The following is a 57,671-nucleotide window of genomic DNA, read 5'->3' as shown; positions in this document are numbered from 1 at the left end:
ACTCGATCAGGTTTTAGCACAGCAGGCAAAATGGCGCGCGGCAGGGATACAATTGTGTGTTGCAGTTAACCTCTCGACACGGGATCTTGACAGTGAAACCTTACCCCAAGAAATTGCTGCAAGATTAGCCTATTACCAGCTCCCACCCGAATCCTTGATGATCGAAATTACTGAAAGCACCTTAATGGCGGATTTGACTAAGGCGGTTGAGACGTTAGGAAAGATACGTGCCTTAGGGGTTAGACTTGCAATTGATGATTTTGGTACGGGTCATTCTTCCTTAGCTTATTTAAAGCATTTACCCGTTAATGAAGTCAAAATCGATAAAGCCTTTTTAAAGGATCTAGAGCAGGATAAACCGTCGGAATACATCCTCGAAGCCAGTATTAATATTGCCAAAAAACTCGGTTATGAGGTAACTGTTGAAGGAATTGAAACGCTTGAGATTAGAGATAGGTTAGTGGCTATGGGGGTTGATACTATACAAGGCATGTATTACGCGAAGCCCATGAGTGCCGCCGAACTCGAAATGAACTGGGCCCAACTACATAATACAATCTAAACCTTGTGCTCATTAAAGTAAGCGCTCGTTAAATCAAATGCTCATTAAATCAAATGCTCATTAAATCAAGAGTATTAAGGCTTGCAGCCGAGCCTTAATACTGTCCAGTTATCGCTTGAGTGATTTTTGTTGCCTTTGCTTATGTCAAAATAAGCTCGGGAAATCGCGCGAGTACTTGTATGTAAGAGTATTAGCTTTGTTCGCTTGATGTGAAACCAAGACTTAATATGGCGATTAACTCTGCCGGCATAGGCGCTAATTGACGGGCTTGATTCATACACACCATTTCAATGGTTGCCGTAACAGCAGGCTTTTTACCCTGTGGGCGCCAAATCTCCTGCTGCCACACAGTGCGATACTTACTCTCAAAGTAAAACTTAGTGCGAACATCGATAATATCGGCAAATTCCACCCCCTCATGGCACAACATATCGCTACGATACACAGCAAAACCCAGTTGGTTTTGTTGCCATAATGCACTTAAACGCTCAGCACCAATCACATGTTCACGGGCGCGCTCGAAGTATTTCAAAAAGTTGGGGTGATACACAACGCCAGAAAAATCAGTATCTTCATAGTAGATTTGCACTGGGAAAGAAAAGGTCTGGCTAAATTGCGGCATGGGGCTAGGGCTATTCTAGATAGTTTTATTGCGCAATAGTCTAGCGGCTTATCTCTTAAAACAAAACCTCTAATGCGGAGAGATAAAATCGCTGTTAAGGGAAATGTGCAGACGACTTTAGGTCGGCAACGGCGATGCTTAATCTGGAGATGATTGACAATGTGACGACTGAAATCGTCATTAGATTCGATTATGGGACGCTTTTCTGCTTATAGATAAAATGCTTGTTACCCAAAAAATATCACGCTAATCAGGCAGTAAAATCACACTATCGTGCCTAATTCATTAATCCCTTCCTATACTGATAACTGCAATCCCTTTCTTACGTTGATTTGCTAGGTTGAGAGCTTTATATGAGCGAAATTAAAAAATCAGAAATATTGACTGAGAGTGGCACAAATGAACTCGAAATTATTGAGTTTCATCTACATAAGACACTTCCTAACGGTGGCCATAAGGTGTGCCATTACGGTATTAATGTCGCCAAAGTGAGAGAAGTAATTAGGGTGCCAGAAACGTCAGATTATCCCAATGCCCAGCGGCACATGGTTGGGGTGTTCTCGCTGCGAGAAAAGTTGATTCCTTTGGTCGATCTTGCCGGTTGGCTCGGAATATCGACACCAGAGGATTTAACCCACAAAGTGGTCATAGTGACTGATTTTAATAAGATGATTAATGGATTTTTAATCGATAGTGTTCGTAGCATCCATAGAGTGTCGTGGGAGCAAGTTGAATCGCCGAGTCAATTTTTAGAAGCGGGTGAAAATGATTGTGTCGTTGCCGTAGTGCGCCGTGATGGCATGCTCATTATGATATTGGATTTTGAGAAAATTATTGCTGACATTAATCCTGAACTGAGTATGGATAAGTACGATGTCACGCTCGATAGAAGTGTACTGATCAATGATAAAATGCTGGCGAAACGTGAAGCGAAAACGATTTTAATTGTCGATGATTCCGCTTTTATTCGTAAGATGATCGAAAATACCCTTCGCAGCGCAGGTTACAACATTATCACAGCCAAAGATGGTGGTGATGCCCTTGAAATGCTAATGGAATTTGAGAATCTTGCTGACCAAGATAATGCTTCGATCTCTGATTTTGTCAGCGCCATTATTACGGATGTTGAGATGCCTCGCATGGATGGCATGCATTTGGTGAAACGCTTAAGAGAATCCAAGGCGTATCGACAAATGCCAATTGTGATGTTTTCCTCTTTAATGAGTGAAGATAACCGCGCAAAGGCGATGGCATTAGGTGCTAACGATACCATTACTAAACCAGAAATTGGTCGTATGGTCGGTATGATAGATAAATACGTATTCGAAGAGTAATGCCATTTCATTTAGTGGCGATATTTGAATATGGGGTATTCGAGTCATCGCTATCAACGTCTTGACTGCTTCTTTAATGACAAACCATATCAAAGTAAAAAGCCATATTCACCGAGGCGAATATGGCTTTTTTGTAGGGTAAACGTTGTTTACTAGCGAATGATCATTTGATCGCGCTCTGGTCCAACAGAAACCATGCTAACGCGTACACCCATTAAGTCTTCAATACGTTCAACATATTGTTGTGCGGCGACTGGCAGGCTTTCGAAGGTGCGACAACCAGTAATATCTTCGCTCCAGCTTGGCATTTGCTCATACACTGGGCTTAACGCAGCAGTTTGTGGCCAAATTGGGTTCTCAGTGTGTTCACCAGCATAGGCAACACAGATTTTCAGATCTTTCATGCCAGAAAGACAATCAATCTTAGTCAGGGCAATTTCGGTTGCTGCTTGTAGCTCAACACCATTACGGGTGGCAACAGCATCAAAATATCCCATGTCACGTGGACGGCCTGTCGTTGCACCAAACTCGTTGGCATTTTCGCGGAAGGCGTCTTGCTCTTCCATTGCGGTCACTAACGTGCCTGTGCCGACTGATGAGCTAAAGGCTTTCGCGACAGCAATTACGCGCTCTGGACGCAGAGCTGGTAAACCGCTGCCGATACCCGCGTAAGCCGCAGTCACGTTTGAAGATGTGGTATAAGGATATTCGCCGTAGACTAAGTCGCGGCCAGCACCTAATTGCGCTTCAAACAGTAAGCTCGCATCTTGTTTTTGTAATGCTTTTAATGGCCCAGTCACATTACAAATAAACGGACGCCAAGGTGCCGTCACTTCTAATAACCATGCGGTCATTTCGGCGGCGGTTTGATTAAAATCGCAACTTGGATAAAGTGCTTTTAACTGTGGCAATTTCCAGTCGAGCATAAATTGAATGCGCTCTTGCAGCACTTCAGGTTGGTTTAACCAACCGACTAAAATGCCTTTTTTCATCACGCGATCGCCATAGGCTGGCGCAATCCCTTGACGGGTTGAACCATAGGCGAGGTCGCCAAGACGTTGTTCTTCTAAGGTATCTTCTAATGCATGTAGAGGTAAGCACAGGGTAGCACGGTCAGAAATGCATAATTTGACTTCAATGCCAGCCGCTTGCACTTCAGCAATTTCTACACTGAGTTTTTCAGGGCTGATCACCATGCCAGGGCCTAAAACTGCAACGCAGTTAGGGTTGAAAATGCCACTCGGTAATTGGTGTAATTTAAAGGTGCCATAGTCGTTGACGACGGTATGGCCAGCGTTGTTACCACCTTGAAAGCGAATACTGGCAGCGGCATCCGCGGCTAAATAATCTACGATGCGGCCTTTGCCTTCATCACCCCAATTTGCACCCACAACCACGATCGACGGCATAACAACATCTCCTCATTGATTAAGACGCTATGCTAGACCCATCATTTGAATAAGAGAAATTAATTATGGTTATCATCCCAATAAGAATTTCATATATCATTGGCTATCATTAACTCTAATACTTTGCAAAAGGTGACGTGATGCTCGATATCCATTGGTTAAAGACCTTCGTGACTTTGGCTGAATACAAGCATTTTGGGAAAGCGGCCACAGCGCTGCACATGACGCAGCCCAATGTTAGCTTGCATATTAAGCAGTTAGAGCAAAGCACTCGAGTCAAGTTGATTGACCGTAATCCCTTTCGATTAACGCAAGCGGGATTTCGCCTGTTAGAGAGCAGTCAGAAGACGTTAATGGAGCTGCAAATTTGTCAGGCGGATCTCAATGCGATTAATGACCTTAGCCAAGGCACCTTGACCATTGCCGCCAGCGACATTATCTCGCGGTTATTGTTAATCCAGCCGTTTCAGCTCTTTAAGGCGGAGTTTCCGGGAATAGATTTCTCGCTGCTCAACACAACCTCATCACAAGCCTCTGAATTGGTAAAAAATGCCGAGGCCGATTTAGGGTTTGTGATTGCGCAGAAGGAAAGTCAGCCACTGCATTTTACTGAGCTACAACAGATTAAATGGTGTGCAATCGGAGATAATTTACAGCAATGGCAGCAGGCAAAACCCTCTGTGGATACGCCCTTAGCCGAGCAACCGACGTTGATTTTATTAGGACACGATACGCGAACCCGCGAATTGTTAGATCCCGCATTACCGTCGCTGAACTTATCGAATTACAGAATAATGGAAGTCGGCAGTGTTGACGCGCAAATCGATTGGGCTGAGGCGGGATTTGGTGTGGCGATCGTACCGGAGTTTTCGGTTTACACTAAGGCGAATCTCACCACTAAAGTCACTCCTCTACCGCAATTCCCTACTACGAGTTTAGGTTATATTGTGCGCCAGAATCAGATCCTGTCGAAGGCTATTAAGCAGCTGTTATATTGGGTGAATCAAGAGATCATTCGCTCGCAGCGGTAATCTATCATTCGCTTGTAGCGATAGTGGATTAGTCAGCGACTAAGAGCAGTTTGTCGTATTGGCCTGTGGCTTTTAGCTGTGATAAGCCAGCGTCGAGTTGGCTTGCTAAGGTTTGTGCTTGCGGATTTCCTTTCGAGAAGGCCAAAAAAATATCGCTGCTGTGGTTAGCAAATGCAGGAATAATCTCATCATCTACCCCCATTTTTTTCAGGTTTTCCTTGGCGACTAAGTCGAACATCAAAGCGGCATCTATGCGACCAATCAACAATAAATTGATCAGCTGTTGTTGGTTGGCGACGGTGACGATATTGAGCTGTTGCTGTTTAACTAATGTGGGAAACTCATCGCCATATTCATAGCTTTTAATCACGCCGATAACGGTGCCTTTAGGTAGCGCCCATTTATTGTCTGCCAGAATAGGTTTTTGTTTCTTTTGATAAAAAGAAGCCGTGGCGATAAATAATGGGGTGTTTCCAAAGATGAAGCGTTGCTCAGTACTGTTCTCGCGGGTGACGTTAAACACCCCATCAACCGCACCTTTTTCCGCCATCATTAAGGCACGGGAGTAGGGTACAACTAAGCTATTCACTTCAATATGCGACTGTTTAAATGCGGCTTGGATTAAACGATGGGAAATACCTTGACCAAACTGATTGGCGAAAGGTGGCCAACTGTCTTCTGCGGCTAAGGTTATGGCTTGAGGTTGCGATTCTGCTGGTATTGCATTGCTTTCTTTAGCGAGTGCCATGTTGCAAATAATGGATACGAGCAATAAAACGATGCTAAGTATCAATGCTGACGGCAAATTTAATGCCTGCTGCATCCTGAGCCTCATTCTGTTCCCTGCGCGCATTTTGCTTCCATCTCCCCGCTTAATATATGGCTTTTATAGCATAAAGAATTATATCTAGACTAATAATTTGAATATTAATTACTGATAGTTAGTCCTTTTGTGACGTTTATAGGATATTTCAACAACCTCAGTTTACTGTGTGCGGGTCTATTATTTTTATGTTGTGTTTCAGGGGAATTTTACGCTGGGCAACACATGAACTGGCTTAGCTTTCTTGCTAAGTAGAAGAAATTGAAATGGATAATCTGCCATCAAACGAATCGCTAAATTGTTTAGTGAGGTTCGTTTGATGGTGATGTGTGTTGATCTTAGCTGCGCTATTTGACCTTAGTGGCTTGCATAGTAATCCAAGTCTTATAGGGCTGATACTTGTCATAGCACCAATGGAATAGGGTGCTGTAGAAGAAGAAAAAGATCAAAAAAACCGCTTCTAAGCCCATGGCTGCCAACCAACCTATCTGTAGAAACCAGGCGATGGTCGGTATGCTAATGAAAATAAGTCCCCCTTCAAATCCAAAGGTATGCAGTATTCTGGTTTTCAAAGTGCGTTGCTCTCGATTTGCCCCAAATACCCTGTCGAATCCTAGGTTGTAGAAGTAGTTCCATACCACGGTATAAAGACTCAAAGCGATACCAACTATGACAAGTTCACTGGTTCCCTTGCCTGATATAAGGGCAGAAACGGGGATAATAATAGCGAGTGCAATCGCTTCAAAGAGTAAGGCGTTAAAGATACGTTCTGTCGTTTTCATGGCTATTTCCCATTCATTTAATGTGACTATGGCCATGATTTTATCTAGTATAGGGATAAGTTATAGTTAGATAGTATCGGTAAAAGCGATATGTTTAGTCTCGAACAACTCGAAGCCTTTATGGAAACCGTAGAATCGGGTTCATTTTCGAATGCTGCAAGGCAACTTAAGAAAGCACAATCCGTGATTAGCCAGCATGTGATGAATCTTGAAATTGACTGTGGGGTTGAGTTATTTGACCGTTCGGGTCGTTATCCTGTATTAACGGCCGAAGGTAGTAAATTACTGCCCTACGCAAGAGCGACGATTCTTCAACATCGTAGGCTCAAACATACCGCCTTATCGCTCTTTAGTAGTCAATCTTCAGAAGTGTGCCTTGCGATGGATGAAGGCATTCCGATACAGAGAATATCTGAAATTATTCGGTTGTTAGAAGGTGATTTCCCTAATATCGAACTAGAGTTTCTCAGTGCCTCAAGCATAGATATTATCGACATGGTGCATTCGGGAAGAGCATCTACAGGATTGATTTTTAGTGAATTATCTATGCCAAGTAGTATAGATTTTGAGAGTATTGGGGTGATTCAATTCGATCTTTATGTGGCGAGTTCGCATCCCTTAGCAAAATCAGTTGCACCGAACATGGACTCATTGCGACTGTATCGACAATTACTCATCCGCTCACGGAATACTAAAACCAGTAGTTTTCAGCAGGCGTTCAGTCCTGATGTTTGGTATGCCGATAACTATTACGTGTTATTGGAGCTCGCATTACAGGGCCATGGTTGGTGTCTATTGCCCGAGCATATGGTGTCCAATTTAGTTTCATCGGGTAACTTAACTCGCGTCCCCATAGAATTTGAGCAGATAGGCTGGCATGCAAACGTCGATGTGATCCAGCATCAAGATAAAAGCAGCCTGCCATTATTGAAACGACTCAGACAACTGTTTAGAGAACTCTTGGTTGGACAGAAATAAATGGTTGGACAGAAATAAAGCAAAGCATAAATAAAACCCCAGTTAAGTGAGTACTCTACTGGGGTTTAGTTTTTGTAGATCAGGATTGGTGAATCAGGATTCATCATTACGCGGAAAGCTAGCCAGCACTAGTTCGGCCACTTTGCGCAGTTCATTCGGGCAAATTCCACTGGTCGCTTGTACGGCCATACCTTGCAATACAGTGCCTATATAACGGGCAAGCAGCAAGGGATCGGCGTCAGCGGGCAAATCACCTTCATCTTTGGCGCGTTGCAGTCGTTCGCACAGGGCTATTTCACCATCGCGGCGACGATTAATCAAAGTGTCTTTAATCGCTTGTCCTGCTTCACTACAGGTGAGTGCCCCTTGAACAATCAAACATCCCTGTGGATGGCTTTTATCCACCAAAGAGCTTGCCGCACCGAGTAGCATTGACTCGATAACCTGATAGGCTGTTTTCTGTTCCAGTGCTGGGTAGAAAAATGCACAGGGGCGCTGTTCATATAATTCTATCGCTTTGAGAAATAACTGTTCTTTATTGCCGAAAGCGGCATAAAGGCTAGGTTTATTAATGCCCATAGCTTGGGTGAGATCGGTTAACGATGTACCTTCAAAACCTTTGAGCCAGAAGACTTCTAAGGCTTTTGCTAATGCATCGTCAGTGTCAAAAGCTCGTGGGCGACCAACACAGGGCGTCTGGGTGACGGTTGACATCATTAGGCTCCTCAATTCTCAATTGCCCCTAGGATAGACATGGGTTTAGTCCCTGTCCAGCCACACTTGCTACCTATGACGGACTTAGGGGGATATGTCTACTTAGTCATTCAAGGTGTCACCTAAGTTCAGCATGGTATCTGCGTTAGTCAGTGTTTGCTTCAATATTCATCAAAATGCTTTGCCGTTCAAACTCGTAGCCTTTTGCCTCTGGACGCATTGCCTGCCTAGGATAAGTGCACACTTTTAATTAAATACCGTTCGGTACATAAATTTGTTGACAGCATCATTTTACGCTATATATTACCGTCCAGTACAGAATATTTTTTACCAGTCGGTATTTAATTGGTTTGGTTTGTAACACAGCTGCATGTGTGTGGTTCGAACAGCGTGAAATGCCCGCCACTTTGAGGATAGTAATATGATGAGTAACAAACCTTTACGAATAATGATGTTAACGGCTGTGGCTGCTTTCGTCCTTTCAGCTTGTGGTGAGCAAACAGCGCAGCAGGGACCTGCACCGAGTGCGCCTAAGGTGGATGTCGCTCAGGTATTGCATGAGCGAGTCACCGAATGGGATGAGTTTACCGGTCGTTTACAGGCGCCAGAAAGTGTCACCCTTATCCCGCGGGTGTCGGGCTATATCGACTCAGTAAATTTTAAAGAAGGCGCCTTAGTGAAAAAAGGCGAAGTGTTATTTCGCATCGATCCAAGCGTGTTTGAAGTGGAAGTGGCCCGGTTAAAAGCAGATCTTGCTAGCGCACTCTCTGCAGAGCAACTGGCCACTAATGATTTTGAACGGGCACATAAGTTATTTGACCAAAAGGCGGTCTCGGCCGAATTACTCGATACCCGTGAGTCGAACAAACGTCAGACTGCAGCCGCCGTCGCTTCGGTGAAAGCAGCACTCATGCGCGCCGAGCTTGATTTAGCTTATACCCAAGTACAAGCACCGATTGATGGCCGCGTGTCCTACGCCAACGTCACTGCGGGTAACTATGTCACTGCAGGGCAGAGTGTGCTGACCAGCTTAGTCTCTACCGCCAGCATGTATGCATATTTTGATGTGGACGAGCAAACCTACCTTAAATACGTGAAGTTAACTGCGCAGAACAAACGTAACGATCCCCGTGCTGGCGATAATCCTGTTTACATGGCTTTAGCCAATGAGCGCGATTATCACCATATTGGCATGGTCGACTTTGTGGATAATGCGATGGATAAGCAGACGGGTACTATTCGAGTTCGTGCGACTTTTGACAATGAAGACAATAACCTATTGCCAGGCTTGTTTGCCCGTCTTCGTACTGCGGGCTGTGGCGCCTATGAGGGGATCTTGATTGACGATAAAGCCGTTGGCACAGATCTCAATAATAAGTTTGTGCTGGTCGTCGGTCATGATGGCACGGTCGAATATCGCGGCGTGACCTTAGGCGAAAAAGTCCAAGGACTGCGCATCGTGACCCAAGGTTTGATGGCCGAAGACAAGATCGTCGTCAATGGTATGCAACGCGTACGCCCTAAGATGCAAATTGAGCCAAACATAGTGGACATGGTCGACAGCGACAAGCTCGAAGCACTGCGCCAAGCCCAGTTAATACTCGATAAAAACCAAGAGCATTTGACGGCGCAAGCGGTTGAAACGGCGAGCCGCGGTTAAGGAATAACACACTATGTTGTCGCAATTTTTCATTAAAAGACCGATATTTGCAGCCGTGCTGTCATTGCTGTTTCTTATCACGGGGGCGATTGCCGTTTGGCAGTTGCCTATTACCGAATATCCCGAGGTAGTACCGCCAACGGTAGTGGTCACCGCAAACTACCCTGGCGCTAACCCTAAAGTGATTGCCGAAACTGTGGCTTCACCGCTGGAGCAGGAAATCAACGGCGTCGAAGACATGTTGTACATGTCATCGCAGGCGACGTCCGATGGACGCATGACCTTGACTATCACTTTTGCGATTGGCACGGATGTGGATAAGGCACAAACTCAAGTGCAGAGCCGAGTGGATAGGGCTATGCCCCGTCTGCCGCAGGAAGTACAGCGCTTAGGTATAGTCACCGAAAAATCATCGCCAGACTTGACTATGGTGGTGCATTTGTTATCGCCGGATAACCGTTACGACATGTTGTATCTGTCTAACTATGCGGCGCTAAACGTCAAAGACGAGTTAGCGCGGATAAACGGTGTCGGCGCTGTACGTTTGTTTGGCGCCGGCGAATACAGCCTGAGAATTTGGCTTGATCCCAATAAAGTCTCAGCGCTGGGTTTATCGCCAGCGGACATTATTGCCGCCGTACGTGAGCAAAACCAACAGGCAGCAGCGGGCAGTTTAGGCGCGCAGCCCAGTGGCAGTGCTGACTTTCAACTTTTAATTAACGTGAAAGGCCGTTTAACTGAACTGTCTGAATTTGACGATATCATCATCAAAGTTGGTCAGAATGCTGAAGTGATCCGCCTTAAAGATGTCGCGCGGGTGGAACTCGGTGCAACGAGTTATGCGCTGCGCTCTTTACTCGATAATAAGGATGCGGTCGCTATTCCTGTATTCCAAGCATCGGGTTCTAACGCGATTCAGATTTCCGACGATGTGCGCGCCAAAATGGCTGAGCTGTCTAAAGGATTCCCTGAAGGACTCGAATACGAAATCGTTTACGACCCAACAGTGTTCGTGCGTGGCTCGATTGAAGCTGTGGTAAAAACCCTGCTCGAAGCCGTGTTGCTGGTGGTGTTAGTGGTGGTGCTATTCCTGCAAACTTGGCGCGCATCGATTATTCCGCTGGTGGCCGTGCCTGTGTCTTTGGTCGGTACCTTTGCCTTTATGCATTTGCTCGGTTTCTCGTTAAACGCCTTGTCGCTATTTGGGCTAGTGCTCGCCATCGGTATCGTGGTTGACGATGCCATCGTCGTGGTCGAAAACGTCGAGCGTAATATTGCCGCAGGATTAAGCCCAGTAGAGGCAACGCAAAAGGCGATGAAGGAAGTGACTGGCCCTATTGTGGCAACCACCTTAGTGCTGGCGGCGGTGTTTATTCCAACGGCCTTTATGAGCGGTTTAACCGGGCAGTTCTATAAACAGTTTGCCTTGACTATTACTATCTCGACCTTTATCTCGGCGATTAACTCACTGACCTTAAGTCCGGCATTATCGGCGCTGTTACTCAAGAGTCATGATGCACCTAAGGACGGCTTAACCCGTCTAATGGATAAGTTGTTTGGTGCTTGGTTATTTGTGCCTTTTAATCGTTTATTTAACCGTGCATCCGATGGTTATGGCTGGTTAGTGCGTAAGGTGATCCGTTTTGGCGGCATTATCGGCCTAGTGTATTTAGGCATGGTGGCGTTAACGGGAGTGCAATTTGCCAATACACCAACGGGTTATGTGCCCGGCCAAGATAAACAGTATTTAGTGGCCTTTGCCCAGTTGCCCGATGCGGCATCCCTTGAACGTACGGATAGTGTGATCAAGAAGATGTCTGAGATTGCACTAAATCACCCCGGAGTCGCGCACTCGATTGCCTTCCCTGGCCTTAGCATCAACGGTTTTACCAATAGTCCTAACTCAGGCGTGGTGTTTGTTGCGCTCGATGATTTTGACTCGCGTACCAGTCCTGAACTGTCGGCGAATGCCATTGCCGGCCAATTAAATCAGCAATTTGCTGCTATTCAAGACGCGTTTATTGCCATCTTCCCGCCGCCACCTGTGCAAGGCCTCGGCACTATAGGAGGGTTCCGTCTGCAAATTCAAGACAGAGCCAACCTTGGTTATGAGGCCTTGTATCAGGTGACCCAACAAGTGATGTACAAGGCGTGGGCCGATCCTCAGTTAGCTGGTGTTTTCTCTAGCTATCAGGTGAACGTGCCACAACTTGAACTGGATATCGATCGGACTAAAGCGAAACAGCAGGCAGTGTCGCTCGATCAAATCTTCCAGACATTACAAACCTATATGGGCTCGACTTATATCAATGACTTCAATCGTTTCGGTCGAACTTATCAGGTGAATATGCAAGCCGACGAGGCGTTCCGTCAAAGTCCGCAGCAGATAAGTCAGCTAAAGGTGCCGAATCTGAATGGTGACATGATCCCGCTAGGTTCGTTCATCAACGTCAGCCAAAGTTCAGGCCCAGACAGAGTGATGCACTATAATGGTTTCACTACCGCTGAAATCAACGGTGGTCCAGCGCTCGGAGTGAGTACAGGCCAAGCGCAGGCGGCGATTGAGAAAATTTTGGCTGAAACCTTACCTAATGGTATGACTTATGAGTGGACCGAGCTGACCTATCAGCAAATTCTCGCGGGCAATACGGGTCTTTTGGTTTTCCCGCTGGTGATCATCTTAGTGTTTATGGTGCTAGCCGCCCAGTACGAGAGCTTAAGCTTGCCATTGGCGATTATCTTAATCATCCCAATGACCTTACTTTCAGCCCTCAGTGGTGTGCTGATTTACGGTGGAGATAATAATATCTTCACCCAAATTGGCCTGATAGTACTGGTGGGGCTGGCGACTAAGAACGCTATCTTGATTGTCGAGTTTGCAAAGGAGAAACAAGATCACGGTATGGCACCTATGGAGGCGATATTAGAGGCAGCAAGATTACGTTTACGTCCTATCTTGATGACATCTATCGCCTTTATCATGGGAGTGGTGCCTATGGTGTTCTCCACTGGCGCGGGCGCCGAGATGCGCCAAGCCATGGGCGTGGCAGTATTCGCTGGTATGATAGGGGTGACTGTATTTGGTCTTATCCTAACGCCGCTGTTTTACTATGCCTTAGCAAAGAGAGGCGATAAAAAAGCCGATGAGCATAAAGAGATAACAGTCGGTTAAGCTTGTTTTCTAGTTGAAAAACACATGAAAGGTCTACATTGAGTAGGCCTTTTTTGTTTATTCACGGCGAGAGCGATTAGATTTGACTATCTTTAGCTGGAGTTAATTAACATTAGGTCAATTGATGCTTAGTGATGGTATTGCTCGCTAGGTTAAAACTAAAACCAGAAATGAGGAATATCGTTGGTATTTTCTGGATCATCAATAAGAAACAATGAATAACTATTACCAGACCATTCTGTTAGTTTATAACTTATTGCCACTTGAGTGCGTCATTATCACAGTATGATTAGAATGGTTACTGTTTTACGACTTTTCTATATAATTTGATGATTATTCAATGTATTAGTAATGTACAATGCTAGATGAATCTAGATCGTTTTTTTACGCAGAACTCAGCTAAGGTACTTGTTGGCCTTGCATCACTATGCCCGAGGTAACGGATGATCCTATATCGCGTTTTATATGCGTTAGTACTTTGCGTTTTGATCTATTTCACGCCTCAAGTCATGGCTGCTGAACTCAATATTAATGTAGTAGATCTGCAACAACAGGCCATTGCCGATACTGTTGTGGAGCTGATCCCTGCTGTAATGCCCGATAATGCGATACCTGTCGAGCATTATGAAATGTCGCAAAAAAATCGAACCTTTATCCCCTTTGTACTGGCGGTGCCTAAAGGTGCAAAGGTGGATTTCCCCAACTTAGATCGTACTCGCCACCATGTGTATTCTTTTTCAGAAGCGAAGCCTTTCGAACTTAAATTGTATGTGGGTCAGGCCGAAGCGCCGATTCAGTTTGATAAACCCGGTTTGGTCGCGCTTGGCTGTAATATTCACGATTATATGCAGGCATTTATCTATGTGGCAGATAGCCCTATTGTCGCGGTGACGGACGAGAAAGGTGAGATCCAGTTTAAGGGACTTACCGCCGGTCAATATAAAGTTAAGCGCTGGCATCCATGGCAGAAGGCGGCATCAGAGCCAACGGATTTACTGATAGTTAATGGCCCTAATCAACTCAGCCTGCCCTTAGACATTGAGCGTCAAGCTAAACCGTCGGCTCCGCCGTCGGGATTTGGTCACTACGATTCTGAAGGTAAGCCATTACATGCTAAATAGTTTTCGCGCTCGGCTGATTTTAGTTTTCTTTATTGTGCTGACGTTAGTGCAATTTGCCACAGCATTTTCCGTGTTGACAGCGACCGAAAAAGATAACTTTTTACAGCAACAGAAAAGCCTCGATATTGGCGCGAATGTGTTTCTCGAAGTGTTATCGAATCGCGGTATTCAGCTCAGTCAAAGTTTGTCCGTACTCAGTGCCGATTTTGGTTTTAAGCGCGCGATTGCTACTGGTGAGCAAGAAACCATTGAGTCAGTGTTATCTAATCACGGCTCTCGTATTGGTGCCGACGCCGCTGTATTGCTATCACCTAAAGGGGAGCTCTTGACCTCGAGTTTGCCCGGACTCACTCAGGATGATATTCAATCCTTATTTAATATGACCACCAGCAATCATAATGCGTTAGCTATCCTTAATTTTGATCATGCTAGCTATCAGTTTGTGCTGCAGCCGGTGAAGGCGCCGACCTTAATTGCTTGGGTTGGCATGGGTTTTTTATTGGATGAGAAGGTCGCCCAACAAGCTAAAGCTATTACGGGCATCGATGTGAGTTTTGTCAATCAGGCAACGGGCCGCACTGAAATCGCTTCAACCTTATCAGATAATGAAAAGTTAAGCGTAATTGAGCAGGCGAGCTTATTACCTAGCTTGCTGCAAATGCCTAGTGAAAGTATTCCCGAAGATCATCTGTCTATGGGCATCAAACTTTATGATCACAACGGCAGCCAATTAGCGCTACTACACCAATCAAACCTCAAGTGGCAGCAAAGTTATCAGCAACTACGCAATAATATGCTGCTGATTTTTGCTTTGACCTTAGCGCTGGCGATTGCGATTGCGATTTGGTTGTCGGGCAGTTTGACTGAACCCGTGCATCAACTAGTGAATTATGCCCGCAAAATCGGTCAAGGTAAGCAGCCTGCCAATATTCAAGGTGCGCCAGCAGAGCTGAGGGTGTTGGCCAAGAGTTTGTCCTTAATGCGCGATGATATTGAAGCGCGGGAAAAGGATTTAGTCTACCAATCTCGCCACGATAGCTTGACAGGTTTACTCAATCGTTTTGCCGCAAAACAGCATTTGGCGGATCTTAACGATAAATTATCCGGTGCTATGGTGTTGTTAGATATTAAACATTTCCGCCATATCAACGATATTATTGGTTTTGCCAACGCCGATACTTTGTTACTGCTTTTTGCTCGTCGCCTAGAGCAATTAGCACCGACACCGGATTTATTGGCACGATTAGACGGTGACTCATTTTTACTTCTTTATAGCCAAGGTATTCGCCCTGAACATTTACTGAAGTCATTGGATATGCTGGAGTCACCCTTTCCAATCCAAGGCTCAAACATTTCTCTTACCGTGCGGGCGGGATTACTTGAAATCGATGGTAATGGTGCTGATATCGATGTGTTAGTGCGCCGCGCCGAAATTGCCCTCAATCAAGCCTGTCTCGAAGAGCAACGCATCGTCAGTTATCGTCAAGGCGCCGATGAAAAGTATCAGCGTGAGCTGACGATTATCCGTGATTTACCTATAGGTTTAGCGCAAAACCAATTGTATTTAGTGTTCCAACCTAAAGTGGATTTACGCCTAAACCAGTGCACTGGTGCCGAGGCATTGATCCGCTGGCAACATCCTACGCTTGGGTTTATTCCGCCCGATGAATTTATTCAACTGGCTGAAAATTCAGGCAACATTGATATTGTTAGCCAGTGGGTATTGAAGCAGGCTATCCAGCAATTAGTGACATGGCAGCGGCGGGGTATAGTGCTAAAACTGGCTATTAACCTGTCGGCCCATGATTTAGTCGATACTCGCTTACCAAATCAAATCGCCATTTTACTGAAAGATAATAATCTGCCAAGCGGTGCACTATGTATCGAAGTCACTGAAGGCGCCGTGATGAAAGATGCACAGACAGTGGTGAGTGTATTACAGCGATTCCGTGACATGGGCGTGTCTGTTGCCATTGATGATTTTGGCACAGGTCATTCATCATTAGCCTATTTGAAAATTTTACCCGTTAACGAGGTGAAAATTGATCGCAGCTTTATCAAAGACATGCTCACGGATAGCCAGGATGTGATGATAGTCGATACGAGTATTAAATTGATCCATGGCTTAGGTTTTACCGTAGTAGCCGAAGGCGTTGAAGAACAAGAAGGTGTTGAGATATTGCGTAATCTTGATTGCGATATCATTCAAGGTTACGTGTTTTCGAAACCCTTAAAAGCGGCTGAATTTGATCTGTGGTTCGAGGCGTTTAACCATCCAAATACCGCTGATGCATAAGCGCGTTTACTCAAGTCAATATGCAAAGACGTTAGACTAACGATTCATCGTCGAAAGAATGAGAGCGGAGCATCAAGTGAACATTTCCATAAATGCATTGAAGTTGAATTCATTAACTTGGAATTATGTTAAGGCTTTGTTTTGCCTATTTTTACTATTGGGTACTGTTCCTACGTTTGCTGAAGGTAGCCGTGTGGTCGCGACTGGCGGCGGGACGATGATTGAAGGCAGTGCTGGCGGTGGCATAGTGCCATGGGCCGTGATTAACGGTTATGGTAGTAGCGGTGAATGGTCGGCAACGGCGATGGCGACGGGTGTCTATGTCGATGATTTTACGCTGAAAGTGATCGGCGCTTCTTTGAGTTTTGATAATCGATTCGAGCTGAGCGTTGCGCGGCAAACCTTTGATTTGGATACTATGGGCGGCGAGTTAGGCCAAGATATCTTCGGCGTAAAATACAAGCTTGCCGGAGAGCTGCTTTATACGGCTATGCCGCAAATTACCTTAGGTGCCCAGTATAAAAGAGTCGATGACTTTGCGATTCCTCAGGCGGTTGGGGCGCGGGATGATTGGGGTTTAGATGTATATGTTGCTGCCAGCAAAGTATTTTTTGATGCGGTAGCGGGACGAAATGTATTACTCAATGGGACCGTGCGTGTGACCAAGGCGAATCAAACGGGTTTATTGGGTTTTGGTACTCAAGCCAATCATGATTACCAGTTTGTGCTCGAAGCCTCTGCCGCGGTATTGCTGACGGATAATGTGGCACTGGGTATCGAATATCGCCAGAAACCCGATGAGTTAGCTTTTGCCCGTGAGGATGATTGGCAAGATGTGTTTTTAGCGTGGTTTATCAATAAGCATCTTTCCGTGGTTACGGCCTATGCGAATTTGGGCAGCATAGCGGGTTTTGACGATCAGCAAGGTTGGTATGTGTCGCTGGAGGGGGCGTTATGAGGCGTTTACGGGTGAAGTTAATACCTTTCGTCGCAGTGTTTTTTTTCACTGGCTGTGCGGTGCAAACGACCGAAACCTCAGCATCACAAACTCACTCGAGTCATCAAACCGCAAGCCATCAAACCTTATACCAAGATTTAGGAGGTAACGCAGGCGTATCGGCGATAGTCGATGGTTTGCTGGCACGTATCGCCACCGATCCACGCATAGTGCATCACTTTCAAGAGACAGATATTGCGTTATTTCGTGAGCGTGCCATTGAACATTTCTGTCTGGTTGCCGATGGCGGCTGCGTGTATCACGGCGAAAGTATGCAGCACAGTCATAGAGGCTTGAATATTACTCAAGCGGATTTCGATGCCTTAGTCGGCCATTTGATTGAATCGATGAAAGAGCAACATATTCCGCTATCGACCCGTAATGCCTTTCTAAAACGTCTCGCCCCTATGTATACGGACATTACCTATCAGTGACTTGCTTCATCTTTAAAGTAGAAGCTCAACATAGCGTCTCTACATTGAGGGTGAAAGAGTAAATGAGTTAGATACGGTTAGCGTGATGGATAGGCGCATTCTGTCTTTTGATTAGAGCAATAACGCCTCATCTATGGGATGAAATTGAGAGGCTGCATCCCTTAAGGATTTAGCCGTCAGGGTAGGAACGCCATACACTTGGGTTTCAACGCCATACTTTTGATGAATTTTTTGCAGCAATAAATCGAAATCGCCATCACCAGACAATAAGATCACTGTATCCACTTCACTCGCCGCTTCCATAATATCTATGGTGATCCCCACGTCCCAATCGCCTTTGGCTGAGCCATCGCTGCGCTGAATAAACGGTTTTAACTTCACCTCAAAACCTATGTGCTTTAGTGCGTCTTGGAATTTCAATTGCCCATCGTCGCCTTTATGGATGGCATAAGCCACGGCCAACGCTATGTCTCCCTCGTAGCCTAAGTGCTGCCACAGTTTACGATAATTAAATTGGCGGCCATAGGCTTCGCGGCAGGTGTAATAGATGTTTTGTACATCGACAAATAAAGCGATTTTTTTCAAGGCGTTTTCCAGCGGCTAGGGGAGTAAGGGCACTATAGCATATCGAGGCAATAGGGTTTTCAAGGATGTTAGAGTGTTGGGTTCAGCCGTCGAGATTGTGAACCCAAAGCGTATGTTAGCTTCTATGGTATTTTTGATATTCGCCCGGTGACATGCCACTGAGTTTTTTAAAGTAACGCCCCATATGACTTTGATTGGCAAAGCCATTACTGAGGGCGATATCGGTCAATGATTGCGTTGAATGACTCAAGCTTTGTTTGACCTTTTCAATGCGCACTTGCAGTAAATACTCCTGCGGCGTCATCGCAAATTGGGATTTAAACATGCGACAAAAATGGTACTCGCTCAGTTGGGCAAGCTCGGCCAACTCAGACAAGTAAATTTGTCGATGGGAATGGCAATGAATAAACTCTTTGATCGCTTTAGCCACTTTAGGTGCGAGCCCACCCTTAATTGGCCCCACCGACAAATTAAAGCCTGAGCTTTGCAGCAAAGTCACCAGCACAGTGTCGGTTACTTGTTCCATCATCAGATGGTGATCACTCGTCTGCCAATCGAGCCCGGCAACTTGGTGCCGAAACAGCGCCTCTAATCTCGGATTATCGACAAAGGTCAACTCAGGTAAACGCACTTGGCGTGGATCTTTATCAAAGACTCGCACCGCCAATTTTTTAAGATGTTCATCGCTAAAATACAAATGCATAAACTGCTGCGGTTGTCCCAGTTGCCAATGGCTTTGGCAGCCTTGGGGCATAAGGCAAAACTTACTGGGCGCGCCATAGTCGGCCTTGATATCGGTTCTGTGGGTTTCGTAGCCGCCATCCAGATACATGCTCAGCGTATGTTGTGCATCGTTTTGGTAATACAGACGCTCGCCCGCATTTTGATAATGGGCCCAAGATAAATCCTCCGTAATCGCTTGCTTACGAATACAGGTTTTGGCGGATTTATCAAAACTGATGTATTTGGGCTCCATGGGTTCCTAGTGATCTCACTGGCTAAGCATTTTGTCTGTCCAAATTATCGCACTTATGGGCGTGGCTCAACGTCCGCTCGCGATTAAAACCGCAATATCGTGTTATGACCAACAAGATGGTGACATAAGGACGAAATCCATAGTTGTATAGTTTGCCTCATTAAGCATTTTATGAAGGTGTAGGGGGCTCATTATGGCTGCTGTGATGTATTTGCTGATGATTTTTGTGTGGGGTTTTTCGTGGATTGCCATTAAGTGGCAGCACGGTGAGGTGGCGACGGAAGTCTCGATTTTCTATCGGTTTGCGATTGCGAGTCTCTTGATGTTCGCCATTGGCTTTGCCTTTAACAAGCTGCAAGCGGTAAAGCTGAGGCAGCATCCTTGGTTTGCACTGCAAGGCGTGTGTCTATTTTGTTTGAACTTTATCGCGTTTTATACCGCAACCCATTATATCGCCAGCGGTTTAACAGCGGTCATTATGGCCACAGCCCCCATTTTTAATGCGATACATGGCCGCATTTTTTACGGTACGCCCACCAGCCGCAATTTTTGGTTAGGCGTTAGTGTCGGTCTGGGTGGCATTAGCTTACTCTTTGGTGCCGATTTGCTCGCGACTCAGTGGTCCCAAAATTTAGTGTGGGGCTTATTGTTTTCGCTGCTAGGTACGTGGTTTTTCTCGATTGGTACCATGATCAGTATGCGCAACTCGCGCGATAATGTGTCGCCCTTTACTTCAACAGCGTATGCCATGTGCTATGGCAGTGCGGCGTTACTGCTCATCATCTGGTTTAAAGATTTAAACTTTAGTTTACCGCTGACAACCAGCTATCTTGGCAGCTTGTTTTACTTAGCCGTTATCGCCTCTGTGATTGGCTTTACCGCTTATTTGATCTTGGTTGAGCGAATTGGTGCTAATGCCGCTGCGTATCTGTTGGTGATTACCCCAGTGGTGGCGTTAAGTGTATCGAGTGTGTTTGAGGATTATCAGTGGACTTGGTATTCAAGCGTGGGACTCTTGCTAGTCGCGCTCGGTAACATGTTAACCCGCCGTCAAAAACCGCTTGCTTGGTTTAAGTCTTCTGCCACGCCAGCGGTGAAAGCTTAACGTCGCAGCTAGCGTCATGAAAGTGCATATGAGGCAAGGCTCGATTCGACGATTGTAAGTCAGTCAAGGCAGTACTTATTTGAAATGTTGTGCCGGAGTAGTGCCGGTATATTGCTTAAAAAAGCTGATAAAGGCACTGTCGCTGGAAAATTGTAAATTAAAGCCTACCTGTGCCACCGAGGTTCCCGTTGCTAATTGTTCAATGGCCGCAAGTAAACGCCATTGTTGGCGCCATGCTTGATAAGCCATTCCCGTCTGCGCGCTAAAAATGCGGCTAATTGTGCGTTCACTGGCTCCGATTTCTACTGCCATATCCTTAAGATTGGCTGGCGGTTTTTGGTGTTGCAGTAGTTGCGCAAGCCAGGTTTTTAAACGTTTATCCTGTGGGAGGGGTAAAGCCAGATTTTCTTCCGTGGCATTGCCCAATTCTTCGCAGAGCAGCAAAAAGGCATTGTGTTGAGTGCTTCTTGGTTTGTCCCAAGGCCAAAACGACATAGTGTCGATTAAGGCTTTGAGTAGCGGGTTTACATGGAAAATAGTGACTTTATCGGGCAATAAAGTGACTGTTTCTGGTTCAAAGTAGAGTGAGCGATAGGCAACCACATTACGCATGGTGACGCTGTGCTTAACGCCAGCTGGCAACCAAGCCGCACGCGTTGGCGGTAACACCATTTGAGTATCGGCTAGGGTGAATCTCATCACGCCTGTGGGGGCGTACAGCAGTTGCGCCTTCCTGTGGTGATGCATTCCCGAGTCGTGTTCGCCCATATCGGCGGCAATGCCAATAACCAGATTATCCAGCAGATCTGGATTAAATAGTTGTTCGGGGTGAATAAAGGCCATCTTGTCCTATTTTTGATGTTTTTTGTCTAAGTGTTGTTAGTTGTCACATTTGGATTTTATCTATACTGCGCCATCTTTTACAAGTATGGAGTGACATTTCGGTAAACCAACTCATTTGTTGGAGTGCTGAAATGGACTAAAAATCATGAATATAAAACTCCCTTTAGGGCTCGCTGTGCTGCTAATTATGTTTCCGCAAATTATGGAAACCATCTATAGCCCAGCGTTGCCTAATATTGCAGAACACTTTGCAGTGTCGATTGCTGGCGCATCGCAAACCTTATCTGTGTACTTTATTGCTTTTGCTATCGGCGTATTTTGCTGGGGCCGCTTAGCCGACATTATTGGTCGCCGGAAAGCTATGCTCGCGGGATTAGTATGTTATGCCATTGGCTCTGCGTTAGCCTTGATGGTGAGCGATTTTAGCCTGTTGTTGCTGGCCCGCATATTGTCGGCTTTTGGCGCGGCAGTGGGTTCTGTGATTACCCAAACTATGATGCGTGACAGTTATAGCGGCGAAGAATTAGCCAAAGTCTTTTCTGTGATGGGAATGTCACTTGGGATAAGCCCTGTCATCGGATTGCTATTGGGCAGTATCCTCAGTGCGTATTGGGGATATCAAGGTGTGTTTGCCGCACTCATGGTCTCTGCAATTGTGCTGCTGTTTTTGTCGGTAAAATCTTTACCCGAAACCAAACCCACACATACCCAGAAAATCGCGATAGGCGAGTTAGCGATTAAGATGCTTACCGACAGCGAGATTATTAAGAGCAGCTTGTTGGTGGCGGCGTTTAACCTAATGTGGTTTAGCTACTTTTCACTGGCGCCATTTATGTTTGAGGCGCAAGGCTTATCGACACTCGCGTTTGGTACTAGTGGCTTACTGTTAGGCTTTGGTGCTTTCCTTGGTAGTTATGTTAATAAAATAATGCTGGGTCGAGGCCACACCAGCGCACAACTCGTTCGCTTAGCCAGTGCTATTGCACTTGTCGGTGGACTGGGCATTTGGCTCCTTCAATCGACCTTTATTGGGCTGAATAATGTTTACTTTCTAGCCCCTATGCTATTGATTGTGATGGCTTACGGTATCGCAATTCCGAACATACTAAGCTCTGCTCTGGCAAACTACGGCACCTATGCGGGCTCTGCTGGCGCACTCTTCGGACTGTTTTATTACATTCTGTTGGGACTAGGTTTAGGCGGCGCGGGAATCGTTCACCATTTAGGTATTGTGATTACGTTAAGTGCACTGCTTTGCGTTGGCTTAGGTTTACTTTTAGGCTTAGCCAATAAAGCAAAAAACGTTTAAGACGCAAATGAAAAAGCCAAGATACTAAGTACCTTGGCTTTTTTATGTAATTTCTACATATTGTGTAAGCGTGAAAAGCTAGGTTTTAGGCGCGAGTTCCTGCTGCTTTGCTGCCTCTTGGGCTGCAGTCGAAATCAATCGAGGCATGGCAGGAAGTAAAGTTAACTTCATCATTGAGTAGACCATAGTCAATTCATAAGCCGAGTATTATGAATGGTGACGGTTACGCATCTATTCTTCCGCTAAATCCCATCATCTCAAAGCTTCTATTGAATATTGTTACTACTGAGGAGTACGGAAAATGAGCATCCGAACAAAGGGAATCAATGTCTTTTCAAACAAACACTTTTCATTAGCGTTTTCTTAAGTAATTGTCATTCCATCATTTTAGATGTACTCAAAGTCACTTTCTGATTTTACGATGTGCGATTGTAGCGTTTTTATATCGACGACAGCCTAAGTGAGTTCTTGTCCTCACAAATCATATGTGGTTCTATCACACTAAATGTTATCTCTATGTTATTCGTTGTATGGGGAGATACGGATGCGTCGACTTTTTTCAGAAGATAGTGAAGTCTTATTATTCAAAAGTTTAAATTATATACCTATCCCAGTTCTATTATCTGAGGCCTTGGACGTCGAAGGACGTCGCCCAAGCACTCATAGGGTGCATAGATTTATGAATCATGCATTTATTGAGCAATTGGGTTATACCATGTCGGACATACCCGATATTGAATCTTGGTTTAATACTGTGTACCCCGAGCCAATCCTTCGAGATAAAGCGATGTTTGATTGGGATAGGGCTGTGTATGTAAGTGAAAAACAGGGGCTGAGCACCGCAGGTTTTCAAACTTACCTTCGCTGTGGCAATGGTGAATATCGTTGGTTTTTAATCACAGCTCAAATTACCACAGAAAATCAATCAAACTTAAACATAGTCACTATGAGAGATGTTCATCAGTTGCAGTTACTGATTGAGGATAACAAGCGACAGTCTAATACTGATTTACTGACGGGACTTGCCAATCGTCGTCAAGTGGAACAGCTCCTCGCTTTAGCCATAGAACACAGTGCCGATGCACAAGGTTCACTCTGTTTAGTGATGTGTGATATCGATTTTTTTAAGAGTATCAATGATAACTTTGGTCATTTGTGTGGGGATGATGTGCTTAAATTAGTAGCGGATCAGCTTAAGCGCTATGCTCCCTCAGCTTCCTGTGTCGCACGTTGGGGAGGGGAAGAGTTTCTGATCGTGCTGGAAAACACTGAACTTGAAGTCGCTATAGAGCTTGCCGAGAAGCTGCGTTGTGATATTGAATCCACGGATTACCAATCCTATGGCCAGCATATGCATTTGACCATGAGTTTTGGGTGTGTCGAGCATCAAGTTGCTGAAAGCTTGCATAGTCTATTATTTCGGGTTGATAGCGTTTTATATAAAGCTAAAAATGATGGCCGTAACCGTGTTGTGTTTGATTGAATTCTGAATAAATTCAAACGTTAAATTATATTTTATCTATCATCTTTTAGCCCCAATTAGGTTTGGGATGTGATGACTGATCTTTGTCTGGAATTTGAGCGGAGAAGGTTAATGACAGGACGCAATACCAGTGAGGTAATTCTCTTTAAAAGCTTAGATTTCATTCCTATTCCAATCCTGCTTTCAGAATCACGCATGAATGAGATGTCTGGCCGTATACAGCGGATCCATCGTTTTGTTAATCATGCCTTTATCGAACAGATTGGCTACACATTAGTCGATATTCCCGATATGGATGCTTGGTTTAATACTGTGTATCCAGATCCTTTAGTGCGCCAAGCTATGATTGAAGGATGGGCAAAAATTGTTGAAAGCAGTATCAATGCAGGAATCGATACGGCTGAAATGCAGGCTCGCATTCTTTGTCGTAACGGTGAGTACCGTTGGTTTTTGATCACGGCACAAATTACCACGGAGAATCAATCGGACTTGCATATAGTAACGATGAGAGATATCCATGATTTACAATTGCTTATTGATGAAAATCAAACTTTGTCTAATACCGATGTGTTAACTGGACTCGCTAATCGCCGTAAAGCGGAAGCAGTGTTGGAGAATGCCTTAAGTACCGCAAATGGCTCTGACCTTTGCTTATTAATGTGCGATGTCGATTATTTCAAAGCCATTAATGACACGTTTGGTCATTTATGTGGGGATGATGTCTTAGTACAAGTTGCAAGGTTACTTGAAGGGCTACAGCAATCCGCTGCTTGTATTGCACGTTGGGGAGGTGAAGAATTCTTGATTGTTTTACAAGGTTACTCCTTAGATGAAACATATCAAATTGCAGAGCAATTACGTTTAGATTTAGCGTCGACGGATTTTTTATATCAAGATAAACAACTGAATTTGACTATGAGTTTTGGCTGTATCCGTGTTCAAGATAATGAGAGTCTGCGCAGCGCACTTTTCCGGGTAGACAGTGCGTTGTATAGCGCTAAATCCGCTGGCCGAAATTGTGTTGTGATTGGATAGATAAATTCCCAATATCCTATGTAGGGCAAGGAAACTTGATTAAAACGCAAATGAAAAAGCCAAGATAGTAAGTACCTTGGCTTTTTTTATGTAATTTCTACATTTTGTGTAGACGTGAAAAGCTAGGCTTTAGATGCGAGTTCCTGCTGTTTTGCCACCTCTTGTGCCGCTAACTCTTGTGCTTTAATGGCCGCTTCGAGTTTAGCTTCAACATATCCCGGTGAATGGGTCGCTGCCGAGATTAATCGATACATGGCGGGGATGACGAGTAGTGTCACAAAGGTGGCGAATGCCATACCGAAGAACACTACAGTACCCACAGCGATACGACTTTCTGAGCCTGCGCCCGTCGAGAAAATTAACGGCACAGCGCCCACTAAGGTGGTGAAGGCTGTCATTAGGATTGGCCGTAAACGACGGGATGAAGCGTCGATAATGGCTTTATCGAGTTCAAAGCCGCGGTCACGTAATTGGTTAGCAAACTCCACGATAAGGATACCGTTTTTGGTCACCATACCAATCAACATGATCATGCCTATCTGGCTGTAGATGTTGATCCCTTGGCTTGTGATCAGTAGTCCTAAGAAACCACCGAATACACCCATAGGCACAGTAAACATCACCACTAACGGGTTGATAAAGCTCTCAAACTGTGCGGCTAATACTAAGTAGGCAACCAGTAAAGCCAAACCAAATACGATAAAGATACTGCTTTGGTTTTCTTTAAAATCTTTGGATTCGCCCGTGTAACCAATCGAAATATCCTTAGGTAATAATTCAATGGCTTTAGCGTCTAGGAACTTTAAGCCTTCACCTAAGGTGTAACCTTCACTGACGTTAGCCTTGAGGGTGATCGATTTTTGCTTATTGGTGTGGCTTAATCTTTGTGCCGAGGCAATTTCTTCTATATGGGTGACAGTATCGAGAGTGACTAATTCGCCCTTAGCTGACCGCATGTAGATTTGGCTCAGATCACCGACATTGTTGAAACTGTTTTCATCACCGCGTAAATACACATCGTATTCTTCGCCTCGATCGACAAAGGTTGTTTCGGTGCGGCCACCCAGCATGACTTCTAAGGTTTCCGATACTTGGTCGACACTGATCCCCAGTTCTGCGGCGCGCTCTTTATCGACAGTAACAATGAGTTCTGGCGTTGTTTCTGCATAGTCTAAGTCAGCCCCTTCCATCATAGGGCTAGCGTTAGCCTCTTCTTTCAATATCTGCGCCCACTTAAACAGTTCGGCATAGTCCGAACCACCAAGTACAAATTGCACGGGTTCGCTCGATTGTCCCCTAAAGCCTGGCATCATAGGGCGAACCATTACATCTGGAATATCTTTTAAGGCATTGCTAATAATTCCAAGGGCTTGTTGCGCTGTCACATCGCGGTGTTCCCAATCTTCTAGCTGCATGATGACAAAGCCAGTTTGATCGCCAGCACGGCCACCAAAGGCGGGAGCTTGTACGCTGAAGGATCGCAGCACACCTTTACCTAGCAAGGGCATGAGCCTGTCTTCGACTATGTCCATGTTGGCTGTCATACGGTTATAACTGGTGCCTTCGGCGCCTTTAATAAAGGCGAACAACACGCCGCGGTCTTCCTGCGGCGCAAGCTGTGACGGTACTTGTTGCATTAACCAAGCGCTGCCGCCGATACAAGCGAGGATAACTAAGGGCGCGAGTAAACGGAGTTTAATCGCTCGAGTCACGGCGACGCGATAAACGCTTTCCATGCGAGCAAAGCCGCTGTCGACCCAACGATTAAAGCGATTCGGTTTGACGTTGGCTTTAAGTAATTTACTGCTCAGTACAGGCGTAAGTGTGAGTGCCACTAAAGAGGAAAACAGCACTGACACCGCCAGCATCACGGAGAACTCGGTAAATAGTAGTCCGACCATGCCCTCCATAAATGAAATTGGGAGGAATACCATCACCAGTACCGCCGTAGTGGCGATAACGGCAAAGCCCACTTCGCGAGTACCTTTGTAGGCGGCGAGTAAGGGCTCTTCGCCTTTTTCGATATGGTGGAAAATGTTCTCGACCACCACAATCGCATCATCGACCACTAGACCGATGGAGAGGATTAATGCCATCAATGTCAGTAGATTAATCGAATAACCTAGCATGTTGGCGGCGATAAATGCCGAGATCAAAGATACTGGAACCGTCACCGCTGGGATTAACGTTGCTCGTGCTTGTCCAATGAAGATATACAGCACGAGTACGACCAAGGCGCCGGTGACATAAAGTGTGCTATACACTTCGTTAATCGAGCGGTCGATAAATACGGTCGAGTCGAAGTCGACCACTAGGCTAGTGCCTTCGGGCAGGAAGTCTTGTACGCGATCAACTTCTTTATGTACTTCTTTGGCAACGAGCAGAGGGTTGGCATCGGACTGGGCAATAATGCCTAAACTGATGTTAACTATGCCGTCGCTTTTGAAGGTCGAGTTTTCGTTTTGTGCTCCAACAGCCACATCGGCGACATCTTTTAAGTAGATAGCCGTGCCATCGCTGGCGGTACGCACCACAAGATAGTCGAAATCCTTCGGCGTGTAGTACAAGCGTTTGGTACGCACCGACATCACTGTGGTGTCGTTACGCACTTGGCCGCCGGGCGTTTCGATGTTCTCTTTACGCAGGGCGTTGATAATATCCGTTGCGGTAACATTACGTCCTGCCATTTGTTCGGGTCTGAGCTTGACGTACATGACCTTATACAAGCCGCCGGAAATGCTGATAGAACTCACGCCGCTGATTAAGCTGAATTTGTCCTCGAGTACTCGCTGGGCGTAGTCCGTTAATTGAGTGCGGTCCATCACACTCGAGCTTAAGTTCACATAGACTGAGGGTTCGCCGGAGCCGTTGTCTTTTGAGACGACAGGATCTTTTGCATCTTCTGGGAGCCTGCGTTGGGCGCGGGCCACTGCATCACGCACATCGCTGACCCCTTCGGTTAAGTTCCAACCGAGGAGGAATTTAACTGTGATACGCGAGCTACCGTTACGTGTGGTCGAGGTGATTTCGTCAATACCACTGATCCCTGTTAGCTCATCTTCTAAAGTCTTAGTGATCTGGCTTTCCATAATCGCCGCCGACGCACCCGAGTAACTGGTGCTGATGGTGACCACAGGGCTTTCGACGTCGGGCATTTCCCGTATCGACAGTTTAGTGAACGACACTATGCCGAATACACATAGCAGTAAGCTTAAAACTATGGCAACGACAGGGCGTTTAACCGAAACATCGGATAACCACATTATTTCGTCTCCGTTGCTTTAGGACCTGAAAGCTCTGTCGCACGGGCTGAGGCTTTATCATCGAGCGTGACTTCATTGATTTGCAGTCCATCGCGCATATTGACTAAGCCCTGTACCACGACTTTGTCACCTATGTTTAAACCGCTTTCGATTAAGACTTGGTTATCGATACGTGCCCCGAGTGTCACTTCTGTGCGGTGGGCAATGTGGTCGGCGCTAACTACGTATACGTAACGTTTAGTTCCTGAATACTCAAGAGCTTGTACTGGCACCATAGGTGCTGAAATCGCTGGGAAGGTGATGGTTGACGACATCATCATGCCCGGTTTTAAGCGTTTCTTCGGATTATCGAATAGCACTCGTACTTTGAGGTTTAAGGTTTCCTCATTGACGCGGGGATCGATAGCTACCATTTTGCCAGTAAAGATTTCATTCGGCCAAGCGCGACTGGTGGCTGATACTTGCATGCCAATACTCAGTTGCGATAGGAAATGCTCAGGCACTTGTAAGTCGAGGCGCATGCTGGACAAATCATCTAGCGACATCAACTCAGTGCCCATGCTGACCATCTTGCCTTCGCTGAAATTAATCAGGCCAGTATTACCCGCAAACGGCGCTATCAGCGAGTGGTAATGTAAATCTGCTTGGGCGGAGGATAAGCGTGCTTGGGCGATATCAACACTGGCTTTTTGTGCGTCAATCTCGGTTTGGGTAATGGCGTTACGGCTGATCAGTTTTTCAAATTCTTTGAGTTTACGTTTTTCATCATTGAGGAAAGCATTGGCCTCGGCGACGGCGGCTTGGGCTTTCATATCATCGAGTTCGATCAGTAACTGGCCTTTTTTCACCGCTTGGTTTGAGGTCACTGCGACTTGTTTAATCTTACCTGTGACTTGCGGTGCAATGATCACTGCACGTTCAGCCGCGAGTTTGCCGATAAGAGAGATAGATTGCGCTAATGGATATTCAATCACTTCACCCGTGACCACAGGAACGGTACGCATAAGATGTGGCGCGTTTTCGGGTTTAGCCGCTTGAAGGACATCACTAAAACTCACCGCTGTGGCGATAATCGCAAGCAGGGCAATGGCAATAATGGTTTTTTTCATTGTAATTATTATCTCGCGCAAAGGCAGTTTAAAAAGGTAATCGCTCTAATGGCGCTATTCTAGTGAATAACGTACGCCAGTTGGGTAAAAGTTTGTAAAGGTAAGCGAACGAAAATGAAAGAAATTGTGTTTTTTGAGCATTGAGCACAATTCAACGAGAGTTTTGCTGTTTTTTTGTGCTGTTATTGCTTTTTAAAAGCTGGACGGACTTTAGGGATGGACTTCAGTTCGCGTTTTTTCAATCGGCGCTTGAGTCGTTTCAACCTGAGGGTATTGGCTTAAAATTGCCGCTAATCGTCCATCGCGGCGCATACTCTCTAAACCTTGATTAAAATCCGTCACTAACTGCGGATGATCCGCCACAGCCAAAGAGATCCCTAAATGAAATACCTCAGTCGCTATGGGTTGGCCGACTTGCTCAAAGGCACCCTCATATTCACTTGGTCCTTTTTTAATTAAATACCTCGCTAAGTTATGGCCAATCAAGACTAAGTCAATACGCTTTAAAAATAGCTTTTTGAGATTCATCTCATCCGAATTTCCTTCCTCTGTGGTGAGCCCCGCGGCGAAGATTTCTGGCGGATTAGCGTAACCGCGACCTATACCGATAGTGAAAGGTTTAAGATCTGAAAGTTGACTGAAACTCAGCGGTGAATCTTTACGTTTATAAAACACAATTTGTACGGGTTGGATAGGCGCAGAATATTGGGCCCATTGCTCGCGCTCTTTACGATACCAGAGCCCAATGATGCCATCAGCTTGGCCAGTTTTAACGAGTAAAGCCGCGCGGGCGAAGGGATAAAACTTGAGGCTGGCAGTGTAACCTTTGCGTTTAAAAGCTTCTTTGACGACTTGCGCAACGCCGCCCTGTTCAGGTAAAGCATCGGCATAAAAAGGAGGATAGTTAGTGGCGACTAATTGGAGTTCCCTGCCCGCAAATGCAGGGGGATAGAAGCTGAATAGAAACAAGCAAAAGCTAGATAATGTGAGTAATTTCTTCCCCATTTCTACTCCAGCACTTAGGTGAGTCGCACTTGGCTTGAGTATAGTCAGAGTTAATTAGAACAGGCGAACTTATGGATATAAAGATGAGTGCATATTGAGCGCCATACGATTGAGCGTTATGCCGATTTAGAGCCATGGCGGGCGCCCGTTTTACCTTTGCTCATTCATGCCTTATTTGCCCCAACGAATTTATGGATTAAGGCACTAGCTCATTCACGTATTGGGGCAAAGGATTTTAGCGAGGCAGGTTATAGCGAAATCTGCTCACCCTGATACAAACCTCGGCGGAGTTTTCCAGCGTCGATAAGTAACAGCTCACCGGATTTACCATTCTTAATGCTGCTATCTATCGCAATGACTTTATTATGATAAAGCCCAAGCACTTGTTCCTGCGATGTGTGCCCTACGACGATATGATCGACCTTGAAATAGCTCAGTATGCTATCGATATCCGACTCTTTCAGTTCATCTTTAAAGTAGCCACGATACCAAGTTGGACCATTGGTAAAAAACAAAAAGTTGAGTAAATCGTCTTGCTTCAAATCGGCTTTTTTATCATCTAAATGCTGACGAAATAGTTGGTTAGCCTCGCTGATATGTAATTTACGCTCGACCCATTCAGGGCTGATGCCGCCGTGCATAAACAAGATATTATTGATTTTGACTAAGGTATGTTTGCTGCGAAGCCATTGGCCGATTTCGGTGTCTTTGTTGTAGAGCGCATCGTAGCTGCGTTTGAGTAAATCGGCCGCGACTTGATAGCGTTCGTTGACGTAGCGTAAGTCGCCGCGAAACACCATTTGCTCGTGATTGCCCATGAGTAGATGTAAGCGTCCGCCCGCAGCTTGAGCTTCTTGGTCTAAGGAATATAAAAACCACAATACTTCATTGACTTGATGACCACGGTCAAACATGTCGCCCGTCATCACCATATGACCGTCACCAAAGGCCCAGTGGTTATCTTTGTCGATAATCTGATGTGCTTTTAGCAAGTTAATCATTACATCAAACTGGCCGTGTACATCGCTAAGGGCGACAATTTTGCTGACATGGGTGAAGGTGTCTGGCTCAACCGTGACAGCTTGTGTATGAAGGTGCGGTTGGGGTAATTCACCGCAATTGGTAGGGCGAGTTAACTGCGCCTTCGCAATCCTTGTTTGTTTTAGCTCGCTTTGGCAAATCCAATAGGCTGTGTCTTTTTGAGCATCATCTAAAAACACATAAGGGCCATCGGTGACGCTGTTTTCTTGAATTTTTAGCTCTAGCTCGGCTTCACTTGCATTGGCCGCTAATGAGGTCAACGCCAGTGAGGTAAAGGGGAGTGCGGTGACAAGCCATAACAGGGGCGTGAATTTTCTCTGTTGCTTGAGTATCCATTGGCTGGCTCGGCTAAGTCGCGTCATAGATAGCATGATTGGGTGAGCTCCGACAGGCATCGAATTGATTTGCATTAGACCGCATCCTTGTTCTTGTTTTAGTTATTCATTCTGTCATTTTAGACACTTGAGTTGATGAGTCTTCGAATGTGTAACTTTACGAAGTTAATCTCAAGTGTTCAATTTTAAACGCTTAATCTTAAGTACTTAATGTCAAGTGCTCAACATATTGAAAACACTAAATCATACGGATAAGGCTTAGGGTCGACAAGTCACGAGGCGGGCTAAATTAAACTTGCCCACCTCACTATTCAGTTATTTCATGTCTCAATATCATGACTTCAGTTACATGATATTGACCGTTACATGGCATTGACGACGGTATGACTATCGACAAACTGTTCGAAACTGACGATTTTGCCGCTGTGTATCTTCCATAAATGGGCGACTCGGGCGCTAAAATACTTGCCCGTTTTGACATAGGTACCTGAATAAGTGCCGAAGGCAAAAACCTTATCGTCTTGGGCGACATAGTCTTCGATATCGACGCGATAGTTATCCCATTCAGTTTCGAGGCGGGCGAACACCTTGGCGGCTATCGCGCTAAAGCCTACGTAAGTGCCCGCATAGGGAAATCCCGCGGCCTCTGTCCAGCGTGCGTCATTTGCCAGTGCATGCTCAAGATTTTTGGCATTTTCGGCAGAGCTGTGTCCTGCGTAAGTACTTTTGACAAGTGCAAGATTCGCATCAGTTTGTCTTGCTGTTTCGATAAGATTTAACTGAGCAGACTCACTCACTAAAGAGCTTGTTGGAACACCATTAAGCGTTGGCATGATTATGACTCAAATTGCGCTTCAAGATGGCTTAACCACTGGGCGGGTTGGCCGTAGAAGCGGTTGATATTAATGGCGGTGATGTTGCCGTTATTATCCTCTATAGCCATCGAAGGGAAACCTTGGGCACCTATCAGATTCAGTAATGCTCTGGATTCAACAATATGCTCATATAGCTTGTCTTCACCTTGGGCATAATGCTGCGCAAAGCTCATAGGGTCGAGCCCAAGTTCAGCGGCTAAGCTTGCGAGATTACCTTCATCACTGGCGCTGTGACCATCACGGTAATGGGCCAGTTGTACTGAGTGTAGATAGGCCAAACTGTCGCCACCCATAGCATCGACTGCGAGCATGGCTTTAATAGGAGGCGCCGAGTCGAGTACGATTGTGGTATCGCGCAGCAGACCATCAAAATAGTTTTCCCCAAAAGGTTGTCCGGTTAGCTCGGCAATACGCAGATCGTGGGGCATAACATAGTCGCGCCAGTTAGCATCGATTTGTTTACGTCTTGGGCCTGTGAGCATACCGCCGCCGTGGAGCTTAATGGTAAAGCCTGCTTTTGCGGCGGCATCGAGTAAAGGCGCTGCGGCATAACACCAACCACATAAAGGGTCGATAATGGCGTGCAGAGTGCGCTCTTTGGCCGTTGCTGTGCTGCTGGTTGTGCTAGTTGGATGAGCTGTTGGCTGAGTCATAGTGTTAAACCTTTTGGCTTAAGTTCGTCGCGACATTAGCGACTTAAGCCCTTTGAGAACATCGATTAAAATAGTTAGGTTGGTACCGTTATTTAGCTAAAAAATGGCACGCAATCGCTCACGTGCCTGTCTTTAACTATTTGCACTTAAATGCTTGTATCTAATCGCCTAGATAGGTATGACTAGGCTTACATAGGCCAGGTCATTTCGCCCATGTAAACTTTGGCGCTGATCTCAAGCCCTGCATCGGCTGGCATTTGTGGGTATAGCGCCAGCATCTTTTGGATTAATTCGGCTGAATCTTTCGAGGCTTTTGCAGCGATTTCAAAGGCTTTTACATATTCACGGGTAAAACCGATGGCGTGGGTATTAAATCGCGCTTCGCCTAAATAGTGCCCTGGGATCACTGTGGTCGGCAGCAGTTTTTCCATTGCATCTAAATGGGTTAACCATTCCTGACGCTCAGAGGCAGTTTGAGTGTCAGCCATCCAAACATGCGTGTTATCAAATACTTCCACGCCACCTGTAATGGTTTTTGCCGATGGCACCCACAGGAAAGTGTGTTTAGGGTGTTTATCATTAAAACCTTTGATAATCACTTGCTCACCGTCGATGGTGAAAGTGTCACTGTGAATCGCCTTAGGTAACACTAATTCGCTTGGCGCATTATCTTTTAAAATCGGCCCCCAGTAGGCGAGTTTGCCTTCCATTGAGGCTTTAATCGCATCGACAGTGGTTTGAGTCGCGACGATTTGTGCATCGGGGAAATTCTTTTTAATCACGGCTAAGCCGAAATAGAAATCAGGATCGCTATGGCTGATATACACCTGAGTCAGCTTTTTACCGCTGGCTTTGATGGTGTCGACCAATGTTTGGGCATCGTTATTTTGAAATTGCGCATCGACGAGCATCATTTCGTGTTTGCCGCTGATAAAGCTCGATGACACGGCAAAGATGCTGTTTTCGCCCGGATTAAAATGGCTCACTTGCAATGGCGCTGCATTGACCGCGCTAAGTCCTGCCAGCAACAAGGTGGCGGCTAGGCTTATTTTAGACGAGGCCTTCAATGTGGCGTTAACTGTGTTACGTATTGCATAGGTCGATGTGTTCATTTGGGGCTCACTTATAGTCACAGGATGAAAGAGTAAAAGGTTCGATTTAGCATTCATTGATTTGCAGCTGCTGCAAAAAGTGAGTTAAGTATAGGTTGCAATAATCAATAGATAAATGCGAGTATCTGCCCATGTTTGTTGCATTAATCGGACGAATGGCTGCGTGTACTCTTAGTTATTATTCATGTGGTGACGTGAGTATGTGAGTGGACCTTCGAGTGATTTGAAAGTGAGTGATTAAACGTTATTGATTGAACGTTATTGATTGAATGTGAGTGGAGATAAATCATGGATAGACTTGAAGCGGCTAAGGTGTTTGTGACTATTGTTGAGCGCGGCAGCATGATCAGCGCCGCCAATGCCTTAGATATGTCGCGTTCTATGGTGACCCGTTACTTGAGCGAAATGGAAGAATGGTCTGGTGCTAGGTTGTTGCATCGCTCGACGCGTAGCCTCAGCTTAACGCCCGCGGGTGAGCAAGTGCTGGACTATTGCCATCGGCTGCTCGAACTGGCTAACGAAGTACCTGCGGTAAGCCATGCCGCTGTGGCGATTCCGCGGGGATTACTACGTATTAGTTGCTCCCAGTTTTTGGCGCATCAGATTTTAGCGCCCGTGGTACAGCAATATTTAGCCAGTTATCCGCAGGCGAGCGTGAATTTCCACGTGAGCAGCCAAACCGTCGATTTAGTCGCCGAGCGTATTGATCTGGCTATTCGCATCACCAATGAACTCGATCCCAATCTTATCGCTAGGCGCTTAGGGGAGTGTGAGTCTGTGGTGTGCGCCGCACCGAGTTATCTTGCCGCGCGCGCCGCCGTGCTGCATCCCGAGGATTTAACTCAGCATAACTGTTTAACCTATTCTTATTTTGGCGATGTGATGTGGCGCTTTTATAAAACCGATGTAGGGGCGAAACAGGCTCAAGCGTTGAACTCCGATCCTAAGTCAAACCAAGGTCAGGTATTTAACGTGCCGGTGAATGGTAATTTCAGTGCCAATGATTCCATGGTGGTGCTTAATGCCACGCTGGCGGGTGAGGGAATTGCTATGCAGCCGGTTTGGGCGGCGAAACCCTATTTAGACTCGGGTCAGCTAGTGCCTTTATTAACTGAGTTTAAACCTCTGTCCCTCGGTGTGTATGGCGTGTATCAATCCCGCAAACACATGCAGCCTGCACTTAGGGTGATGATGGACATGCTGGTTGCCTACTTTGCCAGCTTGAATTGAAATCGTGCCAGTTTGAAATAGCGCCAAAGTCTACGGCACTCATAGCGTAACTGAATACCATAAAAAAGGAGCTTAACCCTTTCGAGCTAAACTCCTCAGATTTATACTTGTCTAGATTCTAGATTCTAGATTCTAGATTCTAGATTTACTTAATCATGCGCTTGTATTTCAAGCGGTGTGGCTCAACCACATCGGCGCCATAGGTGTTTTTCAACCATGCCGAGTATTCTGTGTAGTTACCTTCGTAGAAGTTCACTTGACCTTCGTCGCGATAATCCAGAATGTGGGTCGCGATACGGTCGAGGAACCAACGGTCATGCGAAATAACCATAGCGCAACCAGGGAACTCCAGAATCGCTTCTTCCAGTGCGCGCAGGGTTTCAACGTCTAAATCGTTGGTGGGTTCGTCGAGGAGTAATACGTTACCGCCCGCTTGCAGCAGTTTGGCTAAATGCACGCGGTTACGTTCACCACCCGACAGAGTGCCGATAACTTTTTGCTGATCGCCACCACGGAAGTTGAAGCGGCCTACATAGGCGCGGCTCGGGATTTCCATGTTGTTGATACGCATGATGTCTTGACCACCGGAGATTTCTTCCCAAATGGTGTTCTTATCATTCATCGAATCGCGGAACTGCTCAACCGATGCCAATTGCACTGTTTCACCCAGCTCAATGCTGCCGCTGTCAGGCGTTTCAGCGCCGGATAACATGCGGAACAGGGTCGATTTACCCGCGCCGTTGGCGCCGATAATGCCGACGATTGCGCCCTTAGGCACAGAGAACGACAGGTTGTCGATCAAAACGCGGTCACCATAAGATTTGGTCAGGTTATTCACTTCAATAACCTTGTCACCTAAACGAGGTCCGGGCGGAATAAACAGCTCGTTGGTTTCGTTACGTTTTTGGTAATCGTTAGTGTTCAGCTCTTCAAAGCGCGCCATACGGGCCTTGCCCTTTGACTGGCGGCCTTTCGCACCTTGACGTACCCATTCCAATTCCTTGGCAATGGTCTTTTGGCGAGCGCTTTCGGTAGCCGATTCTTGCTTCAGACGGGCATCTTTCTGCTCAAGCCATGAAGAATAGTTACCTTCCCACGGAATACCTTCACCGCGGTCGAGTTCTAAAATCCAGCCAGCGGCATTGTCGAGGAAGTATCTGTCGTGGGTAATCGCGACCACAGTACCAGCATATTCCTGCAGGAAGTGCTCAAGCCACGCCACAGATTCAGCATCCAAGTGGTTGGTGGGTTCGTCCAGTAACAGCATTTCTGGTTTTTCAAGCAGCAAGCGACAAATCGCCACGCGGCGACGTTCACCACCGGATAATACTTCGATTTTCTCATCCCAATCTGGCAGACGCAGGGCGTTGGCGGCGCGCTCAAGGACGTACTCTAAGTTATGGGCATCTTGGGCTTGGATAATGGCTTCGAGTTCGCCTTGCTCTTTTGCAAGGGCGTCGAAATCGGCATCCGGCTCGGCGTAGGCGGCATAAACGGCATCGAGGCGAGTCAGGGCATTTTTTGCCTCTGCTACCGCTTCTTCAATCGCTTCACGCACGGTTTGATTCGGATCGAGTTTAGGTTCCTGCGGCAGGTAACCGATTTTCAATCCCGGCATTGGGCGCGCTTCACCTTCAATTTCGGTGTCAATACCCGCCATAATGCGCAGTAGTGTCGACTTACCTGAACCGTTGAGGCCGAGTACGCCAATTTTGGCGCCGGGGAAAAAGCTTAAAGAAATATCTTTAAGGATCTGCTTCTTAGGCGGAACAATTTTACCCACCCGCAGCATGCTGTAAACAAACTGAGCCATTTTTCTCTATCTTAAGTGACTAATGATGCGGCTAATTCTACTCGATTGCGCGCCGAACTCAACTCGACAATGAGCCAAGTTCAAGCACTATCTGCAGGAATTTCATGTTTCAAATACTGGGATTGTGACCGCGTTCCGAGTAGAATACCGCGCAACCCTACCTATAAGAATTGGCAGCTGGAGTAAGCAATGCTGAAAAAAGATATGAATATCGCAGATTATGATCCGGAACTGTTTAACGCAATTCAGAATGAAACTCTGCGTCAAGAAGAGCATATTGAGCTGATTGCTTCTGAAAACTACACCAGTCCACGCGTGATGGAAGCGCAAGGTTCACAGTTAACCAATAAGTACGCTGAAGGCTATCCAGGCAAGCGTTACTACGGTGGTTGTGAGTATGTGGACGTAGTTGAAACCTTAGCGATTGAACGTGCTAAACAACTGTTTGGCGCAACTTACGCTAACGTACAACCTCATTCAGGTTCACAGGCAAACAGCGCGGTTTACATGGCATTGTTAAAACCTGGCGATACCGTACTGGGCATGAACTTAGCTCATGGTGGTCACTTGACCCACGGTTCACCGGTTAACTTCTCTGGCAAACTGTACAACATCATTCCTTACGGTATCGACGAGTCTGGCAAAATTGACTACGACGAGATGGAACGTATTGCCTTAGAACACAAGCCTAAGATGATGATCGGCGGTTTCTCTGCCTACTCAGGTATCGTTGATTGGGCAAAAATGCGTGAAATCGCAGACAAAATCGGTGCTTATTTATTTGTCGATATGGCACACGTTGCCGGTCTTATTGCTGCGGGCGTTTATCCAAACCCAGTTCCACACGCGCATGTTGTGACATCTACGACCCACAAAACCTTAGCGGGTCCTCGTGGTGGCGTGATCCTGTCAGCTGCTGACGATGAAGACTTGTATAAGAAGTTGAACTCTGCGGTATTCCCAGGCGGTCAAGGTGGCCCATTGATGCACGTTATCGCAGGTAAAGCGGTGGCGTTCAAAGAAGCCCTAGAGCCAGAATTTAAGGTTTACCAACAGCAAGTGGTTAATAACGCTAAAGCTATGGTTGAAGTGTTCCTTGAGCGCGGTTACAAAATTGTCTCTGGCGGAACCAGCAACCACTTAATGTTAGTTGACCTGATTGGTCGTGACTTAACGGGTAAAGAAGCCGATGCCGCCTTAGGTAGCGCTAACATTACCGTGAACAAAAATTCAGTGCCAAACGACCCACGTTCACCCTTTGTGACCTCTGGTGTGCGTATCGGTACGCCAGCTATTACGCGCCGCGGCTTTAAAGAAGCGGAATCGAAAGAGCTGACGGGCTGGATTTGTGACATCCTTGATGATGCAAGCAATCCTGCTGTGATTGAGCGTGTTAAAGGCCAAGTATTGGCACTTTGCGCACGTTTCCCTGTTTACGGCTAATTTGCCTATGCATCTACGCTTAGTAGATGAAGGGCAGAGATTGATCGCCGACTGACTTGATACTTATCACATCAGGTATTTAGCATCAGGCACTTAACATCAAGTAGTTAACATTAGGTTGTTAAGCTCAGGTAGTTAACCTCAGCCCATAAATAGGATAAAATCCCATGGCCGCATCTTGCGGCCATTTTTATTGGTAAAATCTTAGGCTTAAATCCATTGCGTTTGACTGAGATTTAACAGGTAAACCCATTAACGCTTTACGACCATTCACTGGCAGGAGGCTCAATGCATTGTCCATTTTGTAGCGCGACAGATACTAAAGTCATCGATTCCCGATTAGTGGCAGAAGGCCACCAAGTGCGCCGTCGCCGAGAATGCACCGAATGTCATGAAAGATTTACCACCTTCGAAGGCGCCGAATTAGTCATGCCTAGGGTGATTAAGCGTGATGGTTCACGCCAACCCTTCGATGAAGAAAAACTCCAAGGTGGCATGTTGCGCGCCGTTGAAAAACGCCCCGTGTCTATGGATGAAATCGAGCAAGCGCTTAGCAAAATCAAGTCAACCCTGCGCGCCACTGGCGAGCGGGAAGTGCCGTCAGAAATGGTGGGTAACTTAATGATGGAGCAATTGATGAGCCTAGATAAAGTCGCCTACATACGTTTCGCTTCTGTGTACCGCGCCTTCGAAGACGTGTCTGAATTTGGCGAAGCCATCGCCAAGCTACAAAAGTAGTTATTCGATTTTTGTGGCTAGTCTATCGGTGTTTAGTTGCGCTAGCTTTAAAAGAGGCTTTTGATTAATAGCTTCTGCAAGACAGGTTTTAAAAACAGATTTGCAAGACTGGTGAAAGCCGAAACCTTTAACAACAGGGTTGAACATGAGCTTGAACATAAGTTGGTCCGTACTCGATACCCAAATGATGAGCCGCGCGATTCAATTGGCGCGCAAAGGCTTTTACACCACTAGACCCAATCCCAGTGTGGGCTGCGTTATCGTTAAAGATAACCAAATCATTGGTGAAGGTTATCATCAAAAAGCGGGTGAGCCCCACGCCGAAGTGCATGCGCTACGTATGGCTGGCGAACGCGCCCGCGGCGCAACGGCCTATGTCACTTTAGAGCCCTGCAGCCATTATGGCCGCACGCCGCCCTGCGCCTTGGCGCTGATCAATATTGGCGTTAAACGTGTGGTGGTCGCGGTGGAAGATCCTAATCCGCAAGTAGGTGGTCGTGGCATTCAAATGCTGCGTGACGCTGGTATTGAAGTGGATGTGGGATTACATCGCGATGAAACCTATGCCTTGAATTTAGGCTTTATGAAGCGGATGGAATCGGGTTTACCCAGAGTTACAGTAAAATTGGCTGCGAGTCTCGATGGTAAAACCGCGCTGTCTAACGGTGTGTCTAAATGGATAACCGGTCCAGAATCTCGTCGCGACGTGCAGCGATTACGTTTACGTTCTTGTGCACTGGTCACGGGAATTGAAACCATACTGGCGGACGATCCCTCACTCAATGTGCGTTATCAGGAACTTGGCAGCTTAAAAGACAGTGTAACCGAGGCGCAATTACTGCAGCCATTAAGAGTGATACTCGACAGTCGCGCCCGTTTGCCGTTATCGGCCGCCTGCTTGGCTATCGTATCGCCCATACTCTTGGTCTCGACCGTGGCTTATTCCGCAGAGTTTCAAGCACAATTGCCCTCCCATGTGAGTTGCCTCGTGTTACCTGCAATTGCAGGTCGCGTCTCATTGCCTGAACTATTAAGCTATTTAGGCCAAAGCTGTAATCACGTGCTGGTGGAAGCGGGTGCAACCTTAGCGGGCGCATTTTTAGCGCAGGGGCTTGCCGATGAGTTAGTGCTGTACCAAGCGATGAAAATCCTCGGTGGGTATGGGCGTAATCTGCTGCAATTGCCCGATTATCAAACCATGGCACACATTCCTGCACTAATTTTGGTAGATGAGCGCAAATTAGGGCTAGATACCCGTTTAACTTTGAGCGTTATGCTTGATACCTCTTTATCTAAATCGAATTGGAGCAAGATAACCGTTTAACCTTGAGTCTTATGCCTTATTACTTCTTTATTTAATTAAGTGAGTTAACCATGTTTACTGGGATTATTGAAGCCGTTGGCACCCTGCGCAAACTGGAGCGTAAAGGCGATGATATTCGTCTTACCGTGGCGAGCGGCAAACTGGATTTAAACGATGTGCGTTTAGGCGACAGTATTGCCACCAACGGTGTGTGTTTAACGGTTGTGCAGCAATTAGTCGACGGCTATGTGGCTGATGTCTCTGCCGAAACCGTGAGTCTAACCGGCTTTGCTCACTACAAAGTGGGCACTAAGGTAAATCTTGAAAAGGCCGTTACCTCAACCACACGCTTAGGCGGCCACATGGTCAGCGGCCATGTTGACGGTATTGCAACGGTTGAGCAACGCTTAGTGCGTGGTCAAGCCATTGAATTTTGGTTAGCCGCACCCGCAGAGCTTGGGCGTTACATTGCCCATAAAGGTTCCATTACCATTGATGGCGTGAGTTTGACGGTTAACGAAGTGGACGGCAGTCGATTCCGCTTGACCATAGTGCCGCATACCGCAGGGGAAACCACGTTAATCGACCTGCAAGCGGGCGATAAGGTGAATATCGAAGTGGATTTAATCGCCCGTTATCTTGAACGCTTGATGAATTATGATGGCAAAGACAGCAAGAGCGGTGGCGTCACCATGGAAATGTTAGCCCGTGCCGGCTTTGTGCGTTAGTGCACAGGAGCAGATTATTTAACTTAAGCTTATCGGCAGCTTAGGTTATTTAGGTATAGAATTTCATAATAACAGCAAAATCATAAGGTCCTACAATGGCGCTGCACAGTATAGAAGAGATCATCGAAGATATTCGTCAAGGCAAAATGGTTATTTTGATGGATGACGAAGACAGAGAAAACGAAGGTGATTTGATCATGGCGGCCGAAATGGTCACGCCAGAAGCGATTAACTTTATGGCGAAATATGGCCGTGGGCTCATTTGCCAGACCATGACTAAAGCCCGTTGCCAGCAGTTAAATCTACCCTTAATGGTGACGAATAATAACGCCCAGTTCTCGACTAACTTTACGGTTTCTATTGAAGCGGCGGAGGGTGTGACTACTGGTATTTCGGCCCACGATCGCGCTGTAACGGTGAAAGCGGCTGTGGCTAAAGAGGCTAAAGCGTCTGATTTAGTGCAACCAGGGCACATCTTCCCGTTAATGGCACAGGACGGCGGCGTATTAACCCGCGCAGGCCACACTGAAGCTGGTTGTGATTTAGCCCGTCTTGCGGGACTTGAGCCATCGGGCGTTATCGTTGAGATTTTGAACGAAGACGGCACTATGGCACGTCGCCCAGATTTGGAGATTTTCTCCGAGTTGCATGGCATCAAAATCGGCACTATCGCGGCTTTAATCGAGTATCGCAATACCAAAGAAACCACGGTTGTGCGTGAAGCTAAATGCAAATTACCGACCCGTTTCGGTGAGTTCGACATGGTGACCTTCAGAGACACTATCGACAATCAACTGCACTTTGCCTTAGTCAAAGGTGAGGTGAAAGAAGATTGTTTGGTGCGCGTGCATTTGCAAAATACCTTCAACGATTTACTCCACTCAGAGCGCGATCAGCAACGCAGCTGGCCACTCGAAAAGGCGATGGAGCGTATTTCTGCAGAAGGTGGCGTATTGGTTTTACTCGGGAATCAAGAACATCCCTGTGAAATCCTTTCTAAGGTGAAAGCCTTTGAAGCTGAAGATCAAGGCCAAGCGCCTGCTTCTGCAAAATGGCAGGGGACGTCGCGCCGTGTGGGTGTTGGCTCGCAAATTCTCGCCAGCCTTGGTGTGACTAAGATGCGTCTGCTCAGTTCGCCTAAACGCTACCACTCACTTTCAGGCTTTGGCCTTGAAGTGACTGAGTATGTGGCGGACTGAAACCCAAAGTTACACTGAAGTAAAATTAACAATTTCTGATAATTTGCATAGGGCTCTGGGCAATTGGCTGTGATATCATGTCGCCACTTTTCGCCCCGAGCTGGGTGCTTTAGCTAAATTAGGTAAGATAATGAACGTAGTTCAAGGTAATATCGAAGCGAAAAATGCCAAAGTTGCGATTGTAATTTCGCGTTTCAACAGCTTTTTAGTTGAGAGCTTGCTTGAAGGTGCACTTGACACGCTGAAACGTTTTGGCCAAGTCAGCGACGACAATATCACTGTTGTCCGTGTACCAGGTGCGGTTGAGTTGCCGCTAGCTGCGCGTCGCGTAGCTGCCAGTGGTAAATTCGACGGTATTATCGCATTAGGTGCGGTGATCCGTGGTGGTACTCCTCATTTTGATTTTGTTGCAGGCGAATGTAATAAAGGTCTAGCTCAAGTTGCTTTAGAATTTGATCTGCCTGTTGCCTTCGGTGTTTTGACCACTGATACCATTGAACAAGCGATTGAACGTTCAGGTACCAAAGCGGGTAACAAAGGCGGCGAAGCTGCTTTAAGCCTGCTTGAAATGGTCAATGTTCTGCAAGAACTTGAACAACAGTTGTTATAGTAGGAAAAATAATGAAGCCTTCTGAGCGCCGCAAGGCCCGCCGTTTAGCCGTTCAAGCCATCTATTCATGGCAACTAAGCGGGAATAATATTGCCGATGTCGAGCATGAGTTTTTAACTGAACAAAGTCTTGACGGTGTTGATGTAGCTTATTTTCGTGAGCTATTTTCAGGCGTTGCAACGAAGAAAACCCAATTGGATGAGCTGATCATCCCGCATCTGGAACGCCCGATTGATGAAGTGTCTCCAGTAGAGAAAGCCATAGTTCGTTTAGCGACCTATGAGCTGACTTTCCGTAAAGATGTGCCATACAAGGTCGCGATTAACGAAGCGATTGAGTTGGCAAAAGCTTTCGGTGCGGACGAGAGTCATAAGTTTGTGAACGGACTGCTCGACAAACTGGTTGCACGCAAGTAATAAAGACAAACGGTATCTTAGGATACCGTTTTTCATTGCTAACAAAGGTGGCCGATGTAAGTCGTGCCAAACTGTACAGTGAAAGAATTCCAATTAATTGAATGTTATTTTAGCAACCGCGGCCCCACTCGCCGTGATGTGAAGCTTGGCATCGGTGACGATTGCGCTTTAGTGCAACCCGCAGAAAATAAGTCGATTGCTATCTCCTGTGACACCTTAGTCGAAAATGTCCATTTCTTCCCCGATATGCCTCCTGCTGCCTTAGGTTACAAAGCCTTAGCGGTAAATTTATCTGATCTGGCTGCCATGGGCGCTGAACCCGCGTGGATGACGCTTGCCTTGACGCTACCTGAAGTCGATGAAACTTGGCTAAGTGGTTTTAGTGAAGGCTTGTTTGAAGCGGCCGATTACTATGGCATCGCCTTAATTGGCGGCGATACGACTCGTGGTCCACGAGCGATTAACATCACAGTGCACGGCCAAGTTCCACAGGGCAAGGCACTCACGCGCCATGGTGCTAAAGCGGGTGATTGGATTTATGTCACGGGCACGCTCGGAGATTCGGCCTTAGGTCTGGATATCATTCGAGGCGCGCAGCAGGCCAGAGCCGAGCATAAAGAATTCCTGATTAATCGACATTATCGTCCAACACCAAGAGTCTTAGCGGGCCAAGCTTTGCGTTCGCTTGCCTCCAGTGCAATCGACCTTTCCGACGGGTTTATCTCGGATATCGGTCATGTGCTTAAGGCTTCGGCAGTCGGTGCTGTGGTGGACGTTAATTGCATCCCGCTTTCACGCGCGATGCAAGATACCGTCAGCGAGGAGCATGCCTTAGGTTATGCGCTAACGGGGGGCGAAGATTATGAACTGCTGTTCACCGTTCCTGAGGCGCAAAAAGGTGCGCTTGAGACAGCGTTGAGCCATGCAGGAGCAAAGTTTGTTCGCGTTGGACAAATTTGTGCAGGCAGTAAGCTCAAGTTGCAACTCAATGGTGAGCCGTTTACACCGCCGTATCACGGTTTCGAGCACTTTTAAGCGAAGAGCATGTTAATGAAATGGTTGTCAAAGGATCAGGTGCTAACGCGCCTGTCATTAAAAAATCCTGTCCACTTTTTGGCACTCGGTTTTGGTAGCGGACTCGCCGCTAAAGCACCTGGTACTTTCGGTACCTTAGCAGCCATTCCCCTCTATTTATTGATGGCGCCATTACCGCTCACTTGGTATATCGGCTTAACCTTATTGAGCGCATTTGCGGGATTTTATATCTGCGGTAAAGCCGCTCAAGATATGGGGGTACACGATCACGGTGCGATTGTGTGGGATGAAGTGGTTGGGCTACTGATCACTATGATAGCGGCACCAGCAGGTTGGGGTTGGTTGTTAGTCGGCTTTGGTCTATTTCGCTTTTTCGACATCATCAAACCTTGGCCTATTCGATGGCTCGATGCCAAAGTTCATGGTGGCTTTGGCATTATGATTGACGATGTCTTAGCAGGCGTGTTTTCGTTTATTTGTCTGCAAGGGCTAGTCTGGTGTTTTAGCTAACATTATCGCTAGCCTAACATGATAGTTAACCTGACATGTTAGTTAACCTGACATGTTAGTTAACCTGACATGTTAGTTAGCATGACCAACAACTAACCCTTAGTTTTTGATATAGCTCCTTAGCTTGTGATATAGAGTGTGTAGATTCAAGCGTTTAGCGACCTTATTCGTTATCTGATCCATGCTACTATTGCAGCAGTTCCCTTGCGTTCGCGAGGGTATTGCTGGTGATAGTATCGCCACCTAACAGTCTTGCAAGCTCTTGGATACGCTGCTCACGATCGAGCGATTTCATTGTGGTCTCAGTACTGCCTGCCTTATTAAATTTATCGACGAACATGTGTTGATGACCATTGCCCGCAACTTGCGGCAAGTGAGTCACGCACAGTACTTGGGTCGATTCCCCTAAGCTGCGTAACATGCGGCCCACCACTGCTGCGGTGGGGCCGGAAATCCCGACATCCACCTCATCGAAAATTAATGTCGGTGTGGCAACTTTCTTCGCGGTAATCACTTGGATCCCTAATCCTATGCGTGAAAGCTCACCGCCAGACGCGACTTTCGAAATCGGTTGCAAAGGTTGGCCAGGGTTAGTGGTTACCATAAATTCGATATTGTCACTGCCATTGGCTGACATTTGCTCGGGGTGGAAATTGACTTCGATCGTAAATTTACCCTTAGGCATATTCAGTTCGTGGATTGACTGAGTCACCAGTTTGTCGAGTTCTTTAGCATAGCGGGCACGGCTTTGGCTGAGCTTTTGCGCATTGCTAAGGTAAGCGGCTCTACTGGCATCGACCTGTAGTTGAATTTCTTCGAGCTTGCTTTCGTCACTGTCTAAGGTGCTCAGCTCTGCCTTTAATGCCAAATGATGCTCGGCCAGTTTATTCGGGCTAACATGATGCTTACGCGCTAGTTGCATGGCTTTTGATAGCCGTTCTTCTAAATAGGCGAAATGGGTCGGATCGAGTTCAAGCTTACTCAAATAGTGCTGTAATTCGCCTGCACTTTCTTGTACTTGGATTAAGGCATCATTCAACATAGTGCTGACATTGCTTAATGCAGGATCGTAGCTTTGCAGATCTTCGGCGAGGGAAACGACTCGATTAAGCAGCGATTCTATATTGTTCTCTTCGCCTTCAGTGAGTATATCTAAGCTCGCCTGACAGGTATCAATCAACTCAGTGCCATTGGCAAGACGTTTGTGCTCTTGCTCAATTTCATCGAACTCATCGACTTTAAGATCAAACTCATCAAGTTCTTCTACTTGATATTGCACTAATTGCTTACGGGCAATACGTTCATGCTGTGAGGCTTCGAGTTGTTTTAGGTCAGCCTCAATTTGCTTGCAGCGTTGAAAACTGGCGGCAACCGTATCGATAAGTAATCTGTGGTTGGCATAACTGTCGAGCAGGGTGAGTTGATGTTCACTTTTTAACATTGCATGGTGCGCATGTTGACCGTGAATACCGATAAGTAACTGACCCAGTAATTTTAGCTGCGTCAGCGGCACTGGATTACCATTGATGTAGGCGCGTGAACGGCCATCGCTACCAATAGTCCGACGTAGAATGCACTCATCATCGAGTTCAAGATCGTTATCTTCTAACCAACGTTTTGCCAGTGGAATATCATCCAAGGAAAAGCGGGCGCTGACCTCGGTTTTATTGGCTCCGGGACGAACACTGCTGGCATCGGCGCGATTGCCTAGGCATAGGCCTAGCGCATCGATGGCAATCGATTTACCCGCACCGGTTTCACCTGTTATGCTGGTCATACCGGGGCGAAAATCCAGTTCTAAAAAACGGACGATAGCGAAGTTATTAATGCTGAGTTGGCAAAGCATAGTGAATTCCTGTCGAAAAACATACCAAACCACTGTATTGATAAACAGTATATACTGATTTTATATACAGTAAAGTGGCTTGGGTAAATAATCAGCATTATCGACAGTAAATATTTTTAATTAACTGATTATGCATGGGTTCTTACTAAGCTTTCTAAGATAGGTAAACTGAAGAAAGTGACTAAGGTGCCAAATAGAATGCCCTGAGCACTGGTTGAAGCCTGAGTGTTATAACGCTGGGCGAGTAAGTACACGCTAGCCGCGGTGGGCAGTGCGCTCAAGATCACGCCCATGATCAGGTAGTCGCCACTGACTCCAAAACGGTTAAGCATAAAGTAGACGAGTGCCGGTTGGATAGCCAGCTTGAAGAGGTTGATAAGGCTCAGTTCGATAAAATTCTTGGGGCTAAATACGCTGCTATCTTTCTGGTAGCGCATCGCTTTGGCGAGTACCATGCCGATAGCAAATAGGGCGCAGGGGCTTGATGTATTGCCTATTTGCTGGATCATTAGCGCCAGCCCTGACGGCAGTTTTATCTCTAGCGCCGAAATGCCGACACCAATTAAGCTACCAATAACGATAGGGTTTTTACCGACCGCCATCGCCATTATGATTAAGGCGTGGTGTTGTCTTTGGGTGTTAGTGGCCAGTTCCATCGAGACTAAGGCGACGGCAAACATCAGCACGGATAATAAGCTGGCAATCGCGGCGGCAACTAAGGCACTTTGCTGCTGCGGGAATAAGATGATAAGCAGTGGAATACCAATAAATGCTGTATTACCAAAGGTGGCATTGAGGGCTCGAATAGCGGCAACCGCATGCTGTTTAGGGTTAGCGATCAGCGATAGCCCAAGGCAGACAAGATAAGTGATTACCATAGCTGTGCTGTAGCCCGCCATAAATCCCCATTGCAAAATCTCGTCAATCGGCTGCTGGGCGAGGGCGATAAGCATGATTGCAGGGAACGCAATATAGTAGACATATTGGTTTAGCACTTGATCCGTATCGACGGGCAAGAGTTTTAGTTTTTGCACTAGTGTACCGAGCAACATGATCCCGAAGACGGCAAACAGAGGGGTTAAAATGGTCATTTCCCTCACTCATCCTTACGATTAAATTTGAATAAACTCGCCCACCCTCGTCATTTTACTGTCGCTATGATTTTTGGTGGGCAGAGTTACAGCATTTGATTCTTTTTATGTCACTTTAGAGCCAGATTTAGCGCCAGCGCAGTAAAACTCGCCACAAAATAACATACCATTTCAATCTAAGGCTATTGCGCTATGGTCGTATAAGTGAATAATTCAATGTTTAAAACACAATCACTTAGTGAATTTAGCGTTTTAACGTCAATACCCAATATGTGAAATTAGGATATGCAATGAGTGATGATTTAGGCGCTGAACTACAACTTGTCTATCTTTTTGTGCATTTAGTCAATGCGGGCAGTTTTTCGCAGGCGGCGAAGGAGCTCGATATGCCCATCGCCACTGTGAGCCGCAAGTTAGCGAAGTTGGAAGAGAAGCTCGATAAACAGCTCTTTATGCGCAGCACCCGCAAGTTACGATTGACGGAGGAAGGATTGGCGCTCTTTCAACGCTATCAGAGTGTGGTGGCTCAATTCGATGAGCTGAGTGGGTTAGGCAGCGATAAACCCGAGGGTACCCTGCGCATCGCCGCGCCGATTTCGATTATTTCCATCGTGTTTATTCAAGCATTGAATGAATTTGGCCGCCTATATCCCGATATCCGTTTACACATTTCCCAGAGCAATGAGTTAGTCGATTTGATCGACAAAGGCATAGATGTGGCGATTGTTGGCGGGGCTCAGCCTGATTCTTCTTGGGTGTCGAGTACCTTAGGCGAGCTCGACTATTGCCTGTTTGCCACGCCAGAATATTTGGCTCAGGCACCTAAACTTGAGCATCCCGATGATCTTGAAGCCCATCAACTGATAAAAGTCTGGCCGCTGTTTAATTGGCATTTAAAGCATCCAAGCGGCGAGTCTTTTTATTTTAATGGCCCGACTAAGCTCACCCTCACGGACTTACACGGAGCGATTCAGGCGACATTAGGCCATGGCGGGATCTTGTATGGTCCTGAACTTTTTGTAAAACAGCAGATTAAAGAGGGAAAACTTAAAGTATTACTGCCTGAATGGATTGGCGAACAGAGGCGAATTTCGATTTTATATCATCAGCGCAGCCAGCAGCCGCTAAAGGTAAGAGTCTTTATTGAGTTTATGCAGTCAAAGGCGCCAGAGTTATTCTCTATGCGTTGATTTAACGAGGGGAACTGATTTTTAGCGTCTTTTAGGTTTTACCGTGTTTTTGCTCATGGTGTTTTGCGTTTGTTTTGCGTCTTGCAGGCTGGAGCGTGTCGCGGGCAGTATGCCGAGTTCTAAGAAGTATCCCACTAAACGCCGCAGTTCGAATAAAGAACCGATACGCTGTTGATCTTTGATGATTAGTTTCCAACTGTCGGTTCGTCCTTCGCTATTGGTTAAGATAAATCCTTGATAAACAATCTTTCTCATTGGAATAACTCAATCTTTATTGATGCTATTTATAGCAACTGGATATCTTTGACGGGATTCATTGGTGAGGGTGTAAAACGATGATCCCTTTCTTATTCTGCATGGATAATAGGTGCTTGAGTAACCCCAAGCACCTCATCAGTTAAGCTACGCTGATACCGATATTTGATACGCCAGCTTCGATAATGTCTTTGCGTAAACCTTTGACCAGTTCCGCTGTGATCTTCGGATTTTCTTCAATAATTTCCAGCAGAGAATTTTGTAATTCTTTCTCTTCCTCCATGACTTCATGGGCGAAAACGAAATCATCTAATGCTTCATCCACCAAATCGACATCGCTGATCGCTTCGATGTAGTTAGCCACTGTGCTGGATGATAATTTGCTGATATTGACTATATCTTCTTCAATTTTGCCTTGGATCGCACCCAGTAAGGTCGATATGGCGACCACTGCATCCATAGCAGGATAGACGCCATAGGCTTCAAAATCAGCAGGATCTGGGGTGTTATCTTCCAAGCGTTGCAGATGCACATCGACATTGAATTTGAGCTTGGAGTCGTACTGGGATTGCCACAATAGTTCTAATGCGGTACTCAACACAGTAGGATCGCCAAACTCACAGACTTCGGAAAACAGTTGATAGTTGGGCAACATACGTTGGCAAAGTGCAGTGGCAAAGAGTTGTTTTTGTGGCAGTGTTAACGCCTTGAGACGTTTAAAGAAGCCCGTTTTTTTGGTCATCTGTTATTTCCGCTGATAGCTGTGATATCACTTGATTTGCCGCAGATTCTACCTTAGTTAACTCATCAAGTAACTCTAGTATTTCGGGTTCGAGATCTTCAACCGATGTTTCACGTTTTAGTGCCGATTCAATTTCTTGGCATAACCTTTGTGTGGTGGGCACGCCGCAGTAGCAGCTCGCACCATGCAGCTTATGGATAGTACTGAGCATGACTGGGTGATCGTTTTGACTTAGCGCCGTTTGAATCGTCGCCACGGTTTGCGGTAATGAGTCGAGCAACATTCTGAGCATATCTAAGGCGAGATCGGCCTTGTGATTGGCTTGGGTTAAGCATAAATCCCAGTTCAGCGTATGCAGGTCAAAATGGGTGAACTTAGGTCGAGTGATCCAGCGATGAATAATATCTTTGAGTGCCGCTTCATCAATAGGTTTAGGCAAATATCCGTCCATACCACTGCCTAAAATCAGTTCGCGTTCTTCGGCAATGGCATGGGCTGTCACGGCAATTATCGGCGTGTTGCGGTTCATCGAGCCTTGGCGAATTTGCTTCGTGGCGCTAATTCCATCTGTGCCAGGCATTTGGATATCCATAAAGATCAAGTCGAAGGTGCGAGTCTTCGCCTGTTTAACTGCCTCATCACCACTGTTGACGGCAACCACAGTCGTCACTAATTCGCTGAGTAAAGTATCAATCAGTTTTAAGTTGGCAAAGTTATCATCTACCGCGAGCACAGTTAAAGATTGGCGCGCAACCGGCGTTGATATTGTCGCAGGGGCTATGATGTCGTACTCCATCGGTGGATAGAGTAAGTTGCGCGCAAGCTGATGCTCACTGACTGGCAGAGACAACACCACATCGGCATTCGGGCGAATAAATTGGGTTAAGGCATCCTGTTCTTGGCAATCGTATAGCACGATAAGGCAATCTGTTTTGGTCTTCGCTAAGTTTAGTGTACTCACCAGTTGTGCTGAATCGCTAAACCCATGGCAACTCAAGAGAACATAGTCGTATGGCGCTTCAGCCGTGGTGAGCGTAGTCAACAAGCTTGGGATATGCTGATGATGGGTGACTTTTGTATCCCATTGATTCAATTGGCGGCTCAAGACAGCATGAGTCAGCACTCGCGGTTCGTAAAACAGTATAGTTTTGTCTTTGAGTTTTTCGAGCGGCAGTGAGTCACCGATTTGGAATTGACCTAAGCCGAGCGGCAAACTGAACCAGAAGTTTGAGCCTTTTTCTGGGGATGAAGTAAAGCCGATTTGGCCGCCCATTTGATTCACTAAACGTTTAGTGATCACTAAACCTAAGCCAGTGCCACCAAAGCGGCGCGAAATCGACGAGTCTGCTTGGCCAAAGGCTTGAAATAAAAAGTCCTGCTGGCTTTCATCGATGCCGATACCTGTGTCGACCACATCACAGCGCAGTACCACTTGTTCATCCGATTGGCTCTGCAGTTCGATTTTGACCATCACGCTGCCAGAGTCAGTGAATTTAATCGCGTTACCAACCAAGTTATTGATGATTTGGCATACGCGCATGGCATCGCCATTGACATTGTCGGGCACGTTGGGGGCGATATCGACGACGAGTTCTAGGCCTTTGGCCTGGGCGCTGCCGGAGATCAAGGTAATAGTATCGCTTATGGTTTCCCTAAGGCCGAAGGGCATGTTTTCTAACACCATTTTACCGGCTTCGAGTTTAGAAAAGTCGAGAATGTCGTTGATGATACCCAGCAGGTTAGTGGCACTGCGTTCTATGGTCTTGATGTAATCGACTTGGCTCGAATGCAATGGTGTTTTGACTAATTGCCGCGCAAAACCGATAACACCATTGAGCGGCGTACGTAACTCGTGGGACATATTCGCTAAGAATTCAGATTTAATCCGGCTGGCTTCTAGGGCGCGTTTTTTAGCTAAATCCAGCTCGACGTTTTGGATTTCAATCTGCTCTAAGGTTTCCCGCAGATCCGACGTTGCTTGGTCGATATTTTGCTGCATCTCATCATGATATTCCGACAACGAACCTGCCATGGCATTGATGCCGCGTTTGAGTAAGTCCAGCTCACCAATCAAGTTGCCATCTAAGCGGGCGTCCAATTTACCTTCACGGATTTTAGCGACGACGCGCACCATTTCAGTAATGGGCTGAGTGACATTTTTCACTAGCCGGAAAGTAAATAGCAGGTTTAACTGCACGCCGATCAACACGATAATAAAGGCGGCGACAGCGGCTCTATGTTGCTCTAACAAGGCGCGTTCTTTATTGATTATTATCGAGATATAACCTAAAAGATGACCATCGTCTGTCTGGATATCGTAATTAGCGGGAGCAGCAATGGGGCCTGTGGCAAAAATGGGCGTCCGTAAAATAAGGCTGTCGTCCACATGTTCAATTTCGGTTTTATGCAGCGTGTTGAGGGCTTCTTTGTAGCGCATAATCTCAAAGTCTTTGTGATAGTGGGAGGTCACAAAGAGTTGATTATTGGCATCGAAAATCGCGATGGATTTTACTAAGGTGGATTTGTTGAGCTGTGCCGCCGCGAGTAAGCGTTTGGTCGCCTCGCGATCATTCGCCACTAAGCCGATTTCACTGGCAATCGACAGGGGCTCGATAATATTGCTGCCCTGTTCGGCGAGCGTATCTTCGAGCTCATAAAAACGGTTTATGGTAAAGTAGCTGCCCAGAAGGATACCGACCAAGATTGTTGGCGCGAGCGCCAGCACAAGAACCCAAGAACGTAGGCTGTATTTGGTCATGTTGTTGACAGGGTTCATAGCAGCGGCGGTGTTTCCTGTGACAGAGACTAAGATAATTTTATAAGACTGCCAGAAAGAGGGCGGTCTTTGCCAGTATTTTATTGATTTAGAGGCCGAAATGGCGCAATTTTTTAAAGCAAAACCAAATAGTTCCAAACAGTTGTCGGCTAAGTTATCACTGAGTGTAGAACAGCTCGATCACTTAGGCGCAGGTATAGCACAACATCAAGGTAAAGTCGTGTTTATCCCTGGCGCTTTGCCCGATGAAACCGTGACGGTACAGCTCACCGAGCAAAAGAAAAATTATGCCCGTGCCAAGTTGATTAAAGTCGATTCATCAAGTCCTGAGCGCGTTGAGCCTGAGTGTCCACACTACCACACCTGCGGCGGCTGCGACTTACAGCATATGTCATTATCGGGTCAGCGTGAGCATAAAGAAGCCGCGTTGCTGGATATTATGGCTAAGTTTGCTGGCACTGAAGGTGGTGCTTTATCGCCCGCACTCACGGGGGAAGGTTGGCATTATCGTCGCCGCGCCCGTCTTGCAACTTTATTTGATAAAAATACCAAACATTTAAGCTTGGGTTTTCGTGCCGCCAGTAGCAGCAATGTGGTGCCAATCAGCCAGTGTCTGGTGTTAGCTAAGCCGTTATCGGACTTGATCGTCCCCTTTGCTAAGTTGCTGAACCAATTGTCAGCTAAATCCAGCTTAGGCCATCTTGAGTTGATTGCCGCCGATAATGGTCATTTCGCTGTGCTGCGGATCACTAAGGCTCTAAACGATAAAGATCTCGCTAAGTTGTCAGCCTTTGCTGAGCTGCATCAGATCCATATTTGTCTGCAGGACAACGAAGGGCAATTCCAAGGCGTCGGCGCTGAGTTAGTGTTACCTGTTTATCAGCTGTTAGATGAAAATGCGCAGTCGGAAGCGGTGAGCTTAAGTTTCACCCCAGGTAACTTTGTGCAAGTGAACGGACAGATTAACAAGGCCATGGTCGCTCAAGCGATGGATTGGTTAGCGCCAGCGCCAGATGAGCGCATTTTGGATTTGTTCTGCGGCATGGGTAATTTCAGTTTGCCCTTAGCGAAAATGGGCGCTGATGTGATTGGCGTCGAAGGGGTTGCCGAGATGGTGACTCAGGCGCGGGTGAACGCTAAAGCTAACAATCTGGATAAACTGACCTTTTACCACGGCGATTTAAGTGCGGATTTATCCCTTGAGCCTTGGATGGGCAAGATTGATAAATTACTGCTCGATCCCGCCCGTGCGGGAGCATTTGAAAGCTTGCAATGGCTAAAGAAAATGAAGCCACGCAAAGTCGTGTATGTATCGTGTAATCCTGCCAGCTTGGCCCGCGATAGCGCAGTACTGTTAGAGCGCGGTTACCGATTACAGCAATTGGGACTTATCGACATGTTCCCACAAACACACCATATAGAAGCCATGGCACTGTTTGAATTAACCAAGTAATTTGCGCTGGCAAAGTAAGCAAAGCGTTTGAATAACGTAAAAAATGTGATTATTACGTCGGTTGGGTTTGACAAGTTCGCGCCAATGCTGAAGATAGGAGAGCTGAAGTGGTGCCCACTTTCTCTCTGAGCACGGATAAGGAAATAAATTAGATGGTCTCTGTTCGCGAAGCGCACTTTAATGATCCCGATTTTCACTTAGAAGATTGGGTAGCTCGCTATGTTGGTCATGCCGATGAAGCGCAGATGCTGCTCTCTTTGATAGGGCAGATTGACGCCTTACCAGCCAAGAGTCCTGCGGCGAAGAGAGAACTGCTCGAACGTGCTCGAGAGATGATTGAAATCCTCGCACCACTAAACATGGATATTGAAACCCTGCAGGCGGCAATTTTGTTTGTTGTGCTCGATGCTGGGTTACTGACCGAAGAAGCCATCCAAGAAAAATTTGGTGAGCCGCTGGCGCGTTTAGTCGCGAGTGTCGTGACCATGAACGCCATCGGCGCCTTGAAAATCAATCCTAATAGCCGCTCAACCGAGCCGCAAATCGACAATATCCGCCGCATGTTATTGGCTATGGTCGAAGATGTGCGCGCCGTGGTCATCAAACTGGCCGAGCGTGTGTGTTTGCTGCGGGCGGTGAAAAATGCCGATGAAGAAACTCGCGTGCTGCTGGCCCGTGAAATTGCCGATATTTATGCGCCGTTAGCTAACCGTTTAGGGATTGGACAATTGAAGTGGGAGCTGGAAGATATTTCTTTTCGCTACCTGCATCCAGATACCTATAAAGACATTGCTAAGCAATTAGATGGCAAACGACTGGACCGTGAAGTCTTTATCGACAAGTTTGTCAGTCAGTTGCAACAAAGATTAGATGAAGATCAAATTCGCGCTAAGGTCTACGGCCGGCCGAAACATATCTACAGTATTTGGCGCAAGATGAAGGGCAAGCACCTCAAATTTGATGAGTTGTTTGACGTGCGCGCCGTGCGTATCGTGACTGAGCGTTTGCAGGATTGTTATGGTGCATTAGGTGTTGTGCATACGCTTTGGCACCATATTCCACGGGAATTTGACGACTATGTCGCTAACCCTAAGCCTAACGGTTATCAATCGATTCATACCGTGGTGGTGGGGCCTGAGGGCAAAACCGTTGAAATTCAAATTCGTACCCAAGACATGCATGAAGATGCAGAGCTGGGTGTGGCCGCGCACTGGAAATACAAAGAAGGCAATCATTCCGGTAAGCAAAGCGGCTACGAAGAAAAAATTAACTGGCTGCGTAAAATTCTGCAATGGCAGGAAGACGTGGTCGAAAGTGGCAACTTGGTCGAAGAAGTGCGCAGCCAAGTGTTTGAAGACCGAGTCTATGTGTTCACCCCAAGCGGTGAAGTCGTCGACTTGCCACTGGGCTCAACCGTGCTCGACTTTGCCTATTACATTCACTCCCAAGTGGGACATAAATGTATTGGTGCTAAGGTCGATGGCCGTATTGTACCGTTTACCTATCAGGTTGAAACGGGTGAGCGTATCGAGATCATCACCTCGAAACAGCCCAATCCTAAGCGCGACTGGCTTAACCCTAATTTAGGTTATATCCGTACTTCGCGGGCGCGTTCGAAAATCCAGCATTGGTTCAAGCAGCAGGACAGAGACAAGAATATTGTCGCCGGCAAAGAAATGCTTGAATCTGAACTGGCGCGGGTGAGCCTTAAAATTAAAGACGCCGCCATTGCGGTCGAGCGCTTTAATATGGCGAGCATGGATGACTTACTGGCGGCCATTGGCGGCGGTGATGTGCGTCTGCATCAAGTGGTTAACCATATTCAAAGCCGTCTGCGACTCGACGAAGTGTCAGAAGAAGATGCGGTCGAAGAATTAGTTAAGAAAGGCCAACACAAACCGACCTCAAGTGGCCGTGGTCAGGTTGAAGTTAACGGTGTGGGTAACTTGCTTAACCATATTGCCCGTTGTTGTCAGCCAGTTCCCGGTGATGAGATCTTAGGTTTTATCACTAAGGGCCGTGGCATTTCTGTGCATCGTGCTGATTGTGAACAAGTTAAAGAGTTAATGCGGGTTCACCCAGAGCGTGGCGTCGATGTGGTCTGGGGCGAAAATTACTCCGGCGGTTATCGCATGCGTCTGCGGGTATTAGCCCACGATCGCAGTGGTTTATTACGTGACTTAACCTCAGTGCTGGCAGCTGAAAAATCCAATGTACTGGCCATGAGTTCGTCATCGGACACTAAAAACCAGACAGCCGCGATTGAGTTGGAACTGGAGCTTTATAACCTCGATGGTTTATCGCGGGTGTTATCGAAACTGACCCAAGTCGATAGTGTGATTGAGGCAAGACGACTTTAAGGCTAGCAACGCCTATCGAAGCGAGCGATATCTAGAAGCCATCTAGAAGCAAGAGATAAAGGATTGGGGCGGTAGGGAGGCTGTTCATCGTTCTGAGCAATGGTTTGCCATGGCATTTGCTCCCCAACGCGCAGCCAGTCCATATATGGACACCTCGAATAGATCAACCACTTTTTGAGTAACAGAAAGTAATACTGCGTACGTATATCCGACCTGTTTGTGAGAATCTTTGCTCTCTGGCCTTAATGAGAACCGCGCCTTTGCTGCTT

At 46.5% G+C, this 57,671-nt stretch carries 49 protein-coding genes (1 of these 49 running past the window's edge); 27 read left to right on the top strand and 22 right to left on the bottom strand.

The window, feature by feature from the left end:
- Positions 1-562, top strand: the final stretch of a protein-coding gene (locus KFE26_RS00245; RefSeq protein WP_212599414.1) for a bifunctional diguanylate cyclase/phosphodiesterase. 932 nt of this gene lie to the left of the window's left edge; the window shows 562 of its 1,494 coding nt (coding positions 933-1,494); the start codon falls outside the window, past its left edge; it ends in the stop codon at positions 560-562.
- A gap of 190 nt (positions 563-752) precedes the next feature.
- Here KFE26_RS00245 and KFE26_RS00240 read toward each other — a convergent pair whose 3' ends face one another.
- Complete coding sequence (locus KFE26_RS00240; RefSeq protein WP_212599310.1) at positions 753-1,184, bottom strand: thioesterase family protein; 432 nt, start codon at positions 1,182-1,184, stop codon at positions 753-755.
- A 353-nt stretch (positions 1,185-1,537) separates the two neighbouring features.
- Between KFE26_RS00240 and KFE26_RS00235 the strand changes: the two genes are divergently transcribed.
- Positions 1,538-2,518, top strand: a complete 981-nt coding sequence (locus KFE26_RS00235) for a chemotaxis protein (RefSeq protein ID WP_028761419.1) — start codon at positions 1,538-1,540, stop codon at positions 2,516-2,518.
- Positions 2,519-2,670: 152 nt separating this feature from the next.
- Here the strand turns inward: KFE26_RS00235 and KFE26_RS00230 are convergent, their stop codons facing one another.
- Positions 2,671-3,927: an adenylosuccinate synthase gene (locus KFE26_RS00230; RefSeq protein ID WP_212599309.1), complete on the bottom strand. Its 1,257-nt coding sequence runs from the start codon at positions 3,925-3,927 to the stop codon at positions 2,671-2,673.
- Positions 3,928-4,067: 140 nt separating this feature from the next.
- Between KFE26_RS00230 and KFE26_RS00225 the strand changes: the two genes are divergently transcribed.
- Positions 4,068-4,958, top strand: a complete 891-nt coding sequence (locus tag KFE26_RS00225) for a LysR family transcriptional regulator (RefSeq protein ID WP_028761417.1) — start codon at positions 4,068-4,070, stop codon at positions 4,956-4,958.
- Between the two features lie 28 nt (positions 4,959-4,986).
- Here KFE26_RS00225 and KFE26_RS00220 read toward each other — a convergent pair whose 3' ends face one another.
- Positions 4,987-5,811 carry an ABC transporter substrate-binding protein gene (locus tag KFE26_RS00220; RefSeq protein ID WP_131523266.1) on the bottom strand — a complete coding sequence of 275 codons (825 nt, stop codon included), beginning with the start codon at positions 5,809-5,811 and terminating at the stop codon, positions 4,987-4,989.
- 317 nt (positions 5,812-6,128) lie between these two features.
- Positions 6,129-6,563, bottom strand: coding sequence for a PACE efflux transporter (locus tag KFE26_RS00215; protein ID WP_168822865.1), 435 nt, complete (start codon positions 6,561-6,563; stop codon positions 6,129-6,131).
- Between the two features lie 90 nt (positions 6,564-6,653).
- Between KFE26_RS00215 and KFE26_RS00210 the strand changes: the two genes are divergently transcribed.
- A complete protein-coding gene (locus KFE26_RS00210; RefSeq protein WP_212599308.1) occupies positions 6,654-7,541 on the top strand; it encodes a LysR family transcriptional regulator in 888 nt (295 codons plus the stop codon).
- 93 nt (positions 7,542-7,634) lie between these two features.
- Here KFE26_RS00210 and KFE26_RS00205 read toward each other — a convergent pair whose 3' ends face one another.
- On the bottom strand, positions 7,635-8,258 hold the full coding sequence (locus tag KFE26_RS00205; protein ID WP_212599307.1) for a TetR/AcrR family transcriptional regulator: 624 nt from the start codon (positions 8,256-8,258) through the stop codon (positions 7,635-7,637).
- 418 nt (positions 8,259-8,676) lie between these two features.
- Here KFE26_RS00205 and KFE26_RS00200 point away from each other — a divergent pair, with 418 nt between their 5' ends.
- The 6 genes from KFE26_RS00200 to KFE26_RS00175 all read left to right on the top strand — a co-directional run bounded on the left by KFE26_RS00200 (position 8,677) and on the right by KFE26_RS00175 (position 17,935).
- Positions 8,677-9,915 carry an efflux RND transporter periplasmic adaptor subunit gene (locus tag KFE26_RS00200; RefSeq protein WP_212599306.1) on the top strand — a complete coding sequence of 413 codons (1,239 nt, stop codon included), beginning with the start codon at positions 8,677-8,679 and terminating at the stop codon, positions 9,913-9,915.
- Positions 9,916-9,928: 13 nt separating this feature from the next.
- Complete coding sequence (locus KFE26_RS00195) at positions 9,929-13,087, top strand: efflux RND transporter permease subunit (protein WP_212599305.1); 3,159 nt, start codon at positions 9,929-9,931, stop codon at positions 13,085-13,087.
- A gap of 443 nt (positions 13,088-13,530) precedes the next feature.
- A complete protein-coding gene (locus KFE26_RS00190; protein ID WP_212599304.1) occupies positions 13,531-14,208 on the top strand; it encodes a methylamine utilization protein in 678 nt (225 codons plus the stop codon).
- Positions 14,198-16,504: a GGDEF domain-containing phosphodiesterase gene (locus KFE26_RS00185; protein ID WP_212599303.1), complete on the top strand. Its 2,307-nt coding sequence runs from the start codon at positions 14,198-14,200 to the stop codon at positions 16,502-16,504. The genes KFE26_RS00190 and KFE26_RS00185 overlap by 11 nt, the downstream gene beginning before the upstream one ends.
- 76 nt (positions 16,505-16,580) lie before the next feature.
- Positions 16,581-17,462 carry a DUF3034 family protein gene (locus KFE26_RS00180; protein WP_212599302.1) on the top strand — a complete coding sequence of 294 codons (882 nt, stop codon included), beginning with the start codon at positions 16,581-16,583 and terminating at the stop codon, positions 17,460-17,462.
- Positions 17,459-17,935: a group 1 truncated hemoglobin gene (locus KFE26_RS00175; RefSeq protein WP_212599301.1), complete on the top strand. Its 477-nt coding sequence runs from the start codon at positions 17,459-17,461 to the stop codon at positions 17,933-17,935. The genes KFE26_RS00180 and KFE26_RS00175 overlap by 4 nt, the downstream gene beginning before the upstream one ends.
- Before the next feature lie 111 nt (positions 17,936-18,046).
- Here KFE26_RS00175 and KFE26_RS00170 read toward each other — a convergent pair whose 3' ends face one another.
- Complete coding sequence (locus KFE26_RS00170) at positions 18,047-18,520, bottom strand: NYN domain-containing protein (RefSeq protein ID WP_006082658.1); 474 nt, start codon at positions 18,518-18,520, stop codon at positions 18,047-18,049.
- Positions 18,521-18,635: 115 nt separating this feature from the next.
- Complete coding sequence (locus KFE26_RS00165) at positions 18,636-19,496, bottom strand: AraC family transcriptional regulator (protein WP_131523567.1); 861 nt, start codon at positions 19,494-19,496, stop codon at positions 18,636-18,638.
- 193 nt (positions 19,497-19,689) lie between these two features.
- On the opposite strand from KFE26_RS00165, the gene KFE26_RS00160 reads away from it, so the two are divergent.
- Positions 19,690-20,601 carry a DMT family transporter gene (locus KFE26_RS00160; protein ID WP_212599300.1) on the top strand — a complete coding sequence of 304 codons (912 nt, stop codon included), beginning with the start codon at positions 19,690-19,692 and terminating at the stop codon, positions 20,599-20,601.
- 75 nt (positions 20,602-20,676) lie between these two features.
- Here the strand turns inward: KFE26_RS00160 and KFE26_RS00155 are convergent, their stop codons facing one another.
- Positions 20,677-21,444 (bottom strand): AraC family transcriptional regulator, encoded by a 768-nt coding sequence (locus KFE26_RS00155; RefSeq protein ID WP_028761403.1) that lies wholly within the window; start codon positions 21,442-21,444, stop codon positions 20,677-20,679.
- Positions 21,445-21,589: 145 nt separating this feature from the next.
- Here KFE26_RS00155 and KFE26_RS00150 point away from each other — a divergent pair, with 145 nt between their 5' ends.
- The 3 genes from KFE26_RS00150 to KFE26_RS00140 all read left to right on the top strand — a co-directional run bounded on the left by KFE26_RS00150 (position 21,590) and on the right by KFE26_RS00140 (position 25,271).
- The gene (locus KFE26_RS00150; RefSeq protein WP_212599299.1) at positions 21,590-22,753 is read left to right on the top strand and encodes a multidrug effflux MFS transporter; all 1,164 of its coding nucleotides are present in this window, start codon (positions 21,590-21,592) and stop codon (positions 22,751-22,753) included.
- Between the two features lie 679 nt (positions 22,754-23,432).
- Positions 23,433-24,236: a sensor domain-containing diguanylate cyclase gene (locus tag KFE26_RS00145; RefSeq protein WP_212599298.1), complete on the top strand. Its 804-nt coding sequence runs from the start codon at positions 23,433-23,435 to the stop codon at positions 24,234-24,236.
- 111 nt (positions 24,237-24,347) lie between these two features.
- Positions 24,348-25,271, top strand: coding sequence for a sensor domain-containing diguanylate cyclase (locus tag KFE26_RS00140; protein WP_212599297.1), 924 nt, complete (start codon positions 24,348-24,350; stop codon positions 25,269-25,271).
- Between the two features lie 122 nt (positions 25,272-25,393).
- Here the strand turns inward: KFE26_RS00140 and KFE26_RS00135 are convergent, their stop codons facing one another.
- From KFE26_RS00135 to KFE26_RS00105, 7 genes are all read right to left on the bottom strand, one after another.
- The gene (locus tag KFE26_RS00135) at positions 25,394-28,534 is read right to left on the bottom strand and encodes a multidrug efflux RND transporter permease subunit (RefSeq protein ID WP_212599296.1); all 3,141 of its coding nucleotides are present in this window, start codon (positions 28,532-28,534) and stop codon (positions 25,394-25,396) included.
- A complete protein-coding gene (locus KFE26_RS00130) occupies positions 28,534-29,643 on the bottom strand; it encodes an efflux RND transporter periplasmic adaptor subunit (RefSeq protein WP_028761398.1) in 1,110 nt (369 codons plus the stop codon). Before KFE26_RS00130 ends, KFE26_RS00135 begins: the two co-directional genes overlap by 1 nt.
- Before the next feature lie 210 nt (positions 29,644-29,853).
- Positions 29,854-30,648 carry an ABC transporter substrate-binding protein gene (locus KFE26_RS00125; RefSeq protein ID WP_028761397.1) on the bottom strand — a complete coding sequence of 265 codons (795 nt, stop codon included), beginning with the start codon at positions 30,646-30,648 and terminating at the stop codon, positions 29,854-29,856.
- 248 nt (positions 30,649-30,896) lie between these two features.
- Positions 30,897-32,099: a metallophosphoesterase gene (locus KFE26_RS00120; protein ID WP_212599295.1), complete on the bottom strand. Its 1,203-nt coding sequence runs from the start codon at positions 32,097-32,099 to the stop codon at positions 30,897-30,899.
- 287 nt (positions 32,100-32,386) lie between these two features.
- Positions 32,387-32,857 carry a nuclear transport factor 2 family protein gene (locus KFE26_RS00115; RefSeq protein WP_212599294.1) on the bottom strand — a complete coding sequence of 157 codons (471 nt, stop codon included), beginning with the start codon at positions 32,855-32,857 and terminating at the stop codon, positions 32,387-32,389.
- A gap of 2 nt (positions 32,858-32,859) precedes the next feature.
- Positions 32,860-33,552, bottom strand: coding sequence for a DsbA family protein (locus KFE26_RS00110; RefSeq protein ID WP_173497536.1), 693 nt, complete (start codon positions 33,550-33,552; stop codon positions 32,860-32,862).
- A 188-nt stretch (positions 33,553-33,740) separates the two neighbouring features.
- Positions 33,741-34,664: an MBL fold metallo-hydrolase gene (locus tag KFE26_RS00105; RefSeq protein WP_173243465.1), complete on the bottom strand. Its 924-nt coding sequence runs from the start codon at positions 34,662-34,664 to the stop codon at positions 33,741-33,743.
- A 288-nt stretch (positions 34,665-34,952) separates the two neighbouring features.
- Here KFE26_RS00105 and KFE26_RS00100 point away from each other — a divergent pair, with 288 nt between their 5' ends.
- Positions 34,953-35,894, top strand: a complete 942-nt coding sequence (locus KFE26_RS00100) for a LysR family transcriptional regulator (RefSeq protein ID WP_212599293.1) — start codon at positions 34,953-34,955, stop codon at positions 35,892-35,894.
- Between the two features lie 145 nt (positions 35,895-36,039).
- Here KFE26_RS00100 and ettA read toward each other — a convergent pair whose 3' ends face one another.
- Entirely contained in the window at positions 36,040-37,707 is a 1,668-nt protein-coding gene (gene ettA / locus KFE26_RS00095) for an energy-dependent translational throttle protein EttA (RefSeq protein ID WP_107948641.1), read from the bottom strand.
- A gap of 189 nt (positions 37,708-37,896) precedes the next feature.
- Here ettA and glyA point away from each other — a divergent pair, with 189 nt between their 5' ends.
- The 9 genes from glyA to KFE26_RS00050 all read left to right on the top strand — a co-directional run bounded on the left by glyA (position 37,897) and on the right by KFE26_RS00050 (position 45,689).
- Positions 37,897-39,150: a serine hydroxymethyltransferase gene (gene glyA, locus KFE26_RS00090; RefSeq protein WP_105251747.1), complete on the top strand. Its 1,254-nt coding sequence runs from the start codon at positions 37,897-37,899 to the stop codon at positions 39,148-39,150.
- 288 nt (positions 39,151-39,438) lie between these two features.
- Positions 39,439-39,888 carry a transcriptional regulator NrdR gene (gene nrdR / locus KFE26_RS00085; RefSeq protein ID WP_006082643.1) on the top strand — a complete coding sequence of 150 codons (450 nt, stop codon included), beginning with the start codon at positions 39,439-39,441 and terminating at the stop codon, positions 39,886-39,888.
- Positions 39,889-40,033: 145 nt separating this feature from the next.
- Positions 40,034-41,212, top strand: coding sequence for a bifunctional diaminohydroxyphosphoribosylaminopyrimidine deaminase/5-amino-6-(5-phosphoribosylamino)uracil reductase RibD (gene ribD, locus KFE26_RS00080; protein ID WP_212599292.1), 1,179 nt, complete (start codon positions 40,034-40,036; stop codon positions 41,210-41,212).
- A 50-nt stretch (positions 41,213-41,262) separates the two neighbouring features.
- Complete coding sequence (locus KFE26_RS00075; RefSeq protein WP_212599291.1) at positions 41,263-41,919, top strand: riboflavin synthase; 657 nt, start codon at positions 41,263-41,265, stop codon at positions 41,917-41,919.
- A 95-nt stretch (positions 41,920-42,014) separates the two neighbouring features.
- Positions 42,015-43,118: a bifunctional 3,4-dihydroxy-2-butanone-4-phosphate synthase/GTP cyclohydrolase II gene (ribBA, locus tag KFE26_RS00070; RefSeq protein WP_028761388.1), complete on the top strand. Its 1,104-nt coding sequence runs from the start codon at positions 42,015-42,017 to the stop codon at positions 43,116-43,118.
- Between the two features lie 130 nt (positions 43,119-43,248).
- Positions 43,249-43,728 carry a 6,7-dimethyl-8-ribityllumazine synthase gene (ribE, locus tag KFE26_RS00065; protein ID WP_006082639.1) on the top strand — a complete coding sequence of 160 codons (480 nt, stop codon included), beginning with the start codon at positions 43,249-43,251 and terminating at the stop codon, positions 43,726-43,728.
- A gap of 11 nt (positions 43,729-43,739) precedes the next feature.
- Positions 43,740-44,144, top strand: coding sequence for a transcription antitermination factor NusB (gene nusB, locus KFE26_RS00060; protein ID WP_006082638.1), 405 nt, complete (start codon positions 43,740-43,742; stop codon positions 44,142-44,144).
- 78 nt (positions 44,145-44,222) lie between these two features.
- Positions 44,223-45,179, top strand: coding sequence for a thiamine-phosphate kinase (thiL, locus tag KFE26_RS00055; RefSeq protein WP_037392620.1), 957 nt, complete (start codon positions 44,223-44,225; stop codon positions 45,177-45,179).
- Positions 45,180-45,194: 15 nt separating this feature from the next.
- On the top strand, positions 45,195-45,689 hold the full coding sequence (locus KFE26_RS00050; protein ID WP_028761385.1) for a phosphatidylglycerophosphatase A: 495 nt from the start codon (positions 45,195-45,197) through the stop codon (positions 45,687-45,689).
- Positions 45,690-45,876: 187 nt separating this feature from the next.
- On the opposite strand, the gene recN is transcribed toward KFE26_RS00050, so the two are convergent.
- Positions 45,877-47,535 carry a DNA repair protein RecN gene (recN, locus tag KFE26_RS00045; protein ID WP_212599290.1) on the bottom strand — a complete coding sequence of 553 codons (1,659 nt, stop codon included), beginning with the start codon at positions 47,533-47,535 and terminating at the stop codon, positions 45,877-45,879.
- A gap of 128 nt (positions 47,536-47,663) precedes the next feature.
- Positions 47,664-48,626: an AEC family transporter gene (locus tag KFE26_RS00040; protein WP_212599289.1), complete on the bottom strand. Its 963-nt coding sequence runs from the start codon at positions 48,624-48,626 to the stop codon at positions 47,664-47,666.
- Between the two features lie 290 nt (positions 48,627-48,916).
- Here KFE26_RS00040 and lldR point away from each other — a divergent pair, with 290 nt between their 5' ends.
- On the top strand, positions 48,917-49,816 hold the full coding sequence (gene lldR, locus KFE26_RS00035; RefSeq protein WP_105251752.1) for a LysR family transcriptional regulator LldR: 900 nt from the start codon (positions 48,917-48,919) through the stop codon (positions 49,814-49,816).
- Positions 49,817-49,837: 21 nt separating this feature from the next.
- On the opposite strand, the gene KFE26_RS00030 is transcribed toward lldR, so the two are convergent.
- The 3 genes from KFE26_RS00030 to barA all read right to left on the bottom strand — a co-directional run bounded on the left by KFE26_RS00030 (position 49,838) and on the right by barA (position 53,589).
- On the bottom strand, positions 49,838-50,071 hold the full coding sequence (locus KFE26_RS00030; protein WP_212599288.1) for a DUF3319 domain-containing protein: 234 nt from the start codon (positions 50,069-50,071) through the stop codon (positions 49,838-49,840).
- Positions 50,072-50,213: 142 nt separating this feature from the next.
- A complete protein-coding gene (locus KFE26_RS00025; RefSeq protein ID WP_028761381.1) occupies positions 50,214-50,813 on the bottom strand; it encodes a YjaG family protein in 600 nt (199 codons plus the stop codon).
- Entirely contained in the window at positions 50,788-53,589 is a 2,802-nt protein-coding gene (gene barA / locus KFE26_RS00020) for a two-component sensor histidine kinase BarA (RefSeq protein WP_212599287.1), read from the bottom strand. The genes KFE26_RS00025 and barA overlap by 26 nt, the downstream gene beginning before the upstream one ends.
- A gap of 100 nt (positions 53,590-53,689) precedes the next feature.
- Here barA and rlmD point away from each other — a divergent pair, with 100 nt between their 5' ends.
- Complete coding sequence (gene rlmD / locus KFE26_RS00015; RefSeq protein ID WP_212599286.1) at positions 53,690-55,042, top strand: 23S rRNA (uracil(1939)-C(5))-methyltransferase RlmD; 1,353 nt, start codon at positions 53,690-53,692, stop codon at positions 55,040-55,042.
- A 152-nt stretch (positions 55,043-55,194) separates the two neighbouring features.
- The gene (gene relA / locus KFE26_RS00010; protein WP_028761378.1) at positions 55,195-57,402 is read left to right on the top strand and encodes a GTP diphosphokinase; all 2,208 of its coding nucleotides are present in this window, start codon (positions 55,195-55,197) and stop codon (positions 57,400-57,402) included.
- Between the two features lie 84 nt (positions 57,403-57,486).
- On the opposite strand, the gene KFE26_RS00005 is transcribed toward relA, so the two are convergent.
- Positions 57,487-57,671 (bottom strand): hypothetical protein (locus tag KFE26_RS00005; RefSeq protein ID WP_212599285.1); only part of this gene is annotated, 185 nt, incomplete at its 5' end.

Origin of the sequence: Shewanella sp. M16 (assembly GCF_018224605.1) — a bacterium.
Lineage (GTDB): Bacteria > Pseudomonadota > Gammaproteobacteria > Enterobacterales > Shewanellaceae > Shewanella > Shewanella oncorhynchi.
This window is presented reverse-complemented; position numbering and strand designations above follow the sequence as displayed.

Coding starts and splice junctions, on each gene's coding strand:
- KFE26_RS00205 (WP_212599307.1), bottom strand. CDS start 8,258: ATGATGTCAACCGTCACCCAGACGCCCTGTGTTGGTCGCCCACGAGCT.
- KFE26_RS00240 (WP_212599310.1), bottom strand. CDS start 1,184: ATGCCGCAATTTAGCCAGACCTTTTCTTTCCCAGTGCAAATCTACTAT.
- KFE26_RS00155 (WP_028761403.1), bottom strand. CDS start 21,444: ATGGCCTTTATTCACCCCGAACAACTATTTAATCCAGATCTGCTGGAT.
- KFE26_RS00215 (WP_168822865.1), bottom strand. CDS start 6,563: ATGAAAACGACAGAACGTATCTTTAACGCCTTACTCTTTGAAGCGATT.
- KFE26_RS00040 (WP_212599289.1), bottom strand. CDS start 48,626: ATGACCATTTTAACCCCTCTGTTTGCCGTCTTCGGGATCATGTTGCTC.
- relA (WP_028761378.1), top strand. CDS start 55,195: ATGGTCTCTGTTCGCGAAGCGCACTTTAATGATCCCGATTTTCACTTA.
- KFE26_RS00160 (WP_212599300.1), top strand. CDS start 19,690: ATGGCTGCTGTGATGTATTTGCTGATGATTTTTGTGTGGGGTTTTTCG.
- KFE26_RS00135 (WP_212599296.1), bottom strand. CDS start 28,534: ATGTGGTTATCCGATGTTTCGGTTAAACGCCCTGTCGTTGCCATAGTT.
- KFE26_RS00115 (WP_212599294.1), bottom strand. CDS start 32,857: ATGCCAACGCTTAATGGTGTTCCAACAAGCTCTTTAGTGAGTGAGTCT.
- KFE26_RS00195 (WP_212599305.1), top strand. CDS start 9,929: ATGTTGTCGCAATTTTTCATTAAAAGACCGATATTTGCAGCCGTGCTG.
- KFE26_RS00150 (WP_212599299.1), top strand. CDS start 21,590: ATGAATATAAAACTCCCTTTAGGGCTCGCTGTGCTGCTAATTATGTTT.
- KFE26_RS00050 (WP_028761385.1), top strand. CDS start 45,195: ATGAAATGGTTGTCAAAGGATCAGGTGCTAACGCGCCTGTCATTAAAA.
- nrdR (WP_006082643.1), top strand. CDS start 39,439: ATGCATTGTCCATTTTGTAGCGCGACAGATACTAAAGTCATCGATTCC.
- recN (WP_212599290.1), bottom strand. CDS start 47,535: ATGCTTTGCCAACTCAGCATTAATAACTTCGCTATCGTCCGTTTTTTA.
- KFE26_RS00235 (WP_028761419.1), top strand. CDS start 1,538: ATGAGCGAAATTAAAAAATCAGAAATATTGACTGAGAGTGGCACAAAT.
- KFE26_RS00075 (WP_212599291.1), top strand. CDS start 41,263: ATGTTTACTGGGATTATTGAAGCCGTTGGCACCCTGCGCAAACTGGAG.
- KFE26_RS00230 (WP_212599309.1), bottom strand. CDS start 3,927: ATGCCGTCGATCGTGGTTGTGGGTGCAAATTGGGGTGATGAAGGCAAA.
- KFE26_RS00120 (WP_212599295.1), bottom strand. CDS start 32,099: ATGCAAATCAATTCGATGCCTGTCGGAGCTCACCCAATCATGCTATCT.
- KFE26_RS00175 (WP_212599301.1), top strand. CDS start 17,459: ATGAGGCGTTTACGGGTGAAGTTAATACCTTTCGTCGCAGTGTTTTTT.
- KFE26_RS00110 (WP_173497536.1), bottom strand. CDS start 33,552: ATGACTCAGCCAACAGCTCATCCAACTAGCACAACCAGCAGCACAGCA.
- KFE26_RS00100 (WP_212599293.1), top strand. CDS start 34,953: ATGGATAGACTTGAAGCGGCTAAGGTGTTTGTGACTATTGTTGAGCGC.
- KFE26_RS00025 (WP_028761381.1), bottom strand. CDS start 50,813: ATGACCAAAAAAACGGGCTTCTTTAAACGTCTCAAGGCGTTAACACTG.
- nusB (WP_006082638.1), top strand. CDS start 43,740: ATGAAGCCTTCTGAGCGCCGCAAGGCCCGCCGTTTAGCCGTTCAAGCC.
- KFE26_RS00185 (WP_212599303.1), top strand. CDS start 14,198: ATGCTAAATAGTTTTCGCGCTCGGCTGATTTTAGTTTTCTTTATTGTG.
- KFE26_RS00030 (WP_212599288.1), bottom strand. CDS start 50,071: ATGAGAAAGATTGTTTATCAAGGATTTATCTTAACCAATAGCGAAGGA.
- ribBA (WP_028761388.1), top strand. CDS start 42,015: ATGGCGCTGCACAGTATAGAAGAGATCATCGAAGATATTCGTCAAGGC.
- KFE26_RS00210 (WP_212599308.1), top strand. CDS start 6,654: ATGTTTAGTCTCGAACAACTCGAAGCCTTTATGGAAACCGTAGAATCG.
- KFE26_RS00145 (WP_212599298.1), top strand. CDS start 23,433: ATGAATCATGCATTTATTGAGCAATTGGGTTATACCATGTCGGACATA.
- ettA (WP_107948641.1), bottom strand. CDS start 37,707: ATGGCTCAGTTTGTTTACAGCATGCTGCGGGTGGGTAAAATTGTTCCG.
- glyA (WP_105251747.1), top strand. CDS start 37,897: ATGCTGAAAAAAGATATGAATATCGCAGATTATGATCCGGAACTGTTT.
- rlmD (WP_212599286.1), top strand. CDS start 53,690: ATGGCGCAATTTTTTAAAGCAAAACCAAATAGTTCCAAACAGTTGTCG.
- KFE26_RS00140 (WP_212599297.1), top strand. CDS start 24,348: ATGACAGGACGCAATACCAGTGAGGTAATTCTCTTTAAAAGCTTAGAT.
- KFE26_RS00220 (WP_131523266.1), bottom strand. CDS start 5,811: ATGCGCGCAGGGAACAGAATGAGGCTCAGGATGCAGCAGGCATTAAAT.
- ribD (WP_212599292.1), top strand. CDS start 40,034: ATGAGCTTGAACATAAGTTGGTCCGTACTCGATACCCAAATGATGAGC.
- KFE26_RS00190 (WP_212599304.1), top strand. CDS start 13,531: ATGATCCTATATCGCGTTTTATATGCGTTAGTACTTTGCGTTTTGATC.
- barA (WP_212599287.1), bottom strand. CDS start 53,589: ATGAACCCTGTCAACAACATGACCAAATACAGCCTACGTTCTTGGGTT.
- KFE26_RS00200 (WP_212599306.1), top strand. CDS start 8,677: ATGATGAGTAACAAACCTTTACGAATAATGATGTTAACGGCTGTGGCT.
- KFE26_RS00125 (WP_028761397.1), bottom strand. CDS start 30,648: ATGGGGAAGAAATTACTCACATTATCTAGCTTTTGCTTGTTTCTATTC.
- ribE (WP_006082639.1), top strand. CDS start 43,249: ATGAACGTAGTTCAAGGTAATATCGAAGCGAAAAATGCCAAAGTTGCG.
- KFE26_RS00130 (WP_028761398.1), bottom strand. CDS start 29,643: ATGAAAAAAACCATTATTGCCATTGCCCTGCTTGCGATTATCGCCACA.
- KFE26_RS00165 (WP_131523567.1), bottom strand. CDS start 19,496: ATGGAGCCCAAATACATCAGTTTTGATAAATCCGCCAAAACCTGTATT.
- KFE26_RS00225 (WP_028761417.1), top strand. CDS start 4,068: ATGCTCGATATCCATTGGTTAAAGACCTTCGTGACTTTGGCTGAATAC.
- lldR (WP_105251752.1), top strand. CDS start 48,917: ATGAGTGATGATTTAGGCGCTGAACTACAACTTGTCTATCTTTTTGTG.
- KFE26_RS00105 (WP_173243465.1), bottom strand. CDS start 34,664: ATGAACACATCGACCTATGCAATACGTAACACAGTTAACGCCACATTG.